Here is a 57,671-nt window from a genome sequence, read left to right as displayed (position 1 = left end):
CTGTTAAATATCAACAGGTCGCCTGCTTCCAGTTTTACTTTTACAATATCAAAACCGGTGGTGTCGGGTTTGTAATGGTCGCGGTCTTCGGGCTGGGTAAGTTTCCAAGTATCGTAAGTACGGTACAATTCCGGGATGCACTGAAAGCCACCCATGTTTTCATCTGTTTGATCGGCAAGGGCTAAAACACCCTGTACATTTTGTGGTTTTGTTTCGGGATCATAATCCCAGTGTATAAATCCCTTGTATTCAAAACCTGGTCTTAACGGAAAATTCAGGTTAGCCCTGTCAATAGTTACCCAAAGCTTTTCGGTTCCCCATATATCAGCAAACGCCTCATGCACCTTTGGATACTGGCGATTATCCCACAAAAACTGTTGGTTATAAATTTCTACCATACCAGTGTTATTTAACTCGGTCATTTGCATTTGGGCGTTGGGTTTTTTATACCAGGTTTCTATATCATGGGCATCTTTACCTTCGTACTCCCACAGGTAATCAGCCAGTTTTGCAACCTGCTCTTTAGGTACGGCGTTTTTGATGATCACGTAACCATTCTGTATCCAAAACCGCCAATCATCTTCAGTCAATAAGCGCAATGGCTCGTTGTTTTTACGCTCGTTAAGGCGTATCTGGCTTGATTTTGCTGTTGATGGATTACCGGGTACTTCCTTATGAGCGTTTTCGGGTCCCGGAGTCATGGTCATGGTGGCGTTTTCGGTTTTCATAATTTGTATTGATTTAATAATTCAAATGTAGGGTGATGGCCATACCTGTCTATTCTGTATAATGACCAATATTTGCTCTGTATTGACCAATTAAGTACATTTATATAAAATATGATTACAATACAGCATGAACAAGATAGAACTGGAGAAAGTAGAATTTGAACCGGGCAAATCGTTTAAGCTTTTTTCGCCGCGATTAAGGAACACCTTCCTGTGGCATTATCATCCCGAATACGAATTGGTATATGTGGAGGCCGACGCCGGAATAAGGCACGTAGGCTCACATATATCCGGCTATACCCAAAGCGACCTGGTTTTAATTGGCAGTAACCTGCCTCATTTAAATTTTGATTACCGCCTCAGGAGCGAATATCACCAAATAGTAGTGCAGCTTAAGGAAGATTTTATGGGAACGGCTGTGGCTATAACGCCAGAATTTGCGGGCATTAACCAGCTATTTAAAACAGCCGCTAATGGCATTGCTTTTCATGGCGATACTAAAGCTATGGTTGTGCAAAAGCTGAAACAACTTTCGGCATTGGGCTCTTTTAAACAACTGTTGGAGTTGATGGAGATTTTTCAGATCCTGGCCAAATCCAATGAAATGACGATTTTAAATGATGACGACTTAAGTCTGCAATTCTTTTTAAAAGATAAGATAAGAATGGGGGCCGTTTATGAATATATCGACAGCAACTACAACCTAAACCCCGATGTAAATGTAGTGGCTGCCAAAGTCAATTTTACTACCGCTGCTTTTTGCCGCTACTTTAAAAAACAAACCAATATTACCTTTACCGATTTTGTGAACCAATACCGCATTGATGTTGCCAAAAACCTGCTCATGCAAGATAAAAACGTTACCGAAACCTGTTATGCCATAGGTTTTGAAAGCTTATCCTACTTTAATAAACTCTTCAAAAAAATAGTTGGCGAAAACCCATCAGATTTTAAGCGCAAATGGGTTAGTAAGGGTAAAGAAAATTTATAGCCTTACTATTATAAATAAGGCTGTTTTACAAGGATCGCTGTTTGCTGTAATAAGCTTTTACAACATCGGGCAAAAAAGCTTCATATACCGCGGGGTTATTTAAAAGCTGCGTGGCCGAAACAGGCACCATTTTACGGGGTTCGCTAAAAATAACGCTTTCGCAATTTAAAAACCGGCACATGTAAGCGCCATACGGTTCCGAAGCAAAGATCACATCAATAGGTGGCAATTTTACCTGCAGGTAATTAGCCCAAAGCCGGGATACCCCATCTGCCGATGCAGAAGTATTTGGAGATACAGCTTCGTCGTAATTCAATAAAATTGGTTTTACCTTGCTGTTATTTTTATATACCTGCTCGATCCACTCCAACCTTTGGCTACCTGCAATAGGTTCATCATCACTGGCGCTCACCACAACAAACAGCTCGTCGCAATGCTCCAAAGCAAAATCAATTAAGGCAGTATGTCCAATATGCAAAGGCATAAACTTTCCAATAACCAAACCTGTTTTCATACCCTGATTATAAAGTAACGGGCCAAAGTTAAGAAGTATGGTCACATACTATCTTCCATTCTCCTTTAATTTTCTTAAACCAAAGGGTATAATACCCACCCAGGTCGCCCTTAACCCGCTTAAGGTGCCATCCGCCCAAAACAAAAGCGTTAGCAGCATCCAGTACTTTTACCTGCATTATGTTAAATTTAAGCTGCCCCATAGCAGCTTTACCCGGGTAACGTTTTTTATAATTATCAAGCGTAGTTTGCCAGCCATAGGCAGGCGCGGTTTTACCTACAAACACCAACGAGTCTGATTTCCAGTATCCCTGCATAAAACCTTCCACATCCGCCCGGTTCCAGGCCAGCTCCTGATTATGCATTACGGTTAATATGGCTTGTTTATCCTGCGCGTGCGAGAGAAAAGAACTTAGGATCAAAAAGAAAGCCAGGATGAGTTTTTTCATAGTCTGAATATAGGAATTTTGTTTGAACCGGGATTTATCGAATTTATAAATTAACAGCATGAAAAAAAATCCAAAAATTCTTTAATTCCACAATTCCGGTTCACACAAAAAATCAGCTATATTTGAATTTCACTGCCTAACAAAAACTTACTCTATGAAAAATCAGGTATTAAGCTTCGGCGAAGTTTTATGGGATGCTTTTGGCGATGGTAAAAAAGCTGGCGGCGCGCCAATGAATGTAGCCAGGCATCTGGTACAGCAAGGCGTAAAAGTAGCCTTTGCCAGCTCTGTTGGTATGGATAGCAGCGGCGACGCGCTGATTGGATTCCTAAAATCAAACGATCTTTACTCTGATCTGATCCAGCTGGATGATGAGTTTCCTACCTGCGAGGTTACCGTACAACTGGATAAAAACAACCAGGCAACCTACATCATTCCCCAGCCTGTTTCATGGGATAATATTCAAACTACGGCTGAGCTTAACGCTGCTGCAAAAAAAGCATCCGCCATTGTTTTTGGCAGCCTGGCCTGTAGGTTAACCACCACGCGGGAAACCTTGCTTAACCTGCTTGATGAAACCCCCGCACTTAAAATTTTCGACGTAAACCTACGTCCCCCTCATTTTACACTTTCAACCATAGAAACCCTGGTGGCGCGTGCCGATGTGGTGAAGATGAATGAAGAAGAAGCCAACTTGCTTATAGGTGGCAGCAATAATTCATTAAAAGACCAGATAGCAGAGTTTCGTTCCAAATATCATAATCAAACCATTTGTGTAACGCGTGGCGAACACGGCGCCATAGTTTGGCATGATCATGAGTTTTATGAAAGCCCCGGCTGCCCTGTAAAAGTGGGCGATTCGGTAGGTGCCGGCGATGCATTCCTTGCCACTTTCATTAGCGGTTTATTAGCCAAACAGCCCATGCAACAGGTTGTTGAAAGAGCTTGTACGGTGGGTGCCTTCGTTGCCAGCCAGCGTGGCGCAAACCCTATTTACCCACCAGAGTTGCTGAATAGCCTGGTTTATATTTAGGAAGAAATTCAAAAAAAATTCGTGATGTAAGTTTGAAAAAACCTTTTTGTCATCCTGGAACGCAGTGAAGGGGCTGTTATTCGCCATACTTCTTCGCCCTGTACAGTCTGCGAATAGATGCTTCACTCCGTTCAGCATGACAATGGGTTTAAAGAATCCTGTCATCTGAATCTGCATATCTAACAAATTGTCATACTTACCTAACAATTTACTTTAATCCCCGGCACTCCAAACTTTTAAGAATAATTATCCGTTTCTTTATATTAAGAAAGGACGAAATATGCGCGGTTTTGGATTTTCCAAATTTATACCCAACCAGATCCCTAAAGGCGGATTTGAAGAATTACTGAAATTATTCCTGGAATTGCTCAACTATACTTCGGGCGATGCAGGCGAAGCTTTAGCCTGGCTTAACGAGCTTGATAAACAATACAACCTTACCAACGATGATTATGGTATGGGCGATTTTATTGACGAGCTGAAACAAAAAGGCTACCTAAGCGATGATCAGCAAACGGGGGGCTTTAACATTACCGCCAAAACGGAGCAAAGTATCCGCCAGTCGGCATTGGAAGAGATCTTTGGCAAACTTAAAAAATCGGGCAAGGGAAATCATATTTCACCTCAATCCGGCCAGGGCGATGAAAAAAACGCAGAGCGCCGCGAATTTGAGTTTGGAGATAGTTTGGACCAGATAGACATGACCCAATCTATTCATAATGCACAGGTAAATCACGGCATAGGCGATTTTATGATGACCGAGCGTGATTTGGAAGTAGAGGAAATGGACTATAAAACCCTTACTTCTACCGTGCTGATGATTGACATATCGCACTCCATGATTCTTTACGGCGAAGACCGGATAACCCCGGCAAAAAAAGTGGCCATGGCCCTTGCCGAACTCATCCGCACCAAATACCCCAAGGATACTTTAGATATTGTTGTATTTGGCAACGATGCATGGCCTATAACCCTGCAGGATTTGCCTTACTTACAGGTTGGCCCTTATCATACCAATACTTATGCCGGCTTAGAATTGGCTACCGACTTGCTGCGACGTAGAAAAACGCACAACAAGCAAATCTTTATGATCACAGATGGTAAACCTACTTGTTTAAAAGAGGGTACCAAGTACTATAAAAACAGCATTGGCCTTGATAGAAAAGTGGTGAACAAAACCCTTAATATGGCTGCACAGTGTAAGCGCTTAAAAATACCTATCACCACTTTTATGATAGCAAAAGATCCTTACCTGCAGCAGTTTGTACGCCAGTTTACAGAAACCAACGGCGGCAAGGCTTTTTACAGTTCATTAAATGGCCTCGGCGAATACATTTTTGAGGATTACATTAAAAACAGAAGAAAAACAGTTAGGTAAGATTCAAGAGATTAGAATCAAGAGTTAAGACAAAACAAATTGGTGGTTTCGCTTCAATTGGTGAAATCACTTCCACGGATGTAATTATCATCGGTGAAATCAAAATAAAACATGAGTAAATTATTAGATATAAAAACCCTCGGTCAGCTAAAAAAATCTGCTTACAAAAGCCGTTCGGTTAAAGATGAATTACGTGCCAACCTTATTGAGCAACTTAAAAAACGCGAAGGTGGCTTTGAAGGCATAATCGGTTTTGAGGATACCGTTATTCCTGATCTGCAAACCGCCATACTATCGCGCCACAATATTTTATTATTGGGTTTACGCGGCCAGGCTAAAACCCGTATTGCACGTTTATTGATCAACCTACTGGATGAATATGTGCCTTACATCGAAGGATCTGATTTATTTGATGACCCTTACCACCCAATATCATGGTTTGGCCATAGTACCATAACCGAAAAGGGCGACGATACCCCAATCGGCTGGATCCACCGGTCTGAACGGTATACAGAAAAATTGGCTACGCCAGATGTTACCGTTGCCGATTTAATTGGTGATGTTGACCCTATAAAAGCGGCAACATTAAAATTAACCTACTCTGACGAACGGGTTATCCACTTCGGATTAATTCCGCGTGCTCACCGTGGTATATTCGTGATCAACGAATTACCCGATTTGCAGGCCCGTATCCAGGTTTCATTATTTAACATTTTACAGGAACGGGATATCCAGATTCGTGGCTTTAAACTGCGTTTGCCATTAGATATCCAGTTTGTGTTTACTGCCAACCCCGAGGATTATACCAACCGCGGCTCCATCGTTACGCCACTTAAGGATCGTATTGAAAGCCAGATATTGACGCATTACCCCCGCACGGTTGAAATTTCAAGAAAAATAACCCAACAGGAAGCTTCTCTTACCCCGGAGCAGCTTAGCACCGTTGAAGCAGATAGCCTGGTTAAAAACCTGATTGAGCAAATAGCTTTTGAGGCACGCAGTTCTGAGTACATTGATAAAAAATCGGGGGTATCTGCACGTTTAACTATTTCGGCCTATGAAAACCTGATCAGCAATGCAGAGCGCCGCATGATCATGAACCATGAGTCAAATACATTTGTACGCATAACCGACTTTTTAGGTGTTATCCCTGCCATAACCGGTAAAATTGAGCTGGTTTATGAAGGTGAGCTGGAAGGTCCCGGCAAGGTGGCCAATATATTGATAGGCAAAGCCATTAAAACCACACTGCTTGAATTTTTCCCAGATCCGGAAAAGGCTAAGAAAGCAAAAGGTGTAAACCCTTATGCCAGCATTATCAACTGGTTTGGCGAAGGCAACAACCTGGCTTTGGTTGATGATATGTCATTAATTGACTACAAAAAAGAACTTAATGAAGTTGCCGGCCTAAAAGACCTTGTTAAAAAACTGCATCCGCGCATAACAGAAAACCAGCAATTGTTGCTGATGGAGTTTGTACTGCATGGCCTTTCAGAGTTTTCGCAACTAAACAAAGGATTTTTGGATAACGGCTTCGCTTTCTCAGATATGTTTAACAGCCTGTTTAACCTGCAGCCTGATGAAGATGATCTTGATTTAGACGACGACCGTTATAATTGATACCTTTGCAATAAATGACAGAACAGGCGCTTAACATCATCCTGATTATAGCGGCACTATTGCTTATTGACCTGTATGTATTACACGGTATACGCGGTGCCTTTAAAAATTGGAAATTGCTCAGTAAAAAAGGCTTTACTTTTTTTTACTGGGCAATTAGCATCCTCATTATTGCGGGGCTGTTAATTGGTGTTTATCTTCATGTAGGGCTTGGTCTGCGTGCAGCGGGCCTGCTTGTTTTTTCCCTCATATTTATAGGCAAGCTAACGTTTTTACCTTTCCTGCTAATCGATGACGCGAGAAGATTGCTGGTATGGCGTAAAAACAGGTTTAAAAACCTATCTGCAAGAAGCACCGCCCTGGTGCCACCTAATACTATTCCCCGGTCGGAGTTTTTGATGAAAGCCGGTTTATTGGCTGGTGCCGTACCTTTAGCTGCCATTAAGGTTGATATGCCCAAAGGCTTATATGATTATCATATAAGATATCAAAACCTGTATTTACCAAACTTGCCCAAAGCTTTTGATGGCATTAAACTGGGCCAGATCTCAGATATCCACTCAGGTAGTTTTTTCAACAAAAAAGCTGTACTGGGCGGTGTTGAAATGTTATTGAAAGAAAAGCCCGATTTTATATTTTTTACCGGTGACCTGGTTAATGGCCAGGCCAGTGAAATGCGGGATTACCAGGATATTTTTTCTAAAGTTAAGGCGCCGCTTGGTGTTTATTCATCGCTGGGCAACCATGATTATGGTGATTATGGCGACTGGCCAAACCCAGCCGATAAAAAGAAAAATCATGAGGACCTGATACTCACCCACAAAAACATGGGTTGGGACCTGTTGCTGAACGAGAACCGCCGGCTTAAAGTTGATGGCGAAGAAATAGGAATACTCGGGATAGAAAACTGGGGTGAGTTTAGTCGCTTCCCTAAGTATGGCCGCATGGATCTGGCTACAAAAAACACCGGTGATTTACCTGTAAAGCTACTCCTCTCACATGATCCTTCTCACTGGCGGGCGCAGGTATTGGCAGATTATCCACAGATAGATGCCATGTTCTCTGGCCATACGCACGGTATGCAATTTGGAGTGCGTTACAAAGATTATCAATGGAGCCCTATTAAATATGTTTACCCGGAATGGGCCGGTCATTACCAACAGGGTAAACAACAATTATACGTAAATGTGGGCTATGGCTTTGTAGGTTTATACGGCAGAGTTGGAATATTACCGGAGATTACGATATTTACATTAAAAGCCGGGGACGATCCTTCTGGAAGTAGAACTTAAGATCAACGCGGGCAGATCATAATCAATGAAAAAAATATTTCAATCCGTTTTTGATTTTCTGCTGTTCAGTAATATCTTCATGTCGCTTTGCGCCGTAGCGCAGGCCCTGGTTACTTTTCACCTCATAGGAACCGCGCCAATTTTATCCGTTTTAGGATTGCTTTTTACCTCTACATTAGGCATATACAATTTCTGCATCATTATTACCAAGCCTAAAAAGCCCGAAACATCGCCCTACAAACGTGTGCGCTGGTTTTTTTCGCACTACCGCCTCATGGTAACATTTACCATCGTTTCGCTGCTTTCTCTTATTCCCCTGTTTTTTCTCATCACTACAGAATCAAAAATACTGCTCATCTTTTTGGGTATTTTATCATTTGGTTACAGTTTGCCACTATTTGCCGTTGGCGAACAAAAGTTTGGTTTACGTAATATACCCGGTTTAAAACCATTCCTCATCACCCTGGTATGGACCATGAGCTGCGTGCTTTTCCCCGTGCTTGAAGATATGCACCTTCATGCAACTGATATATCCATGCGCGATACCACTATACTGATCGCTAAACGATTTTTATTCATCGGGGCGCTTACTATACCCTTTGATATTCGCGATTTGTTTGATGACCGCAAAATGGGCCTCAAAACCATCCCTGTGGTCTGGGGCGAAAAAAATGCATACCTGTTTTGCCAGGTTTTGCTGGCCGGTTATATAGGGCTGCTTTTCCTTTTCAGGGACAACGGTTTCAATGCCGACTTTTTTGCATTAACGCTCACGGTTTTCCTTACTGGCTGGCTTATCTTTAAATCAGACCGGAAGAAGGATGAGTACTATTATTTCTTTTTTATGGATGGTGTGCTGATCCTCCAGTACGTGGTATTGTTAGCAGTTAACCTGATCTTCAAAAGCCATTAATATGGCGGCCAGCTTTAATAATTCCGCATGGTTTTATGATGGCCTTTCACGGTTGGTTTATGGCAAAGCCATTATAAACGCACAACTTTATTTACTCAGTTTTATAAAGCCTGGCAGCAACATCCTTATAGTTGGCGGCGGCACCGGCTGGATACTGGATGAGCTCACAAAACTTCAGCCCTCCGGCTTGCAAATTACGTATGTAGAAGTAGCTGCGGACATGATGGCATTATCCCGAAAAAGAAACACCAGTGGCAATAAGGTAGCTTTTATAAATGACGCCATTGAAAAGGTAAACATAGCGCAACAATTTGATGTCGCCATCACCCCTTTTTTATTCGATAATTTTGTAGAACAAACTTTAAAAAACGTATTTGATCATATCCATTCATTATTAAAACCGAATGGGCTATGGCTTAATTGCGACTTTCAGCTAACTGGTAAATGGTGGCAGAAGATTCTGCTTAAAAGCATGTTCCTGTTTTTTAGAACCATATGCGGCATAGAGGCCAGTAAACTACCAGAGATTGAGCGCTGCTTTACTTTAAATAGCTACGAGATTTTAGATGAAAAGCTGTTTTTTAATGATTTTATAGTGGCAAGGATGTATAAGAAGCAATAAGCTCAATATAATCGCCATTGGGGCAAAATTTGGAGAATTTCACCTCCATGTGTCGTCCTGAACGCAGTGAAGGATCTGTTAGCAGACTGTACAGGGCGAAGAAGCATGGCGAATAATAGATCCTTCACTGCGTTCAGGATGACAAAAAAGGTTTTTTCTGGTCATTGTAATGACCAGAAAAACCTTTTTACTGAGTATACACAAACTTATATCCTATCCCTCTCACAGTTTGTAAATACTGCGGCGAATCGGCATTGGTTTCTATCTTTTTGCGGAGGCGAACAATGTGCATATCCAGGGTGCGTGTGTTTACATCGGCGTTGTAGCCCCAAACTTCCATCATTAGTTCTTCGCGGTTAATTACCTTGTTTTTGTTTTTCAAAAAGTAAAGTAATATCCGGTTTTCCAGTATGGTGAGCTCAATTTTGCGGCCATCCCTGATCAATAGGTGCGTATTGGGCAAATGCTCCATGTTGGCAAACTTGTATGACTCTGCCTTTTCACTATTCAGGCTAAACTTGATCTTGTTATCAATCAACGCTACCAGCACATCCATGTTAAAAGGCTTGGTAATATAATCAGATACCCCAAAGTTGTAGGCTTCAATTTTGTCAACATCCTGTGCCTTGGCGGTCATTAATATCACCAGCCTATCATACCCCTTTTCCCTGATGTTACCACAAACCTCAGAGCCCGGTTTGCCGGGCAGCATCCAATCAAGCAGTACAATATCGGGCTGCTCGGCCAGTATCATAACTTCCGCGTCGTCGCCGTTATCGGCTTCCAAAACCTTATACCCCTCGGTTTGCAAGCGCTCTGCAACCAGGAAACGCAGGTTTTCATCATCTTCAACCAGCGCAATCTTAATTTCTTTGTTCATAATTTAATTTTCGTTTGGAAGCGTGACTATAAATTCCGAACCCTCATTAATTTTACTGTTAACCACAATCTCTCCGTTCATAAAATTAACCAGCTCTTTACAAAATGCCAAACCCAAACCTACGCTCCCGTTTTGGTTATATTGGTTCTCAATTCTGTAAAACTTTTTAAATACGTTACTCTGTTCATTTTTAGGAATACCTATGCCCCTGTCAATAAAGGCAAACACTATCTTTCCCTTTTTCTGCGTTATGTTTATATTAAGTTCCTTTTGCTTCGGGTGCGAATATTTATAAGCGTTCTCTATCAAATTTTGAAATACACTACCCAAAAGTACCGGATCGGTATAAAAATCATGTACCCCATCAATTTTATATTTTAGTTTAAAATCGGGGTATTTAATTTTAAAAGTAGCAATATAACGGCTCACAAAATCATCAATAACAATTTTTTCTTTTTTAATATTGATAGACTTATTTTCGAGTTGGGTGAATGATAACAACTTATTCATCAAATCGTTTAGTTTATCTGCTTCTTCATCCAAAATTTTACCATAGTGCTTTCGCTGCCGCTCGGTGAGCTCGCCATCGCCCCTCAGGTTTGAGCCCGCGATTTTTATAACGCTAACAGGGGTTTTAAACTCATGCGTAAAATTGTTAATAAAATCATACTGCAGTTTAAACAGTTTAAGGTTCACATTAAGGTTGCGATAAATGAGCCAGCCTATTAACACCAAAAAAAGCGTTATTAATAACACAGCAGCGCCAATGGGCATAAACCTGCGGTTTGTCTCGCTGCTGAGGTATCCCTGTTCCGAACTAAAAAACAATTTATAATCAGAAAAAGCGCCGGGGAACGATACCTCGGTTATCAACTTATTCCCATCGCTATCAATAGGGTCATATACCACAGGTTGTATAGATACGCTTTGATAAAGCTCATGGTGGGTATTTTTTACCTTGAGCAAAAAAGGATCAAGATAAAAGGTCATCATGTTTTGCTTATATGATTCTGATAGCATATCGCGTTGCTGCAATTCGCGGTAAACCTTAACATCCTGCCGGCGTAAAATATTGGTATACGTTATTTTATTAGGTTTAACATCCCAAAATGTTTTGTACAACTCATCCTGGGTTGATACACGGGTGGTATCAGAAAAAGCAATATAATTGCTCAACTTGGCTGCCATCTCCCTAAAATCAGATTCATCGGCCGGGCGTAGCTGCTTTGCTCCCCATATTTTACCCTTTTTATGACCATACAGATAAGTACCCTTTAGCGAGATCTTCAGGCTATTTCTTTGGATTGATATTGGCGCTGAATGCCCGCCGATGAGTGCATCATAAAATACCACTCTTTTTACAAAACCATAATCATGAAAAACAGATGCGGCATACTTAGCCGCCGATGCCGAATCAAGGAAACCCTGGTATGATGTAATTTCGGGTATTTTATTCTGAAAAAAGTCATTGTAAGGTTTAATGGTTTGCTCCAATACCTCAATCTTTTTCGAAGCAAACTCATTTTCAACATATTTTGATGTAAGGTTATAGGATATAAAAAGCGCGACAACAAAAGTTATGGATATGAGCACCAGAAAAATGATGATCAGCGAAAAGTTTTTGCGGTAAACATGTTTTTGTGCCGGCATAACCACTATGGTTTAACCCTCATATTATAATCCAGGAATTTTTCTATTTCGGTGTACATTTCAAGGCGGTTACGTTCGCTCCTAAAGAAAGCGCGTTCATTAGGCTTTAAAAAATACTTCACATCTACATCATGCTTACGCAATTCGCGTACAAATTGGTTCAGTTCGCTGATGTTGGCCCGCTGATCTTTAGCCCCCTGGAAAATAATTAACGGCACTTTTATCTTATCCGTATGAAAAACCGGAGAAATCGCTCTAAACTGATCGGCATCCGTTTCCGGGTTGCCAACCATTTCATAAGTCATCTTTAAATAGGGTTTAAAAAACGGCGGGGCATCTTTAATGTAGGTAAAAAAGTTGATCAGCCCATACTGTACAACCGCGCAGCTATATAATTCCGGATGGAAGGATACGCCGTACAAAGCAGAGAAGCCACCAAAGCGACCGCCAAAAATGGCAATCTTTTTAGGGTTCGCTATCTTTTTATTTATAAGCCAGTGCACACCATCGGTGATATCATCCTGTATCTTACCTCCTACCTGCTTATAGCCGGCACTCCTGAAAGCCTTACCATACCCGGTTGATCCGCGGTAATTAACCTGGAAAACGGCATAGCCGCGGTTAGCCAAAAACTGCACCTGCTCGTCATACCCCCATGAATCACGTGCCCAGGGGCCATCATGTGGCATCACTACTACAGGTAAGTTAGTTTTTTTATTACCTAACGGCATGGTTAAATATCCATTAATGGTGAGCCCATCTCTTGCCTTGTATGATATAGGCTGCATGGCACAAAGCTCATCAGGTACCAGCGACGAGTTGATATCACCCAGCTTTGTTAATTTACCGGTAGTTTTTTCATACAGGTAATAGGAGCCTGGGTTACGGTCGGTATAAGTATTCAGTATAAACCTGTTCTCTGAACTATCGCGGTCAACTACCTTAATTTCGTAGCCTTTTAGCTGTTGTTGCAAATTGTAATAAGTATGCTCAATATCGGGCACCAAAAAATGCTTACGGGGCTTGGCTTCTTCCCAGCTGATAAACTCAACACGATGTTTGTTTTTAGAATACTCCACATACGTTACATCGGCTTTGTTGCAACTAAAAATAGTTTTTTGCTCCTTCCCATCTTCCGCGTTAATTTCAACAAGGGCCACCTTATCACGATTGACGTTTGATAGTGCGTAGAAATTGTTTTTCACCCCCGTAAAAGCGATAGGCCTTACCGAATTTTTAAAATTATTTTGAATGATAGGCTTAAAGGGAGTAGCATCATCAGGGCGGTATAAAATAGCCTCGTCAACCCCATCTGATGCTTTAACCAGGCGAATTTTTCCATCAGCATCCGGAAACCACTCTGTTATATTACCCGGGTTAACCAGGTAAGGGGTAAGCACTCCGGTTTTAATATTAAGCCGGTACACGTCAAAATTAGCCGGGTCGCGCTTATTCATCTTTATGGTAATCAGGTCTGGTTGCTGCCTGTTACGGTTAACCAGGTTTACCCTCACTTTTTCCAGCGATAGTATGGTGCGCACTTTATGTGTTGATACATCAAGCGCGTACATGATAAAACCATCATTTGCTACAATATCCTGGTTAAATACAAGTTGGTTATTATAGGTCCAAAAATAATCATTACGTACCGGGTAATCCTCAAATGAGGTTTCCATATGTTCAGTACCATCTGCCAGCGATTGGATAAACAGGTTCTGCTTATCCTTGTAAGGTTTTAAATAAGACACGTACTTACCATCAGGCGATATTCTGAAGAAGCTTTTCTCGGGCGTTTTAAAAAAATCAACAATAGGGATCTGCTTTACATGATCTTTGCAGGAACATATAACGGTAATTACACCAATAAACAGAAAAATCTTTAACCGGCCCAACATATTTGTTTTAACCTATTTTATTAATCAGGTCAAATTAGATAAAATAAGTTGACGATATCAAGATGTCACTACAATTTTACCCGGTGAATCATTATATGAATATTAAGCAAAAACGGCTATGTTATATACATTAATTCCCTATTTTTGAATAGATGAGGTGTTTATTTGCAATTGTTATTTTTGTTTTGTTTGGCTCGGTCAGGCTGTTTGCGCAGAACAACGAACTGCAGCTTGCTGCGCAATATAATGCTAATGGCGAACCTCAAAAAGCGCTTGAAATTTACCAGAAGCTATACAAGCAAAATAATGAAACCTATTACTCCTATTACATAAACACCCTGCTTAGTCTCAAAAAATTTGACGAGGCCGAAAGCGTTGCCCGCAAACTTGTACGCAAGCATCCCAATGTTAATGAATACCAAATAACACTGGGCACCATTTATACCCAGCAAGGCAATTTGGATAAAGCCAATACCATTTACGATGATATGCTGAAAAACCTGCCGGCCGATCAGATGGAAATTGCCAGCCTGGCTAACCAGTTTTATCAGAACGCCAATATTGATTACGCCATAAAAATATTTTTACAGGGCCGCAAGCTGCTCAAAAGCGATGAAGCATTTACTTATGAACTGATAAATCTTTACCGTTTTAAACGGGATAAAATATCCCTTACCGAAGAGTATCTTAATTTTTTGCCAGCTAACCCCAACTTTATTACCCAGGCCGAAACCACCTTTGCCACCATATTTGAAGGGGATACCGATTATGATTTACTTAAAACCGCACTGCTAAGACGCATACAAAAAGATCCACAGCAAACGATGTACGCCGAGCTACTTTCCTGGCAATACATGCAGCAAAAGGAGTATGAGCTGGCACTTAACCAGGCCCTGGCGCTCAGCAGGCGGCAAAATGATGATGGAAACAGTATTTATGAACTGTGCCGCACCCTTAACGCCAACGAAGCCTATGACGCCGCTATTCGCGGGTATGAATATATTATTGCCAAAGGAGCAAGTAACCCATTATATATTCCTGCTAAAATTGAGCTTATCAATACCAAAAACCAAAAGATCACTGCAGGCAAATACCTCCCTACAGATTTATTGGGACTGGAGCAGGACTATATAGCGTTGCTTACCGAGTTTGGCCGAAACAACAATACTGTTTTTGCGATGCAGAAACTGGCCGCCCTGCAGGCTTTTAAACTGCATAAAATTACCGAAGCTCAAAAATTACTGGAAAGCGCGATAACGACCCCCAATATCCGCACCGATTTGCTGGCTTCCTGTAAACTTGATCTTGGCGATGTTTACCTCTTAAACAACCTGCCATGGGAAGCAACCCTTTTGTACAGCCAGGTTGAAAAGGATTTTCCGAATACGGCCATTGCACAGGATGCCAAATTCCGGAATGCTAAGCTGGCCTATTATTCGGGCGATTTTACCTGGGCAAAGGGTCAGTTGGATGTATTAAAAGCTGCTACATCACAACTGATAGCCAACGACGCCCTTAATTTACTGCTACTCATTAATGACAATACCGCTGCAGACAGTTCCGGAGCAGCCCTTAAAATCTACGCCCGCGCCGATTTGCAGATTTTCGCCGAGCAGCCTGCCAAAGCCCTGCTGGCACTTGATAGCATCGACAAAAAATTTCCGGGGAATAGCCTTAGCGATGATATTCTGATGGCAAAATCGCGCATCCTGATCCAGCAAAAAAACTATGCTGATGCTGTTCCGCTGCTTAAAAAGATCTTCGCCGATCATCCAACAGAACTATGGGCCGATGATGCCGTTTTTATGTTGGGCGATATTTATGAAAATCACCTTGATGATAAAAACAATGCCAAAGCCTGGTACCAAAAAATTATCACTGATTATCCCGGCAGCCTATGGATCAATGAAGCCCGCAAGCGTTTCAGGCTATTAAGGGGCGATAAAGCGGATTCATAGCGGTGGTGAGTGGTTGATTGGGTGAGTAGTGAGTGGCTTTTAAGCGCCGTAAGTCAATCGTATATTCGTTAAGTTAACCCTTCAACCAATCACATTATCAACCACTCACCTAATCAACTTTAAATACCTATTTTTGCAATATCATGATTGTATACAACGATACTATAATACTGGATGAAGCTATCCAGGAAGAATGGCTTCATTATATGAAAACCATTCACATACCAGCAGTAATGGCTACCGGGCTTTTTAGCTCACACCGGATTTTAACTGTTATTGATTCGCCAAACGAAGGCGTTACCTATTGCATCCAATACCATGCGGATAGCATCGAACAATTTCAGCAATACTATATGAATCACCTGCACAAAATCCAGGCAGCACATCAGCAAAAGTTTGATGAAAAGTTTGTGATATTTAATACGGTGATGGAAGAAGTGGAGTAGATATCATTTTTATCGTACCGGATAAAACTTCTAAAATAAATGCTTATTTTAGTATTAATTAAGCCATGAACATGCATGCAGCAAAGTTGGATATTTTACAAACCATCATGAACACCAATGATGAAGGTTTGATTTTGGATGTGAAAGCTTTTCTATCCAGTAGAAAAGCAGATTGGTTTGATGAGTTAAACGAAGATCAGCAAAGGGATGTTTTAGAGGGTTTGGCTCAGGCTGATCGAGGTGAAACCATTTCTCATAACGATGTTGTAAAACTATTCGGAAAATGGGGCTTGAAATAGTCTGGACGACTAAAGCTATTGATACTTTTGGCAAACGGATAGCTTATTTACAAGAACACTGGACCGATAAAGAGATATACAATTTTACTACTCGTGTAAATGAATATTTAGCATCATTACAAACACAACCATTTATGTTTCGCAAATCTCTCGTCAAAATTATTAATGTTAAAACGAAATAATCAGTAATAATAAAAAAGCTCCCGAACACACGCCGGGAGCTTTTTTTATTAATTAGATATGAGGTTATACAACTCATCGAGCTTAGGACTAAGCACAATCTCTATCCTTCTGTTTCTGGTTCTGGCGTCATCTGTGCCGGCGCTGTCTATGGGCTGAAACTCGCCTTTGCCAGTAGCCGTTAATCTGTGCGGATCAACCATTTCAACTTCGGTGAGGTAACGGGTTACTGATGTTGCCCGCAGTACACTCAGGTCCCAGTTGTCTTTTATCTGGCCCAGGTTTTTTACCTTCTTATCATCGGTATGGCCTTCCACTGCCATGTTGATATCCGGTTCTTTATTTAATACCTCTGCCAGTTGTTTCAGGGCTTGTTTACCTTTATCATCAATTACGATACTGCCCGATGGAAACAGCAGCTTATCGGTAAGCGAAACATATACTTTTCCGTTACGGATATCAACTGTTAACCCGCTTGCCTGGAAACCCAGCAATGCCTGCTGTAATTTATTTTTCAATGCATTGGTAGCTTCATCTCGTTTTTTCAAAATAGCTTCAACCTCTTTTAAACGGGCTTCACGCTTTTGCAGGTCGGCGGCCAACTGGTTTGCCTTGGTTGATGTAACATCCAGGTTATTGGTAAGGGCGCTGTTATTGTTCAGCAAGTCGGCAATCTGGCGGTGCAGGCGGATGGTATCGCTCTGCAATTGTGCCAGCTGTGATTCTAAAGTTCCCGTACGGGTATTTAATGAATCGCGCTGCGCTACTAATGATCTGTACTCCTTAGGAGATAGTATTTTGCATGAACTAATGGCAATGCAAAAAGCCGCGGCTAATAATAAATATTTAGTTTCCATGTGGTTATTTTTCAAGTGATTGCTATGCAAGCGCATTTTTCAAAAAAACATTCAGCGGGTAAATTTTGCTGCACATATCAGCTACAAGCTGTACAGCACCATCTTTCATAATTTCCTCGTCGCTAATTTTATGCCAGCCTACAAAGCTTTTCAACTTCAGCAAGTCGATATTTTCATTCTCGGCGCTATATTCTCTTGGTACAGATTTTAATTGCTCCTGCTTCCTGAAATCGCCAAAAAGCTCAACAAACTTTTCATCATCAATGATCTGCTTCAGTTCCGATGCGTTGTAATCAATTTCCTGGCGGATGGCTTTAAGATGAGGAGCCTCGGGCATCCAGTATCCTCCCCCAATAAACGAATTTCCCGGCGAAATCTGTAAATAGAACTCCACACTGCCGCTTTTTAAACCAGCAGAAGGTATACTTACACCAAAATTATTTTTATAGGGAGTTTTATTTTTGCTGAAACGGATATCGCGGTAAATGCGCATCACACGTTTTTTAGGATCCATGCTTTCATCAATAGCGGGATCGATCTTTTGCAGTTTTACAAGTAGCTGACCTGTAAAATCAATTACATTTTCACGGGCAGCATCGTAACGTTCTTTATTGGCCAAAAACCATTCGCGGTTGTTGTTTTGAGCCAGATCATTTAAAAATTCAAGACTTTGCTGGTATATCATCAGTATCTAAATAGGCCTGGTAATGTATTTTGGGCGATAACCAATATAACAAAAGCACTCGCGAATATCTGAAATTTATAGGTGCAAGTACAAGGCAGCCTAAAATTATTACACTAAGATACAACCATGGCGAATCGGAATTATGTGTAATTAGATAGGTAAGCCAGGCCAGACCCAATGCTTCGCCCACGTTAAGTGCATAGCTTACATACATGGCCGCGTAAAAATACCCCGGCTCAATCTCAAAATGCATATTACAATGCGGGCAGTTGAGATTTATTTTATTTGAAAAGCTGTAGGGGCCTCCCTGAAACATATCACCACGACGGCACCTCGGGCATTTACAATGAAGCATTGCCCATGACTTTGATGTTTCCGGCATGATAAAAATGAGGAGATTATTATGTAATTACTTAGTTAAGGTTAAGCTTTTCATCGCGCATGTTAAAGCTAACATTTTTACGACGATATTTCTTGTACCAAATATACCCTGCAGCGGCAACAGCAAAGTAAGGTGCACCTAAAAGAAACAGGATACCTTTATTTAGGCCTTTAGCTGCGTTACCGCCGCTTTTAGTATTCGTTTCAACAGTTGCAGCACATTGAGCGCATTGGGCCTTTACCGGCTGCCTTACGCATACCAGCAACCCAAGGGCCATTACGAAAAGAATGATTTTTGATACTCGTTTCATACCTGCAAATTTAACTAATTATTAATAAAAAAAATAGAATTGTATGTGTTCTGCTCCGCGTTTATTCTATGCTTAGATTTAAGAAGTTATTTAGCTCGTTTTCCTTTACCCCTTAGCGTTTTAAGGAGAGCTTAAAATCACCCCTTAAAAATGGTAATAAGGCTTAATCATTAAATATACCACTACACCGCTCACCGTTACAAATAACCATATCGGAAACGCCCAACGCACCAGTTTGCGATGCTTTTCTACCTGCATTTGCAGGCCACGGTAAAAGCTTAGTAATATCAGCGGTAACACTCCCGCTGCTAATACAATGTGCGGTATTAAAATACCCAGGTACAGGGTACGCAGTACACCTATAGATTCGCGTTCCTCAATGGAAAGCACGCCATCGAAATTAGCATCGCCATAAAAGGTATCATTACGCATCAGGTAATGGAACAGAATGTAGGATACCAGGAAGGTAGATGACAAACAAAAGGTAATAATATTAAGCCTTTTATGAACTTGTATGTTCCCTTGTTTAATAAAGTAAAGGGATGTAATTAAAAGCACAGAACAAGTACCGTTCAATACTGCATTCAGCATTGGCAGGTATGGCGTAAACGCGGGTGCTACTGCCGGGCCGGGGATAAGGTGGCGATTTAAAACAACAACTACCAGTATCACAAATATGGTAACCGACGCCACAAAACGAAAAATAAATTTATCTGTCATATCACTTAGTATAGTGCTTTATCAACTTTACGCAGCTCTTCGGCTATCAGCACTTTTATCTCATCGTTAAGGCGATTTACATCGGTTGTGTTGGCACCCGAGTAATAACCCCTAATGTGTTTATCCTGATCAATAAGTATCAGCTTATCGCTGTAAATAAAATCATCCTTACCCGCCTGTACTGCATCAACCAAAAAACCTTTACGGGCCAGGTTATAGATAGATGAGGTGTCGCCGGTTAAAAATACCCAGCGGTTTGACTCGGGCTTATAGCTTTGCAGATATTTATTCAAAACGTCCTGGGTGTCGCGCTCAGGATCAACAGTGATGGATGTAAAATACACCATCTTGTTTTTCCAGTAGGTACCTACCAGGTAGCTTAAGTTTTTATTGATAGTAGTACATACCGTTGGGCAATGCGTATAAAAAAAACTGGCTACAAATATCTTACCTTTCAGGTTGGCTTGTGTAAAAGATTTGCCATCCTGATCTGTGAGCTTAAAGTCGGGGACCTTGAAATAGTTGGTATCGGGAATATCCTTGCCATGAAACCTATGCGTGGTTTTGGCAACTTCCTTTGGGCCGAAAAAGCTGAGTGGCTTGTAACGGTTTTTACCTTTTGCAGTTAGTAAATAATACAAAAATCCTGGCACTGCTAATATGAGCACCAGGACTGTAATTTTTTTCCAGATGGCAGCTTTCATTACCCCCTCAGATCAATCCAGTGGTGGCTCTCGTTAGTAAGTACCAGGATTAAACCGATTATAAATATAATTGGAACGATAATAGCTAATGCCAAACCCAACTTCTCAAACTTTAAGTGCATAAAGTAAGCAACAATGTAGAATGCTTTAAGCAGTGTTAAAGCTATATAAACAGGGTTTGCAACTCTCAGATACTCCGGATGACCCGGTACTATCACCAATGCAATTACGAATTCAACACAGGTAATGGCCAATAATATAAAAAACACCTTCCAGATCTTCTTCCGGGTCATTGTTTCGTGTTCACCGCCTTCGTGATGAACTTCGTGTGATTCTGACGACATATATAATTTTTTAAACTAAGTAAAAGAATGTAAACACAAATACCCAAACCAGGTCTACAAAGTGCCAGTAAAGACCTACTTTTTCAACCATTAAATAGCTACCGCGTTTTTCATAGGTACCTCTTAACACGTTAACAGTGATAATAATGTTGATTATAACCCCTGTAAATACGTGAAAACCGTGGAAACCTGTTATAGTAAAGAATAAGTTAGCAAACTCCTGGGCCGTTAAATGCCTTGCAGCATCAGTACCGCCAGCGTTGAAAAATTTACCCAGCTCCTCTAAAGCAGGTGTACTTCCCCACCAGAAACCTTCATGGTGCAGGTGGCTCCACTCTAATGCCTGGCAACCCAGGAACATAAAGCCTCCGATAATGGTCGCTACCATCCACCATAAAACTTCTTTTTTAGCATTACGATGGCCTGCCTCAACAGCTAATACCATGGTAACCGAGCTCATGATCAGGATAAAGGTCATTAAACCCACGAAAACTAACGGCGCACCGCTATCTAACAAACCGGGTACCGACTGGAAAACTTTATCTGCCGCTGGCCATACGCTTGCGCTGAAACGTAATGATCCGTAAGAAATAAGCAATGATGAAAAGGTAAATGCATCCGATAGGAGAAAGAACCACATCATAATTTTCCCGTACTCAACATTGAAGGGAGATCTCCCTCCTGACCACGGAGTTGTTTTTACTTCATCAATTTGTGATACTGTTGTACTCATTTGTACTTAAAATAATGGTGTGTTAATTTTGGTTCAAAAGTAAAAAAACATACAGATAAATCCATATAATTCCGAGAAAATGCCAAAAAATAGAAGTCATTTCCATTTTAAACATGTTTCTTACCTGCGGAATGTTTCTGTATGTGCCCCAAAGGGTATTTAGTAACAGCAATATAGCTGCAATAATGTGTATTAAATGTGTACCTGTAAACGCGTAGATAAATGAACGCGATGCATTAGGATCGGTAAAATAGATGCTCATTTTGTAAGTTAACACATACCAGGCGTAGATCTGTATGCCAAAAAAAGCCAAACCCAACACCAATGTTAACCACAAATACAATTTCTGTTCGCCAAACCTTAAGCCTTTAGCTGCCCTGCTGGCCAATAATAATGTACCACTGCTTAATATAATAGCAGCAGTGCTGTACATAAATGCGCTGGGCATAATTACATTGAGGCCATGCCCTTTACCCCCGCTATAAACAATAAACCCACTGGTTAAAGCCGCAAAAAACATAAATGATGTGAATATAAAGATCCACATATTGAATTTTTTGGGAGCCAGATCAAGCCTATCGTTGTTTTTTTGAATCGAAGCCATCATTACTTTCACTTTCCTATAAAATCAAACAAAAACATTAACTGCACTATGGGCAGATACATAAAAGAACCGAACATCAATTTACGGGCCGATTCTATCTGCTGCGTGCGTAACAAGCCATACGCCTGGTACAAAAATACTAAGCTGCATATCAACGATACACCTGCCACCCAATAACCACCATGATGATAAAAATAGGGTAATAAGCTAACTGGCAACAATATCAATGTAAATATAAACGTAATTATCGCACTTCCTAAATCACGGTTACCGGTAGGTAACAGTCTGAAACCAGCAAGCTTGTAATCATCATCCAAGACCCATGCAATTGCCCAAAAATGTGGAAACTGCCATATAAACTGAATTGCGAACAATATGAGCGCTATTTCATCAATGCGGCCATGCTGCTGTGCAGCAACGTAACCAATAAGCGGTGGCAACGCACCTGGTATAGCTCCTACAAATACCGCTATAGGCGATTTACGTTTAAGCGGCGTATATGCAAAGGCATATAGCAATATCGAAAATACCGATAACAGTCCCGTTAACAGGTTAAGGCTGCCTAACAGGTAAGTACCAGCCATGCCCATACCCAAACTCATAACCAGGGCTTGCCCCGTTGTCATTTTTCCTGACGGAATTGGGCGGTCCATGGTGCGTTTCATTAACTTATCCAGGTCCTTTTCAATAATCTCGTTAAAGCCATTGGCCGCTGACGTTACCAGGAATCCCCCTACAATCAGTTTCACCCAGTTTATCCAGTCGATATGACCATTTGCCCTGCTACCTATCAAAAATGATATAGAGGCCGAAAACACCACCAAAAAGGTGAGCCTTAATTTGATCAGTTTTGAAAAATCACTCCACTTCATTTGCTTACTCCCCTAACATTAACCGACTGATGCAAATTCAACAGCAAATAAAACTGTGCTCCAAATATTAAACTTGCCAATAAAATATGCGCTGCCTGTGCAACCGGCGGCAGTGCCGAATATGATAATAATATACCTGTAACTATTTGCAGCATGATCATCAAAAAGTTGAAGCTCATTAACTGCTGGTGGATAGAATGCCGGTTAAAACGCTTGCGTATTAACGCATATAACACAATATTTACAATAAACACCAAAATGGCCATGTCCCGGTGATGTGCAAAGATCTCGCCTGCGTTAACAACCCACTTGTTGCGATAACCACCCTGAAAGTGAGTTGCCACTGCGTCAATTTTTTCTCTTACCTCGGTACCAAAAGTAATTTGCAGAATGCTTAATAATAAGGTCACCACTGTAATAACATAGATAAGCGGGCTGGTATTCAATTTGCTGTTACCGTAAACCTTTGCCAAATGATAGGTATAGATACACAACGCTAATATGGCCAGCGCAAGCAACATGTGCACGGTAACTATCCATGCCACCAAATTGGTTGACACTACTATAGAACCTAACCATCCCTGGAAACCCACCAGTATAAGGTTTAGTATACTTAGTATGGTGATCTTTTTATCTTTACCCCAATAGCTGAAACCATATATAGCAGAAAGCAGCAGAAAAATGCCCGATATAGCTCCTATTAAGCGATTGACATATTCTGTCCAGGTTCTGCCTGCGTTAAATTCTTCCGGGATCAGGATTGACCTATCTTCACGAATACGCCTGGCCAGCTCGCTATAACCAAATACATCAAGTGTTTTGGCGAAGCGTTGGTTTTTGGCCAAACGCTGATCGACATATTTTTGCTTATAATCTTTAGGCAGATCATTGCTGCTTACTGGTGGGATATATCTGCCGAAGCATTTAGGCCAGTCCGGGCATCCCATTCCAGAACCTGAACTGCGCACAACACCACCGGCAAGTATCAAAACAAAAAGAAGAACGATTGTTATGAGGTTGATTTTTTGAAATCGTTTATTAGATGCGGTTGTGCTCATTTAAATATTTCTAACAATTTAGGGTACCCTTTTCAAATTTGAACATTTGAGAATTTGAGGATCTGAAAATATTAATTTTCAAACTGCCTTATTTTCAAATCTTCAAATTAAAGAGGTACCCTAAAAGATCAGATCAGTATTAAGATTATTTAACTTTTTCTTCGGCCTTCAACGTACTTGTATATTTGTTCAGCTCCTCTAACCCAGCTGGGTTATCTTCAAAATCATGAGGAAGATTTGAGCTCATGGTTTGAGAAAAAGGAACAGTTTGAGGGATAAAATCCTCTTCAGCGCCTGGCTTGCTATAGTCATATGGCCAACGGTAAACAGTTGGAATTTCACCTGGCCAGTTGCCGTGAATATGCTCAACTGGTGCAGTCCACTCCAGGGTGTTTGATTCCCATGGATTCTGTGTACTTTTCTTACCGGCAAATATCGATACGATAAAGTTATATATGAAAGCCACTTGTGCTAAAGCTGCCATAATAGCTGCCCAGGTGATAAATGTATTAATGGTTAACCATTTTTGCATAGAAGCAAACTCGGTAAATGCATAGTAACGACGAGGTACGCCATCCAGACCCATAAAGTGCATCGGGAAGAATACAAGGTAAGCACCGATGAAAGTTAACCAGAAGTGCAGGTAACCTAACTTTTCGTCCATCAGTTTACCAAACATTTTAGGGAACCAATGGTAAACACCGGCAAGCATACCAAATATAGCTGCTGAACCCATTACTAAGTGGAAGTGGGCAACAACAAAATAAGTATCGTGCAGGTTAATGTCAAGCGCGGCATTACCAAGGAAGATCCCGGTTAAACCACCAGATATAAAGAATGACACCATACCTATAGCGAACAACATCGCAGGTGTAAACCTGATGTTACCGCGCCATAAAGTTGCCAGCCAGTTAAACGTTTTTACCGCTGATGGAACCGCGATGATCAATGTAGTGATCATGAACACGCCACCCAGGAACGGATTCATACCCGTTACAAACATATGGTGACCCCATACAATGAACGATAATACTGTAATACCTATCAGTGAGTAAACCATCGCGTGGTAACCAAAAATTGGTTTACGTGAGTTTACAGACATAACTTCAGATGAGATACCCATTGCAGGCATAATTACGATATATACCTCAGGGTGACCAAGGAACCAGAATAAATGCTGGAACAGGATAGGGCTACCACCTTCGTAAGGCTGCTGAACACCATTTAAAACGATATCAGACAGGTAGAAGCTGGTACCAAAGCTACGGTCAAATATCAACAACACAACACCTGCAACTAATACAGGGAAAGCAAGGATACCTAATATAGCGGTAAGGAATAAAGCCCAGATAGTTAAAGGCATTTTCCAAAGGTCCATCCCTTTTGTACGCATGTTTAATACAGTACTCACGTAGTTGATACCACCCATTAATGATGAAGCAACAAACATTACCATACTGATAAGCCACAAGGTCATCCCCTCACCAGATCCCGGCATAGCTTTTGGCAATGCTGATAGCGGCGGATAAATTGTCCAGCCACCACTTGCAGGGCCTTTTTGAACAAAGAATGAAGATAACATAACCACACTGGCCAAAAAGAAGAACCAGTACGATAGCATGTTCATGAACGGCGAAGCCATATCACGTGCACCTATTTGCAATGGGATTAATAAGTTGGCAAAAGTACCGCTCAAACCGGCGGTTAATACAAAGAATACCATGATGGTACCATGAATGGTAACCAATGAAAGGTAAAACTCCGTGCTGATACGTCCGTTTGGCGCAAAGTGACCAAGTAATGTAGTCAACAAAGGGAATGTTTTATCAGGATAAGCAAGCTGGATCCTGAAAAGTATTGATAATATCATTGCGATAACCGCCATAGTAATACCTGTGATCAGGAATTGCTTGGCGATCATTTTATGATCCATGCTAAATATGTATTTAGACACGAAAGTTTCGTTATGGTGATGTTCGTGACCGTGTTCGTCGTGATGTGCTACTCCGTGATCGTGAACTGCTAATGTTGACATATCGCTCTTTTATCTTATATTAATTATTTAACGCTAACCTATTTTGAGACACTGTTTGTTGCGGTTCCGCAGCAGCGAAATGCAATTCCTTCCTTAAACCATCGGTTAAGTAAGGTTTTTGGTGTGATAACCATGTCTGGTATTCGGCTTCAGTAACTACACGCACAACTTTTTGCATGTTATAGTGTCCGCCACCGCATATTTTGTTACAGTACACTAAGTACTCAAATTTAGGGTCGTCTAATCGGGTGCGCATTTGCGCGGTTGTAATAGTTGGGGTAAATTTAAAGAAGGTAGGTAATCCTGGTACTGCGTTAAGCTGAACCCTAAAGTGTGGCATATAAACACTATGGATAACATCCTGTGCCTGTATGTTCAATCTTACAGCCCTGTTAACCGGCAGGTACATAGTATCGGCAGATAAATCATCAAAGCTGCTTTTCTTTTTAAAATCAACACCCAGTTTGTTTGCTGCTGTAGTTAATTTAAAATCTTTAGGGCCTAATTTACCATCTTTACCCGGGTAACGTAGCTCCCATGCAAACTGATGACCAGTGATATCAACGTTTATTGCTGCAACTTCTCCTTTAGCATCTGTGTTATCCATAATAGATTGCCAGGTGAAAAAGCCAAATACAACCAATATAGTTAATACAATAGCCGGCACAATAGTCCATATCTTTTCGATAGTATTATTGTGAGGTAAAAAATGCGCTCTGCGTTTTTCAGAGTGACGGTATTTGAATAAAAATCCGAATAATAATATCTGTGTTAAGAAAAACACAATCATGGTTAAAATAGTAGTGACGGTAAACATCTCATCAATTTTAACACCATGAATAGACGCCGCCTCTGGCAATGTCATGCTACCCTGAACTGTAAATGACCAGTAGGCTCCGTATAAACCTGCAAGCAGGAATACAAGGCATATAAAGCCCATTACATTATTCCACCTAAGGCCTTTTTTGCCTTGAATTTTAAGGGTCAGATCGTAGATCTTTAAAATTTTACCTACTACAGCTACACCAACACATATCAGCAAGAATAAAAGCACATAGTAAGAAACACCTGTCCAATCAACTTGTGGGGCATCTTCGGTAGTACCGGCAGCGGGTGTTTGCGCATTCACCAGGTTAGTGCCCATAAGCATAAACGCAGCGAAAAACGATAGTAAGGATTTAGAATTTATTAATTTTTTGAATGCCATTTTAATGTTTGTTTGGTATTCTGTACTTGATGCAAAAATAACAATTATTATATGTGATGATGTAGACTCTCCTGAAGGAAAGGGTGCTTTTTAGGAATTATCGACTTGAACTTGCTTAAAGCATTCAAAGTAGTGAAGATAAATAACCCTACAAAGCCTACAAAAATACCAATTTCAAGCACTGATATCTCTGTGTACCAATGTGATGTTGCACGTACAGTACCCGGCATAATCATCATAAAATAATCAAGCCAGTGACCAACAATTAAAATACCACAGGTAATTGCAAGGATATTTGTTTTACGTTTTGAATCGCGGGACATGATCACCAATAAAGGCGCTAAAAAGTTAATCACGATATTTAACCAGAACCAAGGTTTAAACTCAGGCTCCCATCTGCGTACAAAATAAACTGTTTCTTCAGGTATGTTGGCGTAATAGATCAACAGGAACTGTGCAAACCATACATATGTCCAGAAGATAGAGAAGCCAAACATTAACTGACCCAGGTTGTGCAGGTGATCCTGTGAGATCCATTGCATATACCCTTGAGTTCTTAACCAAATAATAGTTAAGGTGATTATGGCTAAACAGCTAACCCACATGGCAGCAAAATTGTACCAGCCAAACATGGTAGAAAACCAGTGTGCTTCTAATGACATGATAGCGTCAAAAGCGAATATTGGGGTAGTGAAACCAAATATTACCAGGAAAAGGCATGATATAGTAAAGCTTTTACGGTAATAAAACATACCTCCCAATTCATCTTCACCTTCTGAGTATTTAACAAGCAACCAGCCAAAAATAGCATAGCTTCCCATAAATACAATCAGGCGGGTAATAAAGAACGGCCTGTTTAAGAATACAGATTTACCAGTGATAATAGGATCAAAATGAGGGTTACCTGGTGTTGTAACGCCTGCTAACGCCCATAATTTATAAAGGTAAGGAGCTACTACTTCTTCACCGCCTGGTTCCAAAGTTGTTTTATGGGTAAAATATAACCCACATAAAATTATTACTAAAAGTAGTGTAGCCGCAAATGGTAGTGTTTTAGCAAATGCCTGTGGTACACGAATTAGTGACGCCGACCAACCCGCCTGGGCCACATACTGCAATGCGCAGAAAAATACACCGGCCATGCAAACGCAGGCAAAGTAGTAACCCATCAGCAATAAATTTGCAAATGTACGTTCACCAGCTCCGGTTAAAAACCCGGCAAGTATGGTTATAACCCCAACTGCTATGGCAGCAAGGCTATATGTTTTTACCTTGCCGGTAAATTCAAATTGCTCGTCAAAACTATTGTGAGTGCTCATTCAATTTTATTCTATAAAGTTTGTAAATGGTGAACATACATGATCACTTTCCAGCGTTCTTCAGGGTTTAGCTGCGAAGCGTAAGAACCCATAGCATTTACACCGTAAGTAATGGTATGATAAATTTTACCGTCTGTTAAATCTTTCATGGCACCACCACGTGATGATTGTCCTTTTGAATAAGATGGCGGCGGCGGATATCCGTGCTGAACCACCAAACCATCACCTTGCCCGTCTAAACCATGGCATGGTGAGCAAAAATGCTCAAACAAAAGTTTGCCATCTTTATAATTAGCCTGTGTTTGCGCTAAAACTGTTTTAACCTCAACACTTGCCAGTTCATAACCGTCTTTAGTGTTTGGATAGTCAAATTTTATAAAGCCTACAGGTATCGTTCCAGCTGGTGGTAACTGCGCTGTTTTACCGTCTTTAAAGTTAGGGTTCTTTTGATCCGGATCGTAAGCGGTGTGCTCATACATGTTAGGTGCATACTCCCAACCCGTACTTCTTTTATCTTTGCACGATGTTACAACTATCGAAGCAGCGATAATGATAACTATTGTTCCTAATATTCTAAATTTATTCATAGCTAACATATTTTCTGTCGTTATGCTTAACTTCTACAGCTCCTGCTTCTTTTAATAAATTGGTGATATCCGCATGTGGTGTATTACCCTTTGCATCGATGGCAATAATAAACTTGTCATTGGTGGCACGCAGATCCATTACCCTTGGCGCACGGCCCGGGAAAAGGTGCGTAGCAAAAAAGAAAGTAAAAGTCATACCAAAAGCGGTCCATAACACAGTCCACTCAAAGGTTACCGGTACAAAGTCAGGTATGGCAAAAGCATTCTTTCCACCTATGTTGATAGGCCAATCATGAACCAGCATATAGTAAACCATGCTGAACATGATGGTTCCGCCTAAACAGCCAAACATGAAAGCCGCATAACCCAAACGTGAATCCTTGATACCTAACTTAGCATCAATACCGTGAATTGGACAAGGTGAATAAACGTCATAAATAGGTACGCTATTCTTTTGTAATTTATCGATCCCGTGCATCAGCTCATCGGGATCATCGAAAATGCCTAATATATATTTGGTGCTACTCATTTTTATACTTTTTCGTATGAAGACTGTTCAACACTATCAAACTTGCCTAATGAACCAATGTAAAACTCAGCCTCGGCAGGTTCAACATGACCATTTTCAAGTATTTTCCTCTTAGCTTGCTCGCTTGAGCTCTTAAGTATCAGTTTTACTTCGGCCATAGCCACAGAAGGCAGCACCCTTATAAATAAAAGGAACATGGTAAAGAATAAACCTATTGATCCAATAAAGATACTTACATCAACCCAGGTTGGATAAAACATTGCCCAGCTTGAAGGGATATAATCACGGTGCAATGAGGTTACGATAATTACGAAACGCTCAAACCACATACCGATGTTTACAACGATTGAAAGTGTCCATGCCAATGGAATATTGGTACGGATTTTTTTGAACCAGAACAACTGTGGCGTAATTACGTTACAGGTCATCATGCTCCAGTATGCCCACCAGTATGGTCCGGATATACGGTTCATGAAAGCGTACTGCTCATACTCGGCCTGTGAGTAAAACGCGATGAAAAGCTCAGTTAAATAAGCCACACCTACGATAGAACCAGTTAAAAGGATAATTTTATTCATCGATTCGATGTGGAACATGGTAATGTAGTTTTCTAAACCTAATACCTTACGTGCAACTAACAATAGCGTTTGCACCATGGCAAAACCAGAGAAGATAGCTCCCGCAACGAAGTATGGAGGGAAGATGGTGGTGTGCCATCCTGGTTCCAATGATGTTGCAAAGTCCATTGATACAATGGTGTGTACAGATAGTACCAGTGGTGTTGAGATACCCGCCAGGATTAATGACACGGTCTCGAAACGTTGCCAGGTTTTTACTGAACCTGTCCATCCGAATGACAATACGGAATAGATGCGGCGGCGAAGACCTGTTGCACGGTCACGGATGGTAGCGATATCAGGCAATAAACCTGTGTACCAGAATACCAATGAAACCGAAAAGTAAGTTGATATCGCGAATACGTCCCAGATAAGCGGTGAGTTCCAGTTAACCCACAATGAGCCGTATTGATTTGGTAAAGGCAATGAGTAAACTGCCATCCATGGGCGCCCCATGTGAGCACCGATATAGGTAGCAGCGCAAATTACCGCGAAGATGGTCATGGCCTCGGCCGAGCGGTTGATGGAGTTACGCCAGTTTTGACGGAACAACAGCAATACTGCCGAGATAAGCGTACCAGCGTGACCAATACCTACCCACCATACGAAACCGGTAATGTCCCAGGCCCATCCAACTGTTTTATTTAGTCCCCAGGCTCCGATTCCAAACCAAAATGTATAACTGATGGCTACAACCCAAAGCGTGGCGCCTAATGATGCTACTGTAAAACCGATCCACCATGCTTTACCCGGCATGTTCTCTACAGGGCGTAACACATCGTCAGTAATCTGACCGTATGTGATGTTTGTACCCGTAATTAACGGTTCCCTTATTATTGATTCACTATGAGATGCCATATATTTTAATCTCTGTATATAAAAATTTTAAGCCTCTAATTCTGATAAATTCCTAACCTTAACCTGGTAACCGATACCTGGTTGTACATTCAGTTCTTCAAGTACGTAGTAAGTTCTTTCGCTCTGTAATGCTTTGTAAACTTCAGAGTTTTTATCGTTCCTGTTACCAAATACAATAGCGTTTGCTGAACATGTTTGCTGACAGGCAACCTTGATCTCACCATCCTTAAGCGGACGTTTTTCCATCTTGGCTTTTAACTTACCAGCCTGGATACGTTGAACGCACATAGAGCATTTTTCCATTACCCCACGGAAACGTGTAGTAACATCAGGGTTTAATACCAGTTGTGTATGTTCGTTGTTCAGGTAATTATCAAAACGAGAATCGTTCCAGTAGTTAAACCAGTTAAAGCGGCGTACTTTGTATGGGCAGTTATTTGCACAATAACGTGTACCGATACAACGGTTGTAAGCCATCTGGTTTAAACCTTCTGATGAGTGAACGGTTGCTAATACCGGGCAAACTGTTTCGCAAGGAGCGTGATCACAGTGCTGGCAAAGCATTGGCTGGTGAACTACCGATACATTATCAAAGTTAGTTAGCTTAGCAATTTCCTTTTCTTTGGTTACTGCTTCTTCGCTGTTACCGTGATCGTTAAAGCTGTAGTAACGGTCAATACGAATCCAGTGCATTTCACGACGACGTTTAACCTCGTCCTTACCTACAACAGGAATGTTGTTTTCAGCGCTACAAGCTACCACACAGGCACCGCAACCGGTACAAGCGTTAAGGTCAATGGCCATAACCCAGTCATAAACAGGGCGGTCATGATCATCCCAAAGGCTTGTTTTGTTGTAGTCTTTATGTTCGCCCTCATTACCGCTACCGGCAGCAGGGTTCTTCTTGTATGCTGTAAAAGAAGCTTCGCGGATAACGCTCCTACCCTCATATGAGTGGTGAGTTTGTGTTTGCGCAAGCGGCGATATGATACCTGTTTTACCGAATTTGGTAATAACAGCAGTTGTTTGCAATGTTCCGTTGCGGAAGCTGTAGAAAGGGAATGCGTTTTTACCCACATTATTACCTACCGGACCAGCACTCACACGACCATAACCAACAGCAACAGATATTGTGCCTTGTGCCTGACCTGGCTGAGCCAATACAGGTACTTCAACGCTATAACCATTTGCTTCAATTTTGATCACATCACCTTCTTCGTAACCAAGCTTCTTGATGTCAGATAATGACATGGCAGCAAAGTTATCCCAGGTAACTTTAGATACCGGATCTGGCAACTCCTGTAACCAAGGGTTGTTGGCACGTTTACCATCGCCCATTGCTACAGACTGATAAACCTGTAATTCAAAGTTATCACCAGATACAAGGCTGGCGCTATGATCTAATATAGTTTGTGCTACAGCATTAAGCTCGTGACCAAAAGTATAAGTACCTGCCGTAAGCGGAGCAGTTTTGATCATACCTTTCTGCAACAATTCTTCCCATCCTTTTTGACCAGATAGACCACCTTTTGCTAATAAGCCTTTATCCCAGGTATTACGTACATAAGTGTAGTAATCTTTAACAGGGCTTTCGCTCCATACCAGTAAGCTTTGTTCTGCCTGGCGGGTGTTATAAACCGGGTTAATGGTTGGCTGCACTACAGTATAATAACCTTCTACTGCATTGGCATCGCCCCATGACTCTAAATAATGATGATTTGGAGCTATTACATTTGATAGTAAAGCGGTTTCATCATCATGATCTGAGAATGATATTTTTAAACGTACTTTTTTAAGTGCGTCAGTAAAGTCTTTTGCTTTAAAGTAATCGTAAGCAGGGTTAGCGTTAAGGAATAATACCGCGCCAACTTCGCCACGTGTTAATTCATTTACAAATGCAACAAAATCCTGATCGTTACCGGCATATTGTTTTGACGGATTATCCAAATCAATAGTACTGCCATAGCTACCCAATAATGAGTTAATGGCATTTACTAAAGTTTGTGTAGCTACATCATTTGAACCTGCAACTACCAATGCTTTACCTTTTGCAGCAACTAATTCTTTAGCGGCAAGGGTGATGGCATTATCAATTGCTTTATTGCTCAGTTTTTTTGAACCGGCTAAGCTTGTACCTGCTACAGCATTGTATAAGCTTAATAAAGCAACACCTTCTTCAGATGGTTTAATAGGATAGCGGTTATCGGCATTTGTACCGGTTAAGCTCATTCCTGCCTCAAACTGAATGTGGCGTGACATTTTTTTGCTTTCAAGCGATTTGCTGTTACGGTTTGAAACGTACTGGCGGGTAAATTCTTCTGGCGAGATCCATGAACCAAGGAAATCAGCGCCGAAGCTTACAATCACTTCTGCTTTATCAAAATTGTAATGTGGTAATACGGCTTTACCAAAGCTGTTTTGATTAGCCTGGATAATACCTGTATATGATACCGCATCGTAATTGATATGTTTAGCGGTTGGATATTTTGCAACAAAATCAGCAATAACCGCTAAAGTAGATGGGCTGTGGATAGTTGAAGTAACTATACGGATACCTTTACCACCTGCTGCAATAGCGGCAAGCTCTCTTAAAACAAAAGCATCAACTTCTGGCCAGGCGGCATCGCTGCCGTCAATTTTAGGATCTTTTGTACGGTTTACATCATACAGGTCTAATACCGAAGCCTGTGCTTGTGCACTTAAACCACCTTTTGCAAATACATCATTTGGGTTACCTTCAACTTTAATAGGGCGACCTTCACGTGTTTTTACCAAAATAGCCTGTCCTTCGTAAGTCGAAGAATAATAGTTAGCTACACCAGGTGTAACTTCCTCAGGTTTTATAAGGTAAGGAATTGATTTATGTACAGGCACTTTTTGACAAGCGGCCAGTGTAACAGCACCAACACCAAAGCCAAGCGCCTTTAAAAAGTCGCGGCGGGGAGTTTTAGCCGATAAACCAGATCCGCTCAGCACTTCCTCAATCGGGATTGGCTCTGCAAACTCGTTTTTATTTTTCTCAACAAATTCTGGCGTTTTGTTTAGTTCTTCTAAACCTTTCCAGTATTTTTTATTGCTGTCCATTTAAGCTATATAAACTGTAATGCTAAATTCTTATTTATTAATAATGACACTTACCGCACTCGATACCACCTAAAACTGCGGCAGTAACTTTTTCACCTTTTTTAATCTTGTCATGCGCTGCAAGTATGCTGTCGTAATAAGCGTTTCCTTTACCGTTAACTTCGGTACGTTTGTGGCACTGTATACACCATTTCATGGTAAGTGGTGAGTATTGGTAAACCTCTTTCATTGTTTGAATAGGACCATGACATGTCTGGCATTTGATACCGCCCACTTTCACATGCTGTGAGTGGTTAAAGTAAGCCAAATCTGGCAGGTTGTGAATCCTCACCCATTGAATAGGCTTAGCTGCGGTGCTGTCATATTTCTGTGTTTTTGGATCGTAACCCAAAGCATCATATATTTTATGTATCTCCGGCGATTCGGTTTTAACAACCTTGTGGCAGTTCATACATACGTTTAATGATGGGATAGACGCATTTTTTGATTTGTATGCACCTGAGTGACAGTACTGGCAATCTATTTTCATAGTACCTGCGTGTAACTCATGCGAGTATTTAATTGGCTGTACCGGTTGGTAACCTGTGTGCACATTGGTGTTCCACAGTGAAACCCATCCCCAGCTGCCCATTGCTATGGTACCGCATAAAAGGATAAAGAATACCAGCTTTTTGTTTTTAAGGATCTTTTTAAGTAAAGCGTTCTTATCAACAGCAATACCGTGTTCGTCAACCGCAATTGCTTCTTCTTCAATTACAAGATCTTTGTTTTTTAGCAGCAAACGCTCTAATGTTCCAACAACCTTGTTTAAAACAAGTATTACGATAAACGCGATAACAATAACGCCAACTAAACCCCAGATTACCAGGCCACTTGGGCCTTCTTCTGCTTTCACAGCACCAGCGTTGTTAGCCGGGTTGTTTTTTGCATCCTGGATGGTTTTCCAATCGGCACGTATGTAAGTAATAACGTTACTTACGTCGGCATCAGAAAGATCCGTAAAGGTGGTCATCGCTTTTTGCTCAAACTTGTTGAAGATGGCAAGCGCTTTTGGGTTTTTGGCGGCAATTAAAGCCTGATTGTTTTGAATCCACTTGATAAGATATTTATCATCTGTTTCTTCGGTAAGCTGCGGGCCAAGCGCAGGACCGGTCATTATCTGATCGATCTTGTGACATGCAGTACATTTGGATTTAAAAATGGTTTCGCCTTTAGCAGCGTCAGTTTGTGCGTAAGCAGCAGAAAGACCTAAAAAAGCAAACCCAACAATCAGTAAAACCGACCTTGAGAATTGTTTAAAAATGAATGAGAAACTTCTCATAGAGTGTATTTATGCTAAATAATTTTTATATTAATGTTTTATTCCGCTGTAACGATGTATGCACCATCTGAATATTACAGGCACAAAAGTAAAATTTATTACAGTATCGCTGACACATAAATGACAGTAACCTTTAATTTATAATCGTTCTAAATAAATACAAAAAGCCCTTTAAACGTAATCAGAGAGCTTTTTGCCCGCAAATGAAAAAAACAGGTTGTTTATTCACTTGCGGTATATTCAAAAAATAATTATTGTTTTAGTATCCAGGCAAATATGAGCGGCGCTACAATAGTAGCATCACTTTCAACTATAAACTTCGGCGTATGTATATCCAGCTTACCCCAGGTTATCTTCTCATTTGGCACAGCGCCCGAGTATGAACCATATGATGTAGTTGAATCCGAGATCTGGCAAAAGTAAGTCCAGAATGGTACATCATGCATCTCCATATCCTGGTAAAGCATAGGTACAACACAAATTGGGAAGTCGCCGGCAATACCACCACCTATCTGGAAAAAGCCGATGCCTTTACCCGATGAGTTTTTGGTATACCAGTCTGCAAGCCATACCATATACTCAATACCACTTTTCATGGTTGATGCTTTCAGCTCACCTTTAATAAGGTATGAGGCAAATATGTTACCCATGGTGCTATCTTCCCATCCTGGTACAACTATAGGCAGGTTTTTTTCGGCAGCAGCCAGCATCCATGAATTTTTGGGATCAATTTCATAGTATTGCTCCAGCTCGCCGCTTAATAATATTTTGTACATGTACTCATGCGGAAAGTAACGTTCGCCACTGTTATCGGCATCTTTCCATATTTTGTGGATGTGCTTTTGCAACCTGCGGAAAGCTTCTTCCTCGGGGATACAGGTATCGGTAACACGGTTGTAGTGGTTCTCCAACAGATCCCACTCTTCCTGCGGACTAAGGTCGCGGTAGTTGGGCACCCTTTTGTAGTGCGAATGCGCTACCAGGTTCATGATATCCTCTTCAAGATTGGCCCCGGTGCATGAAATTATGGAAATTTTATCCTGGCGGATCATCTCGGCCAGTGAAATTCCCAGCTCAGCAGTGCTCATGGCACCGGCCAGGGTAACCATCATTTTACCGCCTTCATCAAGGTGGGTCTCATATCCCTTGGCAGCATCCATTAATGCGGCCGAGTTAAAATGCAGGTAGTTTTTTTCAATAAACTGCGAAATAGGTCCTCGTGTTGTGCTCATAGCGTATCAATAAAATTCAGTGCACAAAAGTAGGCATTTTAGTTAAAAATGGTTTTTAAATTCAAAATACCTAAAATGGAACTACCATAAAGGCAAAATGCAGTTATATTAGCCATATATTACCTATGAAGACATTTTTCACAACCCTACTGTTTATTTGCTGTCTGCAAGCCGCGTTTTCGCAAACGCATATATTACCCAAGTTTATCCGCAAAATGTATTTTGACAGGGATAGCAGTAAAAAAAGCAGTTTTGTAATACTCCCGGTGCTTAGTTCGGCACCCGAAACCGGGCTTGAGGTAGGCGGCGCAGGCTTATATTCCTTTTATACCGATAGCTTAAAAAGCGATACCCGGGTATCCAATATTTTCACTTATGCTACCATTACCACCAAAGGCCAAAACCGCCTTAGCTTGAGCACCAGCTATTGGACACCCCATAACAAATATCATTATACAGCCGGTGTTAGTTATATTAACTTTCCGTTTGATTTTTACGGCATTGGCAATAACACCCTAAAAGCCAATACTGACCGTGTGGGGCAAAAACGGGTTAAATTATATGTTGGCGCCGAAAAGAAACTTACCGATAACTTGTACGCCGGTTTTGTGGCGGGTGCTTACAGATACACTTTTGGTGATGGCCAGCCCACCAGCATTTTTTATACCGACCCAAGAGTTGAAAACCGCGGCGGGGGAACCAGCGCTTACATTGGCCCAAGCCTTATTTTTGATAGCCGTAACAACAATACCTATACCACCAAAGGGGCCATTATAAACACATCATTTGAAATTACTCATGGCTTATTTGGTAATAACGATTACAAAGGCGGCTTATTTAATATAGAATATTCCCAGTTTTTCTCGCTAAGTAAAACGCTTGTTTTGGGGGTTGATATACAGGAACAAAGCCTTACCGGGAAACAATCTCCATTTTATTTAATGCCGGCCCTGGGTAATGACGAGCTGATGCGGGGATATTACAACGGCCGTTACCGCGACCGTAATATGCTGGCCGGCCAAACCGAGCTGCGTTATCGCCTAAGTCCGCGTATTGGGTTGGCTGGCTTTATAGGCACCGGCGAAGTTTTTAATAAAAGCTTTAGCTGGGCACAGTTGAAACCCAACTATGGCGCCGGCATACGCTACTTTTTTGATATTGAAAAAGGACTTAGCATCCGTGCCGACTATGGCATAGGTCAAAAGGTTGCGGGAGAAGCACGGCAAAGTGGATTCTATGCGGCACTGGGGCAAGCGTTCTGATAGTAGTTTACAGTGGGCAGTATTCAGTTAGCAGATTTGACTATCAATTGATGAACTAATTAATACTTCACCCTGAAATGTTCCTTAATGCTCCTCCCCTGCTTAAAAAACACAAGACCGATCCAGAACAAATCAACGGTTAATGTTACCTGTGGATGCGCTTTGATCTGCATCCAGGCTTGCTTCATTTCCCGGCTTCGGTAAATACCGGTAAAAATGAGCACAGTATCTTTATGCGTTTTGGGTAAACAAAGTTCAAAATAGTTCAGGATTTGATTTTTAAGTTGACCGCTGAAAAAAAGGATCAGGTCAACGGGTTTATCGGCTATGCCCGCGATGTTGCCATCATTTTCGATGGTGTAAATCACGGCCTTTGGTGCCGCTTTTTGCAAATAGACATTTGTTACGCTATTGCCCCCGCCTATCTCAATAATAGTAGCCGGATTAAAATAGGCGATGAGCCGATAAAGCAGCTGGTTTACTTTCGGTTTTAATCCACCCGTTTCCCCACCTGCCGAACGGAGCGCCCCGGCCTCGTGATATACTTTTTGGTCTCTATAATCGTATATTACAGTATCTATCAGCTTATATACAAACGGAGAATGTATGCCATGCCTGTTGTTTGCCCTAAGGCGGTGCCACACATAATCTTGCACTAATCTGAAACTTAACATCACTGCAAAAGTAAAAAAGTTTAGTATTTTAGCAGTATAGCGTATGATAAATCCGACGGAAGTAAACTCTTTGATCCGATTACTGGACGACCCTGATAACCAGATCTATGAGCATGTTCATGAAAAACTGCTCGGCTATGGCATCGAAGTGATAGCATACCTGGAAACCGCTTTTGAGCAAGCCTTTGATGCCGTACAGCAGGAACGCATTGCTAACCTGGTACACGAAATTCAATTCAGCACCTTAAAAAACGACCTGAAGCTTTGGCATCAGAGCGGGGCTTTTGATCTGCTGCAGGGTATCCTGATCGTTAACCGCTACCAATACCCCGACCTTGACGAGCAGAAGGTTATAAACCAGATAGAAACCATCAAGCGCGACATCTGGATACAGATGATGAATGAGGCCAGCCCCAAAGAACAGATCAAGCTTATTAACCATGTGTTCTATAACATTTACGGCTTTAGCGGTAACACCTCCAACCACCTCGATCCGCAAAACAGTTTCCTGAGCCAGGTGCTGGAGACCAAAAAAGGTAACCAGATTTCATTGGCCATCATCTACTCCATCGTAGCCCAAAAGCTTGATATCCCCGTTTATGGCGTAAACCTGCCCCAGCATTTTATACTGGCCTACCTTGATGAAAGCATGGAGAATGAATTTGAAGGCAACATCCTGTTTTACATTAATGCGTTTAACAAGGGATTTATATTTGGCAGGCGGGATGTGGATATGTTTTTGAAACAGCTTAACCTCAAGTTTGATAAGCAATTTTACGAGCCGTGTTCCAACACCGATATCATTAAACGGGTGATTCGCAACCTCATCAGCGCCTATGAAAACTTAGGCTCGGCAGAAAAAGTGGTGGAGTTGAATGAGCTGCTGGGGATATTGGGGTAACCACAAAACCCAACACTTCGGACTTACACAGTGGTCAAGCTGAAAGCTTTAACCAATACTGCACACGAGCTATAAGCTCGCGCGAGAGAGAATGGCTAGCATTTTCCAGTTTCACACCTTTCACATCATTTGCACAGTTTACTTTACAATTTTCAGATTCTTGACGCCAAAATTTTAGTAATAAATAAATTTATTTCATATTTGGAATGCACTGTGTGTGTAACAAGAGGGGGAAATTAGTTTAGGGGACTATTTCCCCCTTGGCAATTTAGGCCAGATCTCATGTACTTCACGGACAGATTAATGCATAAAAGCTCGGCAAAAAAGAAATTTGCTATTTATTAGGCTTGCTTCTCTATTATCCGTTTTTCCCGCAATTGTTGCGATATGAAAAAAGCTATTACAGCCGTCACAAATATCCACTCATGATATTTAACCGTCCAATAAATGAATGGACTGCTAATAATAAGCCATTCTATTAAAAGTCTTGTTTTAAGATTTTTCCGGTTAGGTACTATAAGAATCAAGTCTAAAATTATCAACGACACTAGAAACAATGCCCAAAACATCATTCCGTAACCCAAAACAGAAAATAAGGCTGCAAACACAACTTGAAAGATGTTATATGACAAGTTTGCGTCTGTTAAAGTTAGCACAACTGAGAATGCGAAGGTGGCTATAAAGACGCCTAAAAGATTTATCCAGTTTGTTAAAAGTATTTTCATTTTATTCTATTGCGTCCCTGTCGATTTACTTTGATTTGTATTATTCCATTCAGCTGTTGTATATTTTCATCACCTTGCTGAACTCCAGTAAATCCCTCTGCTGGAACACACAAGCCGCGTGTACCCGACTAACAAACGCATGCATATTCATTACTTAGCATGTGTACCTAAGGCCAGCAGGTTAGCGGTAGCGATCAAAAAAAACTTTCGGCAGTCTGCGAAAGCTGAAATCTAATGTCGAGCATTCATCTTATATCCGGATATTGGATTTGCTGTGTATACTTCAACATATATAGGTAACCCTTTGCAACTATTAAAGGTTCCCTGGAGAGCCGGTTCGATTAGCATAGGTATGCGGGAAGATTTCCTGGCAATGCTTAATTTAATTCGTTCGTTATTTGAAGCTGTTTTATGAAACAAGGTGTTACCCTCAATGTCGCCACCACATAAAAACACAGCGTTTTTCACCTTGATTATTGCAACATAACTAGTTTCTTTTGCGTCATGCCACTCGTCGGTAAAGACCTCCAAATACCTATAACCTTTTCGATTATTAAAATGAAGGCCATAAAATGATTTACCCCTTTTGTAATATTTGCTATTGGATTTTGCGACAGCTTCCAAAAAATCTCCTATACAAGGGTCTGCCACCAATACCGGTAAGTCTTTTGTAACGTATAGACCATCATTGTTTGAATAAACATTCTGATGAGCATTCAAGTTCAAATGATTTAATTTGCTTTTGTTAGCAAACAACAAATTAAATAGTAAGAAGAAAATGATACAGGCTTTCATGTAAAACAAAGCATTTGTTGTTATGGAAAGGTACAATTATATGTACCACAGGCCAAGACGCCGCGGTAGCGATCAAAAAGCTCTTGCGAAGCCTTGCGCCCATTTAAATAATAAAATGAGATATTAATTCAATTTTTTGATCTATAACATCTATTGCAGTATTGAGTGACAGTTCACCAATTTTAAACCCATAGATATTGTTCCCACACTTGGTGCAATAGTTGCCGTCGCCAACTGTATAATCATTTGACTGCCCACATTGACATGTCCAGATATCTTTTTCTTTTGAAGACAGCAGTTGCTTTTTGGTTGATCGTACTCCAATCTCCTTAAATTTATCGATTATTACTCCCCTTATATTTTTGAGATCTGTTATATCTTCTTTATCATAAAATGCTTTATCATAGGCTAACATCTGTACTGCTCTTTTCTGATTTTCCAGATCATCATTAAGCAATACATTATATATAAGTTTCAAATCCAATATTTGAAGCTCTTTGATAATGTCACTTAAATCTTTGGCTATCTTTTTATCCTTTTCATTAAAGACAGCTAAATAGAGAATATCACTCTTTTTGTTTTCGGGGAAATTACTTAAATAGTTAACCATTCTTTTATAAAGGCTGCGCGCAGAGTCAACCTGGTAACTTGCCACAAGACTCTTATACTTATTTACTATGGCAGGAAATACCTCTTCAATTTGGTTATCGGTTAAAAAATCCCATAACTCTTCATCAATTTGCCAATTTGGTTCGTTGGCTTCCTGCACTATCTTATTCCTTTTCCTTAATATGTTTATTTTCTCAATACTAACATTTTCAAATTTTTGGTTTGTATCAATATTGGACATCGGCTTGCTTATAATTTCGGCAATAGCTGCTGTACCCACACATGTTATCATGAACATGGCTTTACCTTTGCCAGATATTTCATCAATATCAACCTTTAAACCTAATACACAATTAGCTCCGATTTCAAAAGCTGATATCTTTATGCGTTCAATGGCCTCATCATAAAGAGATGACAATTGTCTTTGATAGCTTCCGGATCTGCCACCAAAAAAATCGGTAACCAAAGCGGATATGTCACTAAAAACATTAGTTCCAGCTACAACGTGGGCAGAAACAGGTTTTAAATGTTTGATGATTTTAATTTCTCCCAAATCGGAAGTGGTTACTACAAGGACTTGTTTAGGTGAGGACATCGATTTAGTTTGGTTCTTTATAAAATATATACTGGTTACTTCCCGCTCAAAAACCCGTTCTCATCCAGCCAATTGGCGGCCCAGTCAAACCACTTGTCTTTGTTTTTTGAGTTAACCATCCCAAAGCCGTGGCCTCCCTCCTGGAACAGGTGCATCTCGGCTTTTACTTTGTTTTTTAATAGGGCATCGTAAAACATCAGGCTGTTTTGTACGGGCACCACGTTATCATCCTGAGCATGTACCAAAAAGGTTGGCGGCGTGTTGGCAGTAACTTGTTTCTCGTTGGAGTAAAGGTCAACTTGCACTGCCGATGGTGTTTTGCCTACCAGGTTTTCGCGCGAGCCAACATGGGCCTGTTCGCCAAAACTAATTACAGGGTATATCAGCATCATAAAATCCGGGCGCAGGCTAATGTTTTCTTTATTTTCGATAACCGGTTTATCAAAATGCGTTCCTTCTGTAGATGCCAAATGCCCTCCGGCCGAAAAGCCGATAATGCCAATTTTAGCCGGGTTGATGCCCCACTCCTTTGCATTTTTGCGTACGGTAAGTATAGCCATCTGCGCATCCTGCAACGGCCCGATTGATCTATCCACCATGATATCATCACTTGGCAAACGGTATTTTAGTAAATACGCGGTTACGCCAATCTTATTAAATTCCTGGCATATGGCCATCCCCTCGTGTGCATTCGCCAGACCAGAATACCCGCCACCCGGGCAAACTACAATGGCCGCTCCGTTAGCTTTACCTTTTGCAGGCAGATAAGGTGTAAGCGTTGGCTCACTTACCCCGGTTATCCAGGATGACTTATCAGTTTTTTCTACATAAGTGGCCGGTGTCGACTTTGAATTGGGGATACCTTTGGGATATAAAGGCATTGGTTTTTCCTGGCTGTAGGCGATGGTTGAGGCAAGAGTCAAAATAAGGGCTGATAGAATGGTTTTCATAATTTGTTAGGTATGTACAATTATAGGTTTTTTTATTATAAACTTTTACCTAAAGCATCTTTTACCATTTCGCGGTTTTGGCGCGAGATGGGTACTTTGGTTTGATCGTTTAACAATAAGGTTCCGCCATCCTCCTTTAAATAACTTTTTACAAATTGCAGGTTTACCAGGTGCGATTGATGCGCACGCACAAACTGATGCGGCTTTAAAATATCGGCAAACTCCTTCAGCGTTTTACAAACCAATACACACTCGCCGCTTTGCAGATAAAAACTGGTGTAATTGTTTGATGCTTCGCACCTAATGATATCAGTAATTTTTACGTACATGATCTCGGTAAGCGTTGGCAGCGTAATTTTGGGCGTTTCTTTTTGGCCCGCCTTGATGTACTGCAACAGGTTTTCGATGCTGTGGTTTTGTTGCCTGCCGCTTATTTTTTGTTTTGCTTTTTCAATAGCCAGCTTAAACTCGGCTACATCAATTGGCTTTAACAAGTAATCGAGTGCCGAAAATTTAATGGCCTGAATACCGTATTTATCATAAGCGGTAATAAATATCACCTCGAAGCTTATTTTATCAAAAGCCCTCAGCACATCAAAGCCGGATTGACCCGGCATCTGAATATCGAGAAGCAACAATTCCGGCTGATTGACTTTTATGGCTGCTATAGCATCACTGGCATTTGACGCTGTTGCCACTACATCAATCTGGGGGCAATAGGTTTGGATGATCTGCTGCAAATTTTCGATATTGTTCGACTCATCATCAACTATAATACTTCTGATACTCATCTGCATAAAATTATAGCCAGTTTGTTAAACGGATACTAACAATGGTACCCTCACCGGCCTTTTCTATATATAAACTCACCGGCTGATCTTTATATAGCTGATTTAATAAAGCTACACGTTCTTCGCTTAATTTCAGTCCGTAGCCCCTTATTTCCGTTTGATTATTTGCAGTGATCCATTTGCCATTATCCCGTATTGAAAAAACTAAGTCCTTCGCGTCGCGGATGACAGCTATTTCTATTTTTCCTTTGTCTTTTAAAACAGCTACACCATGCTTAACCGCGTTCTCTACAAATGGCTGTAACAACATAGCCGGGATCTCGGTATTAGCCTTATTTAAATCAGTATCTACAATTATCTCATATTTAAAGCTGAAACGTAACTGCTCCATTTGCAGGTAATCATCCAAAATCCTTATCTCTTGCTCTATACTTAGCAACTCTTCATTACCTGTATCCAACACCTGACGGGTTAGGCCCGCAAATTTTGACAGGTAATGATTGGCACCTATCATATCATTTTTATTCACCAGGTTTTGGATAGATGTTAGCGCGTTAAACATAAAGTGAGGGTTGAGCTGCGTCCTTATTGATTGTAGTTTTAGCCCGGCGGTTTGCTTTTCTTGTGCCGCACGCAATAATTTCACCTGGTTGTGTCTGTAATAACCTCCAAACAGCAAAGCAACACCTGTAAGTGTTGCCATAATATAAGGAAAGGCCTGCTTTATAGAAACTTTTTTATCTAATATAGGGAGCGGCTTCACCTCAAATGGAATTCTGAGTACCTGGTTTTCGGACCAATGTCCAAGGTCATTTGCCCGCTGTATAATTATTTCATATTTACCGGGCCGATTATAGTACTTGGCTTCTACATTGGCATAATTTTCAAGATTGTACCACCCAATTGTTGTCGTATCAGTTTTACCGCTAATATTTTTAACAAGATATATTACGTAAGGGATCGTAATATGGTCTTTGTAAGATAAACGTATGTTGGCAACGCTGTCAACCGGAAATTTTAAATCAAGGGGCATACCTGTTTTGGAATCAAACCGGGTAGCATACCCCTTATTCATTTTTGAATAATTAAGGTTAAAATAATTGATCTTTTTAGTGTAATCGTTAATGCCTTTACCATCATCGGGGGTTTCTAACATAATTTCGGTAACTACGGGTTTAAAATTAACCCGCCAGTCAAAAATCACTCCGTCTCTTATACTATAATCATTAATATTCCGAACTTCAACTAATATTTGTTTTCCCGGCGATTGGAATTTTCCCAAATATCCATACGGCTGTTTTGCACCGTATTTTTGTTCCAATTGAGGAATCCTTGACCAGGGAATTATTTCTAAACTATCATTTTGAACAACATGATAGCGATAATTTTTGATATTACTTTTATCAATACCCATAGCAATCAAAATAGCGGCAGAACTATCTTTAATAATATAGTTGGAATATTCTTTTGAAATTGATTTTACGGGATTTGAAAAAAAATCTTCGAGATTAGGGTTAAGTTTAACCCCAAGCATAATTGGGCTGCGGGGTATTTCGTCCTGGGAATTAAAATAATGCCCTGCTCTATATTCCATTACATTACTAACAGCTGTGTCTGTTGCTCCAAATGTAGAAGATTGCCTTACCATCATTCGTTGATCTGTTGTTACAAAATCGAAATAAAAAAAATTCCCGGACTTATTTGAGGCCGCAGTTTGAGCAAAGGCAACAGGCGTCAAATTAACACCGATAAGATGTAATAATAATAGTGCTAAAATTCTTTTTTTCATGGTGTGTTTAAGTTTATAATTTAATTTTCACATCACAAAAATGTATTTCCGAGGGTGAGCCACCAACCCATACCGAGTATTCGGCATCAAGCGCTTAGTATTTGGCAAAATATGCCTAAATAAAATGGAGTTACCTATTTAGATAACTCCATTTTGGATTTATTCATATAATTTAAATCCTTCCGAATGTACTATATTAATCTTCCTTTAACTCTTCGGCCCGCCAAATTCCATCAGGTAAGCTTTCAAAAATTCATTAAGCTCACCATCCAAAACTGCTGCTGCGTTTGATGTTTCATGATCGGTACGTAAATCCTTCACTAGTTTGTACGGATGCAAAACATAGTTACGAATCTGTGACCCCCACTCTATTTTCTTTTTGTTGCCTTCAATGGTGTTGGTTATCTCCAGGCGCTTGCGCATTTCGGCCTCGTACAATTGCGATTTCAGTAAACGGATGGCGTTATCCTTATTCTGTAATTGCGAGCGCGATTCCTGGTTTTTGATCACAATTCCCGATGGCTTGTGATATAAACGTACGGCGGTTTCCACCTTGTTCACGTTCTGCCCACCTGCACCGCCAGAGCGGAAGGTTTCAAACTCAATATCCGCAGGGTTAATATCTATCTCAATGGTGTCATCAACCAACGGATAAACATATACTGATGCAAAAGAGGTATGGCGCTTGGCATTGGCATCAAACGGAGATACACGTACCAAACGGTGTACGCCATTTTCGCCTTTTAAATAGCCGTAAGCAAAATCGCCTTCCAGTTGCAGGGTTACAGTTTTTACACCGGCCACATCACCCGGCTGATAATCCTGCTCGGTAACCTTGTAACCATTTTTTTCGCCCCACATAATGTACATACGCATTAGCATACCTGCCCAGTCGCAGCTTTCGGTACCACCGGCACCGGCGGTAATTTGCAGTACGGCATGAAACTGGTCTTCTTCGGCCGAGAGCATGTTTTTAAATTCAAGCTCTTCAACCGCCTTTATCGCCATGTTGTATTGCTCCTGCATTTCGGCCTCGGTGGCATCGCCGCCCTGGTAAAATTCAAATAGCACACCGGTATCTTCAATTATCGCCGATACTTTTTGAAACTCATCCGTCCATACTTTTTTTACTTTGATGGAGGCCAGTACTTTCTCGGCTTCTTTTGGGTGATCCCAAAAATGCGGACCAACGGTTATTTCCTGTTCCTGATGCAGTAGCTCAAGCTTCTTGTCGATGTCAAAGATGCCTCCTCAGGGAAGCTGCTCTATCCCTTAAATCCAGAATCTGTTCTTTAGTCATGTGGCAAATATATGCAATTTGATATTTGGCATAAATAAAAAAAGGCCTGCAAATTGTATTACCAATCTGCAGGCCCATTTTAAGGAAAATGTTATTTTTTTAAGCTACCATTAAATCGCGAACCAGCAAACTCAGGTCGGCACGGTTGCCATTTAGTTTAGTAAGCATATTAGTTAAGCCAAACTCTTTAATCTGCTCGCTTTTTGAAGCTTTAACAAGCTCAGTCATTACCTGCGGAATCAGTGTTTTTGCAGTATGCATGGCCTGTGCCGGTTCCATATGGTAAAATGTGTTAAGTCTGTTTGCAAATCTACTTACCATGCTTGATACTAATGAACGATTGTAAATACCCGAAGACTGGAAATACTTTACTACATCTTTCAACTTACCATCTTCCATCTGTCCTTTTAATACCTCGATGATCGAACTTGAAGCCTCAATCATTACACTTTCATGGTGTTTTGCAGGAATTGCGGGATTGTTAATAACTGCCGTCCCGGCGTTATTTTTTACAAGCAAAAAAAGTTTTTCAAACATGGGCGTAAATAGTTTATTTTAAAATTTACAAATTGATGATAAATCACTCATTTGGTTACCAACAATACAAATATATCAAATAATCATTTTAAAATTCAAAACAATTGGTAAATATTTTTTTAATTTTCATAATTTTCAAGTGTATAACAAACACTATGTAAAAGGTGTTTGTTATACACGAAGATTACTTAATTTTATATTTAATATCGGTCTAACAATTAACTTGTTACTTTTGTTAAAAACACTTCAATTATGCTGCCAAACACCGATTTCACCACCACACAGAGTTATAAATATTTAGCAGACCATTACATTGATATTGTATCAAAAAGTTTGAAAGAATTATTTGATACTGACGATCAGCGGTTTACTAAATTCTCTATTCAATTTGAGGATATCCTGCTTGATTACTCCAAAAACCGTATCGATGATGAAACTATTGCCTTATTGATACAGCTGGCTAAGGAATGTTCAGTAAATAAGGCAATTGAAGCCATGTTTGCGGGCGAAAAAATCAACGTTACCGAAGGCCGCCAGGTACTGCACATTGCGTTGCGTAACCGCAGTAATACGCCTATTTATGTTGATGGCAAAGATGTTATGCCTGATGTAAATAGCGTGCTTGATCATATGAAGGAATTTAGCAATGCCATCATATCGGGCTCATGGAAAGGCTATACAGGCAAACCTATTACCGATGTAGTTAATATTGGCATCGGCGGGTCTGATTTAGGTCCGGTTATGGTAACGGAAGCCTTAAAAGCTTACAAGAATCATTTAGACCTCCATTTTGTAAGTAATGTGGATGGTACACATATAGCCGAAACGCTAAAAGCAGTTGATCCGGAAACTACATTGTTCCTGATTGCTTCAAAAACATTTACTACCCAGGAAACCATGGGTAATGCCCACAGCGCACGCGATTGGTTTTTAGCTGCCGGCGCTACCGAGGCTGATGTCGCCAAGCATTTCGCGGCCCTGTCAACCAATGCCGCAGCGGTTGAAAAATTTGGCATCGATACCAAAAACATGTTTGAGTTTTGGGATTGGGTTGGTGGCCGTTACTCTTTATGGAGCGCTATTGGCTTATCTATCGCCCTAAGCATAGGCTTTGATAATTTTGCCGAACTGCTGGAAGGCGCCCATGCTGCTGATGAGCATTTCCGCACCGCAGAATTTGAGCAGAATATTCCTGTTACACTTGCTCTTTTAGGTATTTGGTACAACAACTTTTTTGAAGCCGAAACCAATGCCATTTTACCATACGATCAATACATGCACCGCTTTGCTGCCTACTTTCAACAAGGTGATATGGAAAGCAATGGTAAACATGTTGACCGTAACGGCAAACATGTGGATTACCAGACCGGCCCAATCATTTGGGGCGAGCCAGGCACCAACGGCCAGCATGCTTTTTACCAACTGATTCACCAGGGTACCAAACTGATCCCTTGCGACTTTATAGCTCCCGCACAATCACATAACCCGCTTGGCGAGCATCACAATATGCTGCTATCAAACTTCTTTGCACAAACTGAAGCTTTGATGAATGGTAAAACCGAAGAAGTGGTTATTGAGGAATTAAAAGCCGCCGGAAAAACAGACGAGGAAATTGCAGCGATTGCACCTTTTAAAGTATTTGAAGGTAACCGCCCAACAAACTCCTTCCTGCTTAAAAAGATCACTCCGCGCAGCCTGGGTTCATTGATAGCTATGTATGAGCACAAGATATTTGTACAAGGCATCATCTGGAATATTTACAGCTTTGACCAATGGGGTGTTGAACTGGGCAAACAATTGGCCGGCAAAATTCTTCCCGAGCTAAAAGACGACGCCGAAATCAGCAGCCACGATTCTTCAACCAATGGGTTGATCAATTTGTATAAGGCCTGGAGGTAAGCCCCCCAGCCCCCTAAAGGGGGAGCTTTAGCTTTTGATTAGCATATTATTTATAAAGCAGAAAAGCCGCAAATTTGCGGCTTTTCTGCTTTATATTTTAGGTAGCTACCAGTTCCCATTTTTTAAAATCAAAGATTAATCCTTGTACTCCCCTCCTATTGTTGGTTTATCCGGAAAAGGACTTTCATATTGTTCGGGATCAAATGGCTCCAATCCTTTGGGGTTGTCGCCGTACTCATTTTCGCCCAGATCTCCATCCTGGAATAAGAGCCAAAGACAATAAAAGGGAATTAATTGCCACCACCCACTTTTTCCAAGATCATGGCATCTTTTTGCGCCTTGCGACCATAAAAACCAAAGGAGAGGAATAAACGCAAATAAAAGTATTTTCATTCCACCGCTCCCCTCAGATGATAGCCTGATTGTTAAATATGATATAAAATAAATAATGAAACTGATGCCGTATTCAGTCCTTCTGATACGGCCGTCAAATGAAAAAAGATTTTTAAACATACATTAAATGATAAGGTTTCACGAATGTATGTAAATGCTTAATATATTGAATTATTTATTTCTTCACAAACTTTACCTGATACATCTTAGGCCATTTTTTGCCGGTTACAAAAATGCGTTTGGTGGCGGCATCGTAAGCTATCCCATTAAGTACATTATTTCCCCAATCACGGTTTGATGGTCTTTCTGATTCGGGGTACAGGTTTTTCATATCAATCCTCTGCTCTACAGCACCGGTTTTGGGATTAATAACCAGGATTTCATCCGTTTGGTAAACGTTAGCATAAAGTTTACCATCAATATACTCTAACTCGTTAACAGAATCAATTTGCTTTTTATCATCGCAAACATCAATAAAGCCGATTTGCTGATAAGTGTCTTTATCAAGGAACCAAATACGGTTGGTGCTATCGTCCAGATACAGTTTTTTGCCATCAAAGCACATACCCCAACCTTCTACACCCACATTGTTGGCAAAGGTTTTAAGTAGCTTCAGGTTGTTTTTATCGTACACAAAACCTGTTTTTTCACGATAGGTCATTTGTACAACCTTATCGCCAATTACTGATATGCCTTCGCCAAAGTATTTACTTTCCAGTTTTGTTTGCATCAGTACTTTACCGGTTTGCAAATCAACCTTGCGAATGGTGGAGTGTCCATAATCACCAGTACTTTCATAAATTACACCATCAACATACTGCAAGCCTTCGGTATAGGCACTGGTATCACGCGGGAAGGTTTTTTCAACCTTATAAGTTAACTGTTCCGGCGCTTTGGCGGCAAGCAACAAAATATTGGTGGTAACATCCTGGCTTTTTCCGCCCTGGTAAACTTTGGCAGTAATTAGTTTAATGCCCAAAGGAATGGTATCTGTTTTTAAACTAATACCCAATGTATCCTTTGCCACCCCTAAACGGATAGCCTCCATCATATACACTACCGAATCGGGTTTGGTATCGGCAGGTAAACCAACTTTTACTTTCACCTCATCGCCTGCCTTATAGGTAGTGCCAGCCTCCGGACTAATCGTATAATCCGCACCGCTATCTGCCGTCTTTGGACCACAGCCATTACAACCAAATGCCAGCAATAAGCCGGCAGCAAAAAATATTTTTAATTTATTAATCTTCATAAGTTTAAGTTCCTGTCGGCCAAAACGCGTCTTCAATATGGTTTAGTATATAATTCTTATTCTTATCAAACAAAATGGCAATAATATCAAACCGCACATCGCCCTGGTGGTTCATCAGGTAAATATATTCGTCCGCGGCAGAAGCCAGTAGCTTTTGCTTACGGGCATCTACAAAATCCTCGGGCTGGCCAAAACCTGTTCCTGTACGGGTTTTAACTTCGGCAAATATAATAACCTTGTTTTTATATGCAATCAGATCAATTTCGGCTTTCCCATAGGTCCAGTTCTCGTCCAGGATTTCATAACCGGAGTTTTCCAGGTGTGTTTTGGCTAAAGCCTCGCCCGCGCGACCCAATTCGAGGTGTTGGGCCATTTATTTGATAATTACTGAACCTAAAAAGTCGGAGATACTTTTTTCTACCTTTTTCATACGGATGTATTGGTTAAGTAATATCTCCTGATCGGTTTCGGTAACGGCGGTTTTGAGTTCGGCACGCAGGCCATCAAGAATCTTCTCTACCTTATGCTTTTTAAGGTGAAAAATAGCACCCAAAATGGCGGCTTTCATATTAGCCTGTTCATCATGTATCATGATCCGGTGCATCTCGTACCAGTTCTCGCTCAGGGTGTATTTAGTGGTAAGCAAATCTATGGTAAGGTCAACAATTCCTTTATTCTTATGATGAATAAAATAATTATCCTCGGGTAGTACCCCGTTTTCAACCTCCTGGCGATATAACTCCACAAACAGCTTACAGGCATCATGTACAAAAGTAACGTCGCCAAGCTCGGCAATCATAAACGGACCGATATAGGTATTGGCAATGCCATCCCAGTCAATCATTCTGCTGCCATATAAAAGCAGCAACCGAATAATTTCCTTTTCCTGAAAATAATCCTCCTTGACTACTTCCTGTACATCGGGCTCATCAAAAAAGTTTGGCTCATCTGGCTGCGGGGCATACCGGGTATTGGTTTGTTGCTGCTGTCCGTCTTTTTTTGCCTTAGCCTGGCGCATTTTATTCAATTCGGATAGCAGCGCCCGCTCATCTATCTGCAATATATAACTACACTCTTTTATAAAGACTGATGCCTTGATAGAATCGGGGATTTTGGCAATACTCTCCACTATCTCCCGGATGATCTCGGCTTTCTTTATCGGGTCGTTACCCGCTTCTTTTAAAAGAATACTGGCTTTGTAAAGGATAAAATCCTTTTTATTTTCTTCAATATGTTTTTTGAAGGCATTGGTACCCACGCTTCGTACGTACGAATCGGGGTCATGCCCTTCGGGGAAAGACACTACTTTTACGTTGAGGCCTTCTTCCAGGATCATATCCAGCCCGCGCAAAGAAGCCTTAATACCCGCCGCGTCGCCATCATACAAAATGGTGATGTTTTTGGTAAACCTGCTAATGAGCTTAATCTGCTCCACAGTTAACGAAGTACCAGACGAAGCCACAACGTTTTCAATACCGGCCTGTACTACCGAAAGCACATCGGCATAACCCTCAACCAAATAGCAGTTATCCTCCTCGCGAATGGCCTTTTTGGCAAAGTAAAGCCCATAAAGCACATTGGATTTATGGTAGATCTCGCTCTCTGGCGAGTTTACGTATTTAGGTACGTTTTTATCTTTTTTAAGGGTACGGCCGCCAAAGGCTATCACCCGGCCTGTAAAGCTATGGATGGGGAACATTACCCGGCCACGGTAACGGTCATACAATGTTCCGTTATCCCGTTTAACAGATAACCCGCTCTCTACTAAAAATTGTTCCTTATAACCTTCCTTAATAGCATTGCCGGTAAAAGCTTCCCATTGATCGGGCGAGTAACCGAGTTCAAACTTTTTGATGATATCGTTACTAAAGCCGCGCTCTTTAAAATAGCTAAGGCCGATGCTTTTGCCATCATCAGTATCCAGCAGGCTTTCATGAAAAAATTTAGCGGCATAAGCCGTAACTATCATGAGGCTCTCGCGGCGTAACTCTTCTTCCCGGTTCTCGGGGGCTTCAACGGTTTCTTCAACCTCGATGCCGTATTTCTTGGCCAGCCATTTCAGGGCTTCGGGATAACTGAATTTTTCCAGCTCCATTAAAAAGGTAACTGCCGAACCACCTTTACCTGTCGAAAAATCCTTAAAAATGCCTTTAGCCGGCGATACCGTGAACGATGGTGTACGCTCATTGGCAAATGGCGACAGCCCTACATAATTGGCCCCCCGCTTTTTTAACTGCACAAATTCCCCTATCACCTCCACAATGTCGGTGGCTTCCATAATACGGTCGATGGTGGATTTTATAATCATGAGCTAAAATGCAAATGTAGGGCAATTCATCAATTGATGATTAACAATCGTTAAGATACTATTTTATTTACTTGATTACGTGGCCTTAAAAATGTTACGGCGATACCAGCCAACACAATAACGCTGCCTATAATTTCTTTTGCCTCCAATTTTTCTTTCAAAAAAACCGCTGCAAGCAGTCCGGCAAATACAGTTTGACTCAACAGGGCTATGGCCACCTTGGTTGATTCCAGGTACCTTAATGAATAATTAATAGTTAACCAGCCAATAAGCTGACATATAAGCCCCATCCCCACAAAACACAGCCAAACCTTTAAGGAGTAATCAACAATATTATTACCCATGAAGCTGCTGATCATCAAAAGAAATACACTTGCGCTTAGCATGCTGTAAAACATAAACGTAAATACATCCAGCCGCCCCATGATTGTTTTGGTGATCATAATATAAGTAGCATAAAACAAACTGGCCAATATGGCCAATAAAATGCCTGCATTAAGCTCAAGGTGCAATATGTGCTCATAGCCTACCAGCACTACCATACCGGCTATGGCAACTACGGTACCTATCCAGAATAATAAGCCAGCGTTTTTTTTGAATATCAGAAAACTCAGCAAGCCAACCCAAACGGGGGCCAGGTTAGCTATTAAAGTTGATACCGTAGCACTGATCTTTAATAAGGAAAGGTTCCAGACCGCTATATCCGCAGCGAATACGATGCCGGCGGTTACCGCAATTATCAGCTGCCGTTTTTCAATCCGGAATTTCTTTTTAGCAATGCAAAAAGGCAACAGGCAAAGCCATGCCACAAAAACCCTGTAAAACGCGGCCCCAATTGGCGATACCCCGGCAAGCTTAACAAATATGGGCGAAAACGAGATGCATAAAATGCCAATAACGAGGCTTACTTTAGGATTCATGGCAGCTTTTAAATGAGCGGCAAACTTAAGCAAATAGGCTTTTAATATGGAGCTTGTTTATATCATAAAACTGTTATTTGTTTTCATGTAACTGTATCAAAACCAGTTGATGCTCCGTAACTACATTAAAACCTGTTACCATGAAAAAAAACCTGCTATTACTTTCTGTCCTGTTCCTTTTTTTAACTGCCTGCGGCAAAAAAGATTGCTGCGTTATGCCAAAACAACCATTCATTACAGCTGAAAAGAACAGCGCTCATTGGACCGCCGACCCAACAAGCAGTACCCTGGTAGGCGATACCGTAGCCATATTTGGCACCAATTTTAGTACAACCCTCGAAGAAACCTTATCCCTGCAGTTTAAGGCATCGGCACCTGGAAAATATGCTTTAAAGGGCAAACAGGCATGGTACTATAATACTGTTGGCCGGGATGTTATTGTAAGCGAATATCAACTTGATGATACCTTTGCAAATTCGGTTGAGATTACTGCCTTTAATAAAGATTCAAATGTTATAGCCGGCACTTTCAGCGTAAAATTAAAACACACCTATCCCTCCGATAAGCCAGCCAGCCTTCAATTTTTAAATGGCAAATTCCAAATTCAATTACATAAATATAAATAATTGAATTTTCGTCTAAAAAACGCCAATCATCATCATTATCAAATATTTGATAATCAGAGCAGCAGTCATAACTTTTGAATATCTTTATGAAGCCAGTTATTGATAACTTCCTACAGTTAAATTGTTATGAAAAAACGCCTGCTAGCTTTGCTTTCCATAACACTGCTGCTTATTGCTTCATGTGCCAAAAAGAAATGCTGTGATTTCCCGACGATAGCCAACTTTATTATTACGCAGAAAAACGGTGCGGAATGGAAATTTGATCCATTAAGCCTTGCCACAGCACAGGATACGGCCATCATATCGGGCACAAACAATGTGGCGGATATGATGGAAACATTCGGCTTTAAATTAAAGTTAAACGGTCTTGGCTATTATGAACTGAAAAGCGACGAAGGTTTTTATCATATTACCAAAGGCAATGAAATTGTAGCCAGGTATAAGCTAAGCACAACCCACAACAATACGGTAATTGTGGTTGCACTTAATGAGAAAGACAAAATCATCCAGGGGCTTTTTAACGTTAGATTTGTTAAAATTTTCGACAAACCTGTAGGCAGTCAACCGGATAGTATCCGTTTTTTAGAGGGAAAATTCAAAGTATCATTACATAATTAATTGTATTTTTGCGGCTCTAAAAAATATACTTATATGAGTCAGCGCACAAAGATCAAAGCATTGCTGCAGAGCCAGCAAACTGATATTGATGTAACAGTTAAGGGATGGGTACGTGCCTTCCGGTCAAATCGTTTTATTGCTTTGAATGATGGCTCAACCAATAACAATATCCAGATCGTGGTTGATTTTGAAAACACCGATCCTGCTTTGTTAAAACGCATTACTGTTGGCGCTGCAATCAGTGTATCAGGAAAACTGATCGCCTCATTAGGCAAAGGCCAAACGGTAGAAGTTATAGCCGCCAATATTGATATCTTAGGCGATAGTGATCCAGAAAAATATCCTATTCAGCCTAAAAAGCATAGCCTGGAGTTTTTAAGGGAAAATGCGCACCTGCGTTTCCGTACCAGTACTTTTGGATCGATATTTCGCCTGCGCAACAGCCTGGCATTTGCAGTACACCAGTTTTTCCAGGAGCGCGGTTTTGTTTACCTGCACACGCCGGTTATAACACAATCTGATGCTGAAGGTGCAGGTGAAGCTTTTCACGTAACCAACTTCGATCTTAACAATATCCCTAAAACCGATACTGGTGAGGTTGACTATAAACAGGATTTCTTTGGCACTTCTACCAACCTTACCGTATCCGGGCAACTGGAAGGCGAGCTGGGTGCTATGGCCCTGAGCGATATTTATACTTTCGGACCAACCTTCCGTGCAGAAAACTCAAACACTACCCGTCACCTTGCCGAGTTTTGGATGATTGAACCGGAAGTTGCCTTTAACGACCTTGATGACAACATGGACCTTGCCGAGGACATGCTGAAATATGTGATTAAATACGCGCTGGATAAAAACCCGGACGATATTGAGTTTTTAACTCAACGTCTGCAGGAAGAAGAAAAGCAAAAACCACAGAACGAGCGGTCGGAAATGAGCTTACTGGAGAAACTTCAGTTTTGCCTGGATAATGATTTTGAACGCCTTACTTATACCGAGGCTATTGATATTTTAAAAGAATCGACACCGAACAAGAAGAAAAAGTTCCAATATCCTATTGAAGGCTGGGGAACGGATCTGCAATCAGAGCATGAGCGCTACCTTGTAGAGAAACACTTTAAAAAACCCGTAATCCTTACCGATTACCCTAAAGCTATTAAAGCATTTTACATGCGCCAGAACGAGCCTGATGCCCAGGGTCGCGAAACTGTACGTGCCATGGATATTCTTTTCCCTGGTATCGGTGAAATTGTTGGTGGTTCACAACGTGAAGAACGCCTTGATAAACTGGAACAACGCATGGACGAAATGGGTATCCCTAAAGATGAACTTTGGTGGTACCTGGATACCCGTCGCTTCGGCGCCTGCGAACATGCCGGCTTTGGTTTAGGCTTTGAGCGTTTAGTATTGTTTGTTACCGGTATGGGTAACATCCGTGACGTGATCCCTTTCCCAAGGTTCCCGAAGAACGCGGAATTTTAAACAGGATTAAATGGATTTTGCAGGATTTCTCCTGCAAAACTCCACAAAACATAAGTCCATGTCATTGCGCCAATTAAAATTGTGCGAAATGTTAAAGGAAAAAGACGCTCTAAAGGGTTTGTCATCCTGAACGCAGTGAAGGATCTATTCGCAGATTTACAGGGCGAAGAAGCATGGTGAATAATAGATCCTTCACTGCGTTCAGGATGACAAAAGTTTTTTTTATAATATGCCTATTATCGAATTAGCCACCCATATCAATGCTCCTATTGCAAAGTGTTTCAACCTTGCCAGGAGTATCGATATCCATGTGGACTCGATGCAGCAAAGCGGAGAATCG

57 protein-coding genes (2 of these 57 running past the window's edge) are annotated in these 57,671 nt (G+C 41.0%); 17 read left to right on the top strand and 40 right to left on the bottom strand.

What is annotated here, in order from left to right:
- Positions 1 to 728 carry the 5' portion of a phytanoyl-CoA dioxygenase family protein gene (locus AC1DYB_RS18850; protein ID WP_477437085.1) on the bottom strand. The gene continues 247 nt to the left of window position 1, outside the view, so the window shows 728 of its 975 coding nt (coding positions 1-728); it begins with the start codon at positions 726 to 728; its stop codon lies beyond the left edge, outside the window.
- 127 nt (positions 729 to 855) lie between these two features.
- Here AC1DYB_RS18850 and AC1DYB_RS18845 point away from each other — a divergent pair, with 127 nt between their 5' ends.
- Entirely contained in the window at positions 856 to 1,719 is an 864-nt protein-coding gene (locus tag AC1DYB_RS18845; RefSeq protein ID WP_477437084.1) for a helix-turn-helix domain-containing protein, read from the top strand.
- A gap of 25 nt (positions 1,720 to 1,744) precedes the next feature.
- Here AC1DYB_RS18845 and AC1DYB_RS18840 read toward each other — a convergent pair whose 3' ends face one another.
- Positions 1,745 to 2,233, bottom strand: a complete 489-nt coding sequence (locus AC1DYB_RS18840) for an adenylyltransferase/cytidyltransferase family protein (protein ID WP_477437083.1) — start codon at positions 2,231 to 2,233, stop codon at positions 1,745 to 1,747.
- Between the two features lie 28 nt (positions 2,234 to 2,261).
- Entirely contained in the window at positions 2,262 to 2,681 is a 420-nt protein-coding gene (locus AC1DYB_RS18835; RefSeq protein WP_477437082.1) for a YybH family protein, read from the bottom strand.
- 154 nt (positions 2,682 to 2,835) lie between these two features.
- Here AC1DYB_RS18835 and AC1DYB_RS18830 point away from each other — a divergent pair, with 154 nt between their 5' ends.
- From AC1DYB_RS18830 to AC1DYB_RS18805, 6 genes are all read left to right on the top strand, one after another.
- Positions 2,836 to 3,714, top strand: coding sequence for a carbohydrate kinase family protein (locus tag AC1DYB_RS18830; protein WP_477392330.1), 879 nt, complete (start codon positions 2,836 to 2,838; stop codon positions 3,712 to 3,714).
- Between the two features lie 280 nt (positions 3,715 to 3,994).
- A complete protein-coding gene (locus AC1DYB_RS18825) occupies positions 3,995 to 5,092 on the top strand; it encodes a vWA domain-containing protein (protein ID WP_477437081.1) in 1,098 nt (365 codons plus the stop codon).
- Positions 5,093 to 5,203: 111 nt separating this feature from the next.
- Complete coding sequence (locus AC1DYB_RS18820; protein WP_477437080.1) at positions 5,204 to 6,712, top strand: sigma 54-interacting transcriptional regulator; 1,509 nt, start codon at positions 5,204 to 5,206, stop codon at positions 6,710 to 6,712.
- 14 nt (positions 6,713 to 6,726) lie between these two features.
- Positions 6,727 to 8,004, top strand: a complete 1,278-nt coding sequence (locus tag AC1DYB_RS18815) for a metallophosphoesterase (RefSeq protein WP_477437079.1) — start codon at positions 6,727 to 6,729, stop codon at positions 8,002 to 8,004.
- Positions 8,005 to 8,029: 25 nt separating this feature from the next.
- Positions 8,030 to 8,917, top strand: a complete 888-nt coding sequence (locus tag AC1DYB_RS18810) for a UbiA family prenyltransferase (protein ID WP_295717485.1) — start codon at positions 8,030 to 8,032, stop codon at positions 8,915 to 8,917.
- A gap of 1 nt (position 8,918) precedes the next feature.
- Positions 8,919 to 9,539, top strand: a complete 621-nt coding sequence (locus AC1DYB_RS18805) for a class I SAM-dependent methyltransferase (protein ID WP_477437078.1) — start codon at positions 8,919 to 8,921, stop codon at positions 9,537 to 9,539.
- Between the two features lie 187 nt (positions 9,540 to 9,726).
- Here the strand turns inward: AC1DYB_RS18805 and AC1DYB_RS18800 are convergent, their stop codons facing one another.
- From AC1DYB_RS18800 to AC1DYB_RS18790, 3 genes are read right to left on the bottom strand one after another with little or no spacing between them, the layout of a single operon-like run.
- Entirely contained in the window at positions 9,727 to 10,419 is a 693-nt protein-coding gene (locus tag AC1DYB_RS18800; RefSeq protein WP_477437077.1) for a response regulator transcription factor, read from the bottom strand.
- Between the two features lie 3 nt (positions 10,420 to 10,422).
- Entirely contained in the window at positions 10,423 to 12,069 is a 1,647-nt protein-coding gene (locus tag AC1DYB_RS18795) for a sensor histidine kinase (protein ID WP_295717481.1), read from the bottom strand.
- A gap of 5 nt (positions 12,070 to 12,074) precedes the next feature.
- Entirely contained in the window at positions 12,075 to 13,964 is a 1,890-nt protein-coding gene (locus tag AC1DYB_RS18790) for an alpha/beta hydrolase family protein (protein ID WP_295717477.1), read from the bottom strand.
- Positions 13,965 to 14,116: 152 nt separating this feature from the next.
- Between AC1DYB_RS18790 and AC1DYB_RS18785 the strand changes: the two genes are divergently transcribed.
- The 3 genes from AC1DYB_RS18785 to AC1DYB_RS18775 all read left to right on the top strand — a co-directional run bounded on the left by AC1DYB_RS18785 (position 14,117) and on the right by AC1DYB_RS18775 (position 16,667).
- The gene (locus tag AC1DYB_RS18785) at positions 14,117 to 15,922 is read left to right on the top strand and encodes a tetratricopeptide repeat protein (protein WP_477437076.1); all 1,806 of its coding nucleotides are present in this window, start codon (positions 14,117 to 14,119) and stop codon (positions 15,920 to 15,922) included.
- Positions 15,923 to 16,065: 143 nt separating this feature from the next.
- Entirely contained in the window at positions 16,066 to 16,368 is a 303-nt protein-coding gene (locus AC1DYB_RS18780; RefSeq protein ID WP_295717473.1) for a DUF4286 family protein, read from the top strand.
- A 65-nt stretch (positions 16,369 to 16,433) separates the two neighbouring features.
- Positions 16,434 to 16,667, top strand: a complete 234-nt coding sequence (locus AC1DYB_RS18775; RefSeq protein WP_477392344.1) for a hypothetical protein — start codon at positions 16,434 to 16,436, stop codon at positions 16,665 to 16,667.
- A gap of 230 nt (positions 16,668 to 16,897) precedes the next feature.
- On the opposite strand, the gene AC1DYB_RS18770 is transcribed toward AC1DYB_RS18775, so the two are convergent.
- The 20 genes from AC1DYB_RS18770 to AC1DYB_RS18675 form a co-directional block, all read right to left on the bottom strand.
- Positions 16,898 to 17,704, bottom strand: a complete 807-nt coding sequence (locus AC1DYB_RS18770) for an OmpA/MotB family protein (RefSeq protein ID WP_477437075.1) — start codon at positions 17,702 to 17,704, stop codon at positions 16,898 to 16,900.
- A 22-nt stretch (positions 17,705 to 17,726) separates the two neighbouring features.
- A complete protein-coding gene (locus AC1DYB_RS18765; RefSeq protein WP_477437074.1) occupies positions 17,727 to 18,389 on the bottom strand; it encodes a DUF2461 domain-containing protein in 663 nt (220 codons plus the stop codon).
- A complete protein-coding gene (locus tag AC1DYB_RS18760) occupies positions 18,367 to 18,642 on the bottom strand; it encodes a hypothetical protein (protein WP_477437073.1) in 276 nt (91 codons plus the stop codon). Before AC1DYB_RS18760 ends, AC1DYB_RS18765 begins: the two co-directional genes overlap by 23 nt.
- 160 nt (positions 18,643 to 18,802) lie before the next feature.
- Positions 18,803 to 19,081, bottom strand: a complete 279-nt coding sequence (locus AC1DYB_RS18755) for a hypothetical protein (RefSeq protein WP_477437072.1) — start codon at positions 19,079 to 19,081, stop codon at positions 18,803 to 18,805.
- A gap of 144 nt (positions 19,082 to 19,225) precedes the next feature.
- Positions 19,226 to 19,801 (bottom strand): DUF420 domain-containing protein, encoded by a 576-nt coding sequence (locus AC1DYB_RS18750; protein ID WP_477392355.1) that lies wholly within the window; start codon positions 19,799 to 19,801, stop codon positions 19,226 to 19,228.
- A 5-nt stretch (positions 19,802 to 19,806) separates the two neighbouring features.
- Positions 19,807 to 20,505, bottom strand: coding sequence for an SCO family protein (locus AC1DYB_RS18745; RefSeq protein ID WP_295717459.1), 699 nt, complete (start codon positions 20,503 to 20,505; stop codon positions 19,807 to 19,809).
- The gene (locus AC1DYB_RS18740) at positions 20,505 to 20,849 is read right to left on the bottom strand and encodes a cytochrome C oxidase subunit IV family protein (RefSeq protein ID WP_295717457.1); all 345 of its coding nucleotides are present in this window, start codon (positions 20,847 to 20,849) and stop codon (positions 20,505 to 20,507) included. Before AC1DYB_RS18740 ends, AC1DYB_RS18745 begins: the two co-directional genes overlap by 1 nt.
- A gap of 10 nt (positions 20,850 to 20,859) precedes the next feature.
- Positions 20,860 to 21,582, bottom strand: a complete 723-nt coding sequence (locus AC1DYB_RS18735) for a cytochrome c oxidase subunit 3 (RefSeq protein ID WP_295717455.1) — start codon at positions 21,580 to 21,582, stop codon at positions 20,860 to 20,862.
- 22 nt (positions 21,583 to 21,604) lie between these two features.
- Positions 21,605 to 22,189 (bottom strand): cytochrome c oxidase subunit 3, encoded by a 585-nt coding sequence (locus AC1DYB_RS18730; RefSeq protein WP_477437071.1) that lies wholly within the window; start codon positions 22,187 to 22,189, stop codon positions 21,605 to 21,607.
- Positions 22,190 to 22,194: 5 nt separating this feature from the next.
- Positions 22,195 to 23,058: a heme o synthase gene (gene cyoE, locus AC1DYB_RS18725; protein WP_295717449.1), complete on the bottom strand. Its 864-nt coding sequence runs from the start codon at positions 23,056 to 23,058 to the stop codon at positions 22,195 to 22,197.
- A complete protein-coding gene (locus tag AC1DYB_RS18720) occupies positions 23,055 to 24,116 on the bottom strand; it encodes a COX15/CtaA family protein (RefSeq protein WP_477437070.1) in 1,062 nt (353 codons plus the stop codon). The genes cyoE and AC1DYB_RS18720 overlap by 4 nt, the downstream gene beginning before the upstream one ends.
- 145 nt (positions 24,117 to 24,261) lie before the next feature.
- Entirely contained in the window at positions 24,262 to 26,151 is a 1,890-nt protein-coding gene (locus AC1DYB_RS18715; protein WP_295717443.1) for a cytochrome c oxidase subunit I, read from the bottom strand.
- 19 nt (positions 26,152 to 26,170) lie between these two features.
- Positions 26,171 to 27,358: a cytochrome c oxidase subunit II gene (locus AC1DYB_RS18710; RefSeq protein WP_477437069.1), complete on the bottom strand. Its 1,188-nt coding sequence runs from the start codon at positions 27,356 to 27,358 to the stop codon at positions 26,171 to 26,173.
- 47 nt (positions 27,359 to 27,405) lie between these two features.
- The gene (locus AC1DYB_RS18705; protein WP_295717435.1) at positions 27,406 to 28,677 is read right to left on the bottom strand and encodes a quinol:cytochrome C oxidoreductase; all 1,272 of its coding nucleotides are present in this window, start codon (positions 28,675 to 28,677) and stop codon (positions 27,406 to 27,408) included.
- A gap of 11 nt (positions 28,678 to 28,688) precedes the next feature.
- Positions 28,689 to 29,273, bottom strand: a complete 585-nt coding sequence (locus tag AC1DYB_RS18700) for a c-type cytochrome (protein ID WP_477437068.1) — start codon at positions 29,271 to 29,273, stop codon at positions 28,689 to 28,691.
- Positions 29,257 to 29,793 (bottom strand): DUF3341 domain-containing protein, encoded by a 537-nt coding sequence (locus AC1DYB_RS18695; RefSeq protein WP_295717430.1) that lies wholly within the window; start codon positions 29,791 to 29,793, stop codon positions 29,257 to 29,259. Before AC1DYB_RS18695 ends, AC1DYB_RS18700 begins: the two co-directional genes overlap by 17 nt.
- Before the next feature lie 2 nt (positions 29,794 to 29,795).
- Positions 29,796 to 31,268, bottom strand: a complete 1,473-nt coding sequence (gene nrfD / locus AC1DYB_RS18690) for an NrfD/PsrC family molybdoenzyme membrane anchor subunit (RefSeq protein ID WP_295717427.1) — start codon at positions 31,266 to 31,268, stop codon at positions 29,796 to 29,798.
- A 27-nt stretch (positions 31,269 to 31,295) separates the two neighbouring features.
- On the bottom strand, positions 31,296 to 34,352 hold the full coding sequence (locus AC1DYB_RS18685; RefSeq protein ID WP_477437067.1) for a TAT-variant-translocated molybdopterin oxidoreductase: 3,057 nt from the start codon (positions 34,350 to 34,352) through the stop codon (positions 31,296 to 31,298).
- A gap of 37 nt (positions 34,353 to 34,389) precedes the next feature.
- Positions 34,390 to 35,673, bottom strand: coding sequence for a c-type cytochrome (locus tag AC1DYB_RS18680; protein WP_477437066.1), 1,284 nt, complete (start codon positions 35,671 to 35,673; stop codon positions 34,390 to 34,392).
- A gap of 251 nt (positions 35,674 to 35,924) precedes the next feature.
- On the bottom strand, positions 35,925 to 36,905 hold the full coding sequence (locus AC1DYB_RS18675) for a deoxyhypusine synthase family protein (RefSeq protein ID WP_295717419.1): 981 nt from the start codon (positions 36,903 to 36,905) through the stop codon (positions 35,925 to 35,927).
- A 125-nt stretch (positions 36,906 to 37,030) separates the two neighbouring features.
- Between AC1DYB_RS18675 and AC1DYB_RS18670 the strand changes: the two genes are divergently transcribed.
- On the top strand, positions 37,031 to 38,167 hold the full coding sequence (locus AC1DYB_RS18670; protein ID WP_477398365.1) for a BamA/TamA family outer membrane protein: 1,137 nt from the start codon (positions 37,031 to 37,033) through the stop codon (positions 38,165 to 38,167).
- Between the two features lie 59 nt (positions 38,168 to 38,226).
- On the opposite strand, the gene AC1DYB_RS18665 is transcribed toward AC1DYB_RS18670, so the two are convergent.
- Complete coding sequence (locus tag AC1DYB_RS18665) at positions 38,227 to 38,841, bottom strand: O-methyltransferase (protein WP_477437065.1); 615 nt, start codon at positions 38,839 to 38,841, stop codon at positions 38,227 to 38,229.
- Positions 38,842 to 38,884: 43 nt separating this feature from the next.
- On the opposite strand from AC1DYB_RS18665, the gene AC1DYB_RS18660 reads away from it, so the two are divergent.
- Complete coding sequence (locus tag AC1DYB_RS18660) at positions 38,885 to 39,742, top strand: transglutaminase-like domain-containing protein (RefSeq protein WP_477398369.1); 858 nt, start codon at positions 38,885 to 38,887, stop codon at positions 39,740 to 39,742.
- A gap of 341 nt (positions 39,743 to 40,083) precedes the next feature.
- Here AC1DYB_RS18660 and AC1DYB_RS18655 read toward each other — a convergent pair whose 3' ends face one another.
- The 8 genes from AC1DYB_RS18655 to AC1DYB_RS18620 all read right to left on the bottom strand — a co-directional run bounded on the left by AC1DYB_RS18655 (position 40,084) and on the right by AC1DYB_RS18620 (position 47,833).
- Positions 40,084 to 40,467: a hypothetical protein gene (locus AC1DYB_RS18655; protein WP_477437064.1), complete on the bottom strand. Its 384-nt coding sequence runs from the start codon at positions 40,465 to 40,467 to the stop codon at positions 40,084 to 40,086.
- A 231-nt stretch (positions 40,468 to 40,698) separates the two neighbouring features.
- Positions 40,699 to 41,262 (bottom strand): hypothetical protein, encoded by a 564-nt coding sequence (locus tag AC1DYB_RS18650; protein ID WP_477437063.1) that lies wholly within the window; start codon positions 41,260 to 41,262, stop codon positions 40,699 to 40,701.
- Between the two features lie 103 nt (positions 41,263 to 41,365).
- Positions 41,366 to 42,466, bottom strand: a complete 1,101-nt coding sequence (locus AC1DYB_RS18645; RefSeq protein ID WP_477437062.1) for a YbjQ family protein — start codon at positions 42,464 to 42,466, stop codon at positions 41,366 to 41,368.
- A 35-nt stretch (positions 42,467 to 42,501) separates the two neighbouring features.
- On the bottom strand, positions 42,502 to 43,416 hold the full coding sequence (locus AC1DYB_RS18640) for an alpha/beta hydrolase (RefSeq protein ID WP_477437061.1): 915 nt from the start codon (positions 43,414 to 43,416) through the stop codon (positions 42,502 to 42,504).
- A 35-nt stretch (positions 43,417 to 43,451) separates the two neighbouring features.
- A complete protein-coding gene (locus AC1DYB_RS18635; RefSeq protein WP_477437060.1) occupies positions 43,452 to 44,207 on the bottom strand; it encodes a LytR/AlgR family response regulator transcription factor in 756 nt (251 codons plus the stop codon).
- Between the two features lie 10 nt (positions 44,208 to 44,217).
- Complete coding sequence (locus tag AC1DYB_RS18630; protein WP_477437059.1) at positions 44,218 to 45,996, bottom strand: sensor histidine kinase; 1,779 nt, start codon at positions 45,994 to 45,996, stop codon at positions 44,218 to 44,220.
- 207 nt (positions 45,997 to 46,203) lie between these two features.
- A protein-coding gene (gene prfB / locus AC1DYB_RS18625; protein ID WP_295717390.1) for a peptide chain release factor 2 occupies positions 46,204 to 47,296 on the bottom strand; the annotation gives its coding sequence in 2 pieces (ribosomal slippage) (positions 46,204 to 47,235 and positions 47,237 to 47,296; 1,092 coding nt in all).
- A 99-nt stretch (positions 47,297 to 47,395) separates the two neighbouring features.
- Entirely contained in the window at positions 47,396 to 47,833 is a 438-nt protein-coding gene (locus AC1DYB_RS18620; protein ID WP_295717387.1) for a hypothetical protein, read from the bottom strand.
- Between the two features lie 252 nt (positions 47,834 to 48,085).
- Between AC1DYB_RS18620 and pgi the strand changes: the two genes are divergently transcribed.
- The gene (gene pgi / locus AC1DYB_RS18615) at positions 48,086 to 49,732 is read left to right on the top strand and encodes a glucose-6-phosphate isomerase (RefSeq protein ID WP_477437058.1); all 1,647 of its coding nucleotides are present in this window, start codon (positions 48,086 to 48,088) and stop codon (positions 49,730 to 49,732) included.
- Between the two features lie 135 nt (positions 49,733 to 49,867).
- On the opposite strand, the gene AC1DYB_RS18610 is transcribed toward pgi, so the two are convergent.
- Genes AC1DYB_RS18610 through AC1DYB_RS18590 form a run of 5 tightly spaced genes read right to left on the bottom strand, consistent with a single transcriptional unit; the run spans position 49,868 to position 54,605 of the window.
- Entirely contained in the window at positions 49,868 to 50,245 is a 378-nt protein-coding gene (locus AC1DYB_RS18610; protein ID WP_295717383.1) for a DUF805 domain-containing protein, read from the bottom strand.
- A 55-nt stretch (positions 50,246 to 50,300) separates the two neighbouring features.
- The gene (locus tag AC1DYB_RS18605) at positions 50,301 to 51,377 is read right to left on the bottom strand and encodes a glutaminyl-peptide cyclotransferase (protein ID WP_477437057.1); all 1,077 of its coding nucleotides are present in this window, start codon (positions 51,375 to 51,377) and stop codon (positions 50,301 to 50,303) included.
- 4 nt (positions 51,378 to 51,381) lie between these two features.
- A complete protein-coding gene (locus tag AC1DYB_RS18600; RefSeq protein ID WP_477398571.1) occupies positions 51,382 to 51,750 on the bottom strand; it encodes a YraN family protein in 369 nt (122 codons plus the stop codon).
- A complete protein-coding gene (dnaG, locus tag AC1DYB_RS18595; protein WP_477437056.1) occupies positions 51,751 to 53,685 on the bottom strand; it encodes a DNA primase in 1,935 nt (644 codons plus the stop codon).
- A 50-nt stretch (positions 53,686 to 53,735) separates the two neighbouring features.
- Positions 53,736 to 54,605: a DMT family transporter gene (locus AC1DYB_RS18590; RefSeq protein WP_477398567.1), complete on the bottom strand. Its 870-nt coding sequence runs from the start codon at positions 54,603 to 54,605 to the stop codon at positions 53,736 to 53,738.
- Between the two features lie 140 nt (positions 54,606 to 54,745).
- Between AC1DYB_RS18590 and AC1DYB_RS18585 the strand changes: the two genes are divergently transcribed.
- The 4 genes from AC1DYB_RS18585 to AC1DYB_RS18570 form a co-directional block, all read left to right on the top strand.
- Entirely contained in the window at positions 54,746 to 55,231 is a 486-nt protein-coding gene (locus AC1DYB_RS18585) for a DUF6252 domain-containing protein (RefSeq protein WP_477437055.1), read from the top strand.
- A gap of 126 nt (positions 55,232 to 55,357) precedes the next feature.
- Positions 55,358 to 55,849 carry a hypothetical protein gene (locus AC1DYB_RS18580; RefSeq protein ID WP_477437054.1) on the top strand — a complete coding sequence of 164 codons (492 nt, stop codon included), beginning with the start codon at positions 55,358 to 55,360 and terminating at the stop codon, positions 55,847 to 55,849.
- A 33-nt stretch (positions 55,850 to 55,882) separates the two neighbouring features.
- Positions 55,883 to 57,331, top strand: coding sequence for an asparagine--tRNA ligase (asnS, locus tag AC1DYB_RS18575; RefSeq protein WP_295717366.1), 1,449 nt, complete (start codon positions 55,883 to 55,885; stop codon positions 57,329 to 57,331).
- A 229-nt stretch (positions 57,332 to 57,560) separates the two neighbouring features.
- On the top strand, positions 57,561 to 57,671 hold the beginning of the coding sequence (locus tag AC1DYB_RS18570) for an SRPBCC family protein (protein ID WP_477437053.1). The gene runs 381 nt beyond the window's last position; only the first 111 of its 492 coding nucleotides appear in the window; its start codon is at positions 57,561 to 57,563; its stop codon lies off the right edge, out of view.

Source organism: Mucilaginibacter sp. P2_A4 (genome assembly GCF_056405015.1).
This window is presented reverse-complemented; position numbering and strand designations above follow the sequence as displayed.

Excerpts from the sequence above, each read along its gene's own strand:
- AC1DYB_RS18845 (WP_477437084.1), top strand. The coding sequence starts at position 856 with ATGAACAAGATAGAACTGGAGAAAGTAGAATTTGAACCGGGCAAATCG.
- AC1DYB_RS18840 (WP_477437083.1), bottom strand. The coding sequence starts at position 2,233 with ATGAAAACAGGTTTGGTTATTGGAAAGTTTATGCCTTTGCATATTGGA.
- AC1DYB_RS18835 (WP_477437082.1), bottom strand. The coding sequence starts at position 2,681 with ATGAAAAAACTCATCCTGGCTTTCTTTTTGATCCTAAGTTCTTTTCTC.
- AC1DYB_RS18830 (WP_477392330.1), top strand. The coding sequence starts at position 2,836 with ATGAAAAATCAGGTATTAAGCTTCGGCGAAGTTTTATGGGATGCTTTT.
- AC1DYB_RS18825 (WP_477437081.1), top strand. The coding sequence starts at position 3,995 with ATGCGCGGTTTTGGATTTTCCAAATTTATACCCAACCAGATCCCTAAA.
- AC1DYB_RS18820 (WP_477437080.1), top strand. The coding sequence starts at position 5,204 with ATGAGTAAATTATTAGATATAAAAACCCTCGGTCAGCTAAAAAAATCT.
- AC1DYB_RS18815 (WP_477437079.1), top strand. The coding sequence starts at position 6,727 with ATGACAGAACAGGCGCTTAACATCATCCTGATTATAGCGGCACTATTG.
- AC1DYB_RS18810 (WP_295717485.1), top strand. The coding sequence starts at position 8,030 with ATGAAAAAAATATTTCAATCCGTTTTTGATTTTCTGCTGTTCAGTAAT.
- AC1DYB_RS18805 (WP_477437078.1), top strand. The coding sequence starts at position 8,919 with ATGGCGGCCAGCTTTAATAATTCCGCATGGTTTTATGATGGCCTTTCA.
- AC1DYB_RS18800 (WP_477437077.1), bottom strand. The coding sequence starts at position 10,419 with ATGAACAAAGAAATTAAGATTGCGCTGGTTGAAGATGATGAAAACCTG.
- AC1DYB_RS18795 (WP_295717481.1), bottom strand. The coding sequence starts at position 12,069 with ATGCCGGCACAAAAACATGTTTACCGCAAAAACTTTTCGCTGATCATC.
- AC1DYB_RS18790 (WP_295717477.1), bottom strand. The coding sequence starts at position 13,964 with ATGTTGGGCCGGTTAAAGATTTTTCTGTTTATTGGTGTAATTACCGTT.
- AC1DYB_RS18785 (WP_477437076.1), top strand. The coding sequence starts at position 14,117 with ATGAGGTGTTTATTTGCAATTGTTATTTTTGTTTTGTTTGGCTCGGTC.
- AC1DYB_RS18780 (WP_295717473.1), top strand. The coding sequence starts at position 16,066 with ATGATTGTATACAACGATACTATAATACTGGATGAAGCTATCCAGGAA.
- AC1DYB_RS18775 (WP_477392344.1), top strand. The coding sequence starts at position 16,434 with ATGAACATGCATGCAGCAAAGTTGGATATTTTACAAACCATCATGAAC.
- AC1DYB_RS18770 (WP_477437075.1), bottom strand. The coding sequence starts at position 17,704 with ATGGAAACTAAATATTTATTATTAGCCGCGGCTTTTTGCATTGCCATT.
- AC1DYB_RS18765 (WP_477437074.1), bottom strand. The coding sequence starts at position 18,389 with ATGATATACCAGCAAAGTCTTGAATTTTTAAATGATCTGGCTCAAAAC.
- AC1DYB_RS18760 (WP_477437073.1), bottom strand. The coding sequence starts at position 18,642 with ATGCATTTTGAGATTGAGCCGGGGTATTTTTACGCGGCCATGTATGTA.
- AC1DYB_RS18755 (WP_477437072.1), bottom strand. The coding sequence starts at position 19,081 with ATGAAACGAGTATCAAAAATCATTCTTTTCGTAATGGCCCTTGGGTTG.
- AC1DYB_RS18750 (WP_477392355.1), bottom strand. The coding sequence starts at position 19,801 with ATGACAGATAAATTTATTTTTCGTTTTGTGGCGTCGGTTACCATATTT.
- AC1DYB_RS18745 (WP_295717459.1), bottom strand. The coding sequence starts at position 20,505 with ATGAAAGCTGCCATCTGGAAAAAAATTACAGTCCTGGTGCTCATATTA.
- AC1DYB_RS18740 (WP_295717457.1), bottom strand. The coding sequence starts at position 20,849 with ATGTCGTCAGAATCACACGAAGTTCATCACGAAGGCGGTGAACACGAA.
- AC1DYB_RS18735 (WP_295717455.1), bottom strand. The coding sequence starts at position 21,582 with ATGAGTACAACAGTATCACAAATTGATGAAGTAAAAACAACTCCGTGG.
- AC1DYB_RS18730 (WP_477437071.1), bottom strand. The coding sequence starts at position 22,189 with ATGATGGCTTCGATTCAAAAAAACAACGATAGGCTTGATCTGGCTCCC.
- cyoE (WP_295717449.1), bottom strand. The coding sequence starts at position 23,058 with ATGAAGTGGAGTGATTTTTCAAAACTGATCAAATTAAGGCTCACCTTT.
- AC1DYB_RS18720 (WP_477437070.1), bottom strand. The coding sequence starts at position 24,116 with ATGAGCACAACCGCATCTAATAAACGATTTCAAAAAATCAACCTCATA.
- AC1DYB_RS18715 (WP_295717443.1), bottom strand. The coding sequence starts at position 26,151 with ATGTCAACATTAGCAGTTCACGATCACGGAGTAGCACATCACGACGAA.
- AC1DYB_RS18710 (WP_477437069.1), bottom strand. The coding sequence starts at position 27,358 with ATGGCATTCAAAAAATTAATAAATTCTAAATCCTTACTATCGTTTTTC.
- AC1DYB_RS18705 (WP_295717435.1), bottom strand. The coding sequence starts at position 28,677 with ATGAGCACTCACAATAGTTTTGACGAGCAATTTGAATTTACCGGCAAG.
- AC1DYB_RS18700 (WP_477437068.1), bottom strand. The coding sequence starts at position 29,273 with ATGTTAGCTATGAATAAATTTAGAATATTAGGAACAATAGTTATCATT.
- AC1DYB_RS18695 (WP_295717430.1), bottom strand. The coding sequence starts at position 29,793 with ATGAGTAGCACCAAATATATATTAGGCATTTTCGATGATCCCGATGAG.
- nrfD (WP_295717427.1), bottom strand. The coding sequence starts at position 31,268 with ATGGCATCTCATAGTGAATCAATAATAAGGGAACCGTTAATTACGGGT.
- AC1DYB_RS18685 (WP_477437067.1), bottom strand. The coding sequence starts at position 34,352 with ATGGACAGCAATAAAAAATACTGGAAAGGTTTAGAAGAACTAAACAAA.
- AC1DYB_RS18680 (WP_477437066.1), bottom strand. The coding sequence starts at position 35,673 with ATGAGAAGTTTCTCATTCATTTTTAAACAATTCTCAAGGTCGGTTTTA.
- AC1DYB_RS18675 (WP_295717419.1), bottom strand. The coding sequence starts at position 36,905 with ATGAGCACAACACGAGGACCTATTTCGCAGTTTATTGAAAAAAACTAC.
- AC1DYB_RS18670 (WP_477398365.1), top strand. The coding sequence starts at position 37,031 with ATGAAGACATTTTTCACAACCCTACTGTTTATTTGCTGTCTGCAAGCC.
- AC1DYB_RS18665 (WP_477437065.1), bottom strand. The coding sequence starts at position 38,841 with ATGTTAAGTTTCAGATTAGTGCAAGATTATGTGTGGCACCGCCTTAGG.
- AC1DYB_RS18660 (WP_477398369.1), top strand. The coding sequence starts at position 38,885 with ATGATAAATCCGACGGAAGTAAACTCTTTGATCCGATTACTGGACGAC.
- AC1DYB_RS18655 (WP_477437064.1), bottom strand. The coding sequence starts at position 40,467 with ATGAAAATACTTTTAACAAACTGGATAAATCTTTTAGGCGTCTTTATA.
- AC1DYB_RS18650 (WP_477437063.1), bottom strand. The coding sequence starts at position 41,262 with ATGAAAGCCTGTATCATTTTCTTCTTACTATTTAATTTGTTGTTTGCT.
- AC1DYB_RS18645 (WP_477437062.1), bottom strand. The coding sequence starts at position 42,466 with ATGTCCTCACCTAAACAAGTCCTTGTAGTAACCACTTCCGATTTGGGA.
- AC1DYB_RS18640 (WP_477437061.1), bottom strand. The coding sequence starts at position 43,416 with ATGAAAACCATTCTATCAGCCCTTATTTTGACTCTTGCCTCAACCATC.
- AC1DYB_RS18635 (WP_477437060.1), bottom strand. The coding sequence starts at position 44,207 with ATGAGTATCAGAAGTATTATAGTTGATGATGAGTCGAACAATATCGAA.
- AC1DYB_RS18630 (WP_477437059.1), bottom strand. The coding sequence starts at position 45,996 with ATGAAAAAAAGAATTTTAGCACTATTATTATTACATCTTATCGGTGTT.
- AC1DYB_RS18620 (WP_295717387.1), bottom strand. The coding sequence starts at position 47,833 with ATGTTTGAAAAACTTTTTTTGCTTGTAAAAAATAACGCCGGGACGGCA.
- pgi (WP_477437058.1), top strand. The coding sequence starts at position 48,086 with ATGCTGCCAAACACCGATTTCACCACCACACAGAGTTATAAATATTTA.
- AC1DYB_RS18610 (WP_295717383.1), bottom strand. The coding sequence starts at position 50,245 with ATGTTTAAAAATCTTTTTTCATTTGACGGCCGTATCAGAAGGACTGAA.
- AC1DYB_RS18605 (WP_477437057.1), bottom strand. The coding sequence starts at position 51,377 with ATGAAGATTAATAAATTAAAAATATTTTTTGCTGCCGGCTTATTGCTG.
- AC1DYB_RS18600 (WP_477398571.1), bottom strand. The coding sequence starts at position 51,750 with ATGGCCCAACACCTCGAATTGGGTCGCGCGGGCGAGGCTTTAGCCAAA.
- dnaG (WP_477437056.1), bottom strand. The coding sequence starts at position 53,685 with ATGATTATAAAATCCACCATCGACCGTATTATGGAAGCCACCGACATT.
- AC1DYB_RS18590 (WP_477398567.1), bottom strand. The coding sequence starts at position 54,605 with ATGAATCCTAAAGTAAGCCTCGTTATTGGCATTTTATGCATCTCGTTT.
- AC1DYB_RS18585 (WP_477437055.1), top strand. The coding sequence starts at position 54,746 with ATGAAAAAAAACCTGCTATTACTTTCTGTCCTGTTCCTTTTTTTAACT.
- AC1DYB_RS18580 (WP_477437054.1), top strand. The coding sequence starts at position 55,358 with ATGAAAAAACGCCTGCTAGCTTTGCTTTCCATAACACTGCTGCTTATT.
- asnS (WP_295717366.1), top strand. The coding sequence starts at position 55,883 with ATGAGTCAGCGCACAAAGATCAAAGCATTGCTGCAGAGCCAGCAAACT.